36 protein-coding genes, 1 pseudogene and 1 riboswitch (2 of these 38 cut by a window edge) are annotated in these 57,671 nt (G+C 42.7%); of the genes and pseudogenes, 22 read left to right on the top strand and 15 right to left on the bottom strand.

All coding sequences use genetic code 11. The features are described 5' to 3' along the window. A protein-coding gene (locus H8744_RS09850) for a WD40 repeat domain-containing protein (protein WP_262434667.1) crosses the window boundary here: on the bottom strand, positions 1 to 697 show its 5' end (the start). It extends 1,409 nt beyond the left edge of the window; only the first 697 of its 2,106 coding nucleotides appear in the window; it begins with the start codon at positions 695 to 697; the stop codon falls past the left edge of the window. A 278-nt stretch (positions 698 to 975) separates the two neighbouring features. After that, a complete protein-coding gene (locus H8744_RS09845; protein ID WP_262434666.1) occupies positions 976 to 2,409 on the bottom strand; it encodes a CCA tRNA nucleotidyltransferase in 1,434 nt (477 codons plus the stop codon). A gap of 204 nt (positions 2,410 to 2,613) precedes the next feature. Between H8744_RS09845 and H8744_RS09840 the strand changes: the two genes are divergently transcribed. Together H8744_RS09840 and H8744_RS09835 are read left to right on the top strand one after the other, a co-directional pair. Then, positions 2,614 to 3,450, top strand: coding sequence for a hypothetical protein (locus H8744_RS09840; RefSeq protein ID WP_262434665.1), 837 nt, complete (start codon positions 2,614 to 2,616; stop codon positions 3,448 to 3,450). Positions 3,451 to 3,520: 70 nt separating this feature from the next. Next, positions 3,521 to 4,042, top strand: a complete 522-nt coding sequence (locus tag H8744_RS09835; protein WP_262434664.1) for a TlpA family protein disulfide reductase — start codon at positions 3,521 to 3,523, stop codon at positions 4,040 to 4,042. Here the strand turns inward: H8744_RS09835 and rpiA are convergent, their stop codons facing one another. Continuing rightward, positions 4,043 to 4,744, bottom strand: coding sequence for a ribose 5-phosphate isomerase A (gene rpiA, locus H8744_RS09830; protein WP_262434663.1), 702 nt, complete (start codon positions 4,742 to 4,744; stop codon positions 4,043 to 4,045). A gap of 119 nt (positions 4,745 to 4,863) precedes the next feature. Here rpiA and H8744_RS09825 point away from each other — a divergent pair. After that, positions 4,864 to 4,962, top strand: a pseudogene (locus tag H8744_RS09825) (class I SAM-dependent methyltransferase); the annotation flags it as partial. Positions 4,963 to 5,197: 235 nt separating this feature from the next. Here the strand turns inward: H8744_RS09825 and H8744_RS09820 are convergent. Genes H8744_RS09820 through ruvA form a run of 3 tightly spaced genes read right to left on the bottom strand, consistent with a single transcriptional unit; the run spans position 5,198 to position 14,212 of the window. Continuing rightward, entirely contained in the window at positions 5,198 to 6,160 is a 963-nt protein-coding gene (locus tag H8744_RS09820) for a DUF3843 family protein (protein WP_262434662.1), read from the bottom strand. Between the two features lie 34 nt (positions 6,161 to 6,194). After that, the gene (sov, locus tag H8744_RS09815) at positions 6,195 to 13,592 is read right to left on the bottom strand and encodes a T9SS outer membrane translocon Sov/SprA (protein ID WP_439649378.1); all 7,398 of its coding nucleotides are present in this window, start codon (positions 13,590 to 13,592) and stop codon (positions 6,195 to 6,197) included. Between the two features lie 29 nt (positions 13,593 to 13,621). Continuing rightward, positions 13,622 to 14,212: a Holliday junction branch migration protein RuvA gene (gene ruvA / locus H8744_RS09810; RefSeq protein ID WP_262434660.1), complete on the bottom strand. Its 591-nt coding sequence runs from the start codon at positions 14,210 to 14,212 to the stop codon at positions 13,622 to 13,624. 233 nt (positions 14,213 to 14,445) lie between these two features. Here ruvA and H8744_RS09805 point away from each other — a divergent pair, with 233 nt between their 5' ends. From H8744_RS09805 to trhA, 5 genes are all read left to right on the top strand, one after another. After that, positions 14,446 to 15,345, top strand: coding sequence for a diaminopimelate dehydrogenase (locus H8744_RS09805; protein ID WP_262434659.1), 900 nt, complete (start codon positions 14,446 to 14,448; stop codon positions 15,343 to 15,345). A 154-nt stretch (positions 15,346 to 15,499) separates the two neighbouring features. After that, the gene (locus H8744_RS09800) at positions 15,500 to 15,847 is read left to right on the top strand and encodes a hypothetical protein (protein ID WP_262434658.1); all 348 of its coding nucleotides are present in this window, start codon (positions 15,500 to 15,502) and stop codon (positions 15,845 to 15,847) included. A gap of 10 nt (positions 15,848 to 15,857) precedes the next feature. Continuing rightward, positions 15,858 to 17,849 carry a DUF3858 domain-containing protein gene (locus H8744_RS09795; RefSeq protein WP_262434657.1) on the top strand — a complete coding sequence of 664 codons (1,992 nt, stop codon included), beginning with the start codon at positions 15,858 to 15,860 and terminating at the stop codon, positions 17,847 to 17,849. 17 nt (positions 17,850 to 17,866) lie between these two features. Then, the gene (locus H8744_RS09790; protein WP_262434656.1) at positions 17,867 to 19,741 is read left to right on the top strand and encodes a DUF3858 domain-containing protein; all 1,875 of its coding nucleotides are present in this window, start codon (positions 17,867 to 17,869) and stop codon (positions 19,739 to 19,741) included. A gap of 91 nt (positions 19,742 to 19,832) precedes the next feature. Next, complete coding sequence (trhA, locus tag H8744_RS09785; protein WP_262434655.1) at positions 19,833 to 20,486, top strand: PAQR family membrane homeostasis protein TrhA; 654 nt, start codon at positions 19,833 to 19,835, stop codon at positions 20,484 to 20,486. A gap of 70 nt (positions 20,487 to 20,556) precedes the next feature. Here trhA and H8744_RS09780 read toward each other — a convergent pair whose 3' ends face one another. Beyond that, the gene (locus H8744_RS09780) at positions 20,557 to 21,045 is read right to left on the bottom strand and encodes a hypothetical protein (RefSeq protein WP_262434654.1); all 489 of its coding nucleotides are present in this window, start codon (positions 21,043 to 21,045) and stop codon (positions 20,557 to 20,559) included. 403 nt (positions 21,046 to 21,448) lie between these two features. Next, a riboswitch (cobalamin riboswitch) is annotated at positions 21,449 to 21,633 on the top strand. Positions 21,634 to 21,664: 31 nt separating this feature from the next. Between H8744_RS09780 and H8744_RS09775 the strand changes: the two genes are divergently transcribed. The 13 genes from H8744_RS09775 to H8744_RS09715 all read left to right on the top strand — a co-directional run bounded on the left by H8744_RS09775 (position 21,665) and on the right by H8744_RS09715 (position 47,428). Further along, positions 21,665 to 24,058 carry an anaerobic ribonucleoside triphosphate reductase gene (locus tag H8744_RS09775; RefSeq protein ID WP_262434653.1) on the top strand — a complete coding sequence of 798 codons (2,394 nt, stop codon included), beginning with the start codon at positions 21,665 to 21,667 and terminating at the stop codon, positions 24,056 to 24,058. Beyond that, the gene (nrdG, locus tag H8744_RS09770) at positions 24,055 to 24,531 is read left to right on the top strand and encodes an anaerobic ribonucleoside-triphosphate reductase activating protein (protein WP_262434652.1); all 477 of its coding nucleotides are present in this window, start codon (positions 24,055 to 24,057) and stop codon (positions 24,529 to 24,531) included. The genes H8744_RS09775 and nrdG overlap by 4 nt, the downstream gene beginning before the upstream one ends. 739 nt (positions 24,532 to 25,270) lie before the next feature. Continuing rightward, on the top strand, positions 25,271 to 26,080 hold the full coding sequence (locus H8744_RS09765; RefSeq protein WP_305067361.1) for a class I SAM-dependent methyltransferase: 810 nt from the start codon (positions 25,271 to 25,273) through the stop codon (positions 26,078 to 26,080). A 257-nt stretch (positions 26,081 to 26,337) separates the two neighbouring features. Beyond that, entirely contained in the window at positions 26,338 to 27,738 is a 1,401-nt protein-coding gene (locus tag H8744_RS09760) for an MFS transporter (protein WP_262434650.1), read from the top strand. Between the two features lie 556 nt (positions 27,739 to 28,294). After that, entirely contained in the window at positions 28,295 to 30,169 is a 1,875-nt protein-coding gene (locus H8744_RS09755; protein ID WP_262434649.1) for a glycoside hydrolase family 2 protein, read from the top strand. A gap of 78 nt (positions 30,170 to 30,247) precedes the next feature. Continuing rightward, positions 30,248 to 32,083, top strand: coding sequence for an ELWxxDGT repeat protein (locus H8744_RS09750; protein WP_262434648.1), 1,836 nt, complete (start codon positions 30,248 to 30,250; stop codon positions 32,081 to 32,083). A 108-nt stretch (positions 32,084 to 32,191) separates the two neighbouring features. Next, the gene (locus H8744_RS09745; RefSeq protein ID WP_262434647.1) at positions 32,192 to 35,335 is read left to right on the top strand and encodes a SusC/RagA family TonB-linked outer membrane protein; all 3,144 of its coding nucleotides are present in this window, start codon (positions 32,192 to 32,194) and stop codon (positions 35,333 to 35,335) included. An 18-nt stretch (positions 35,336 to 35,353) separates the two neighbouring features. Then, the gene (locus H8744_RS09740; RefSeq protein ID WP_262434646.1) at positions 35,354 to 37,033 is read left to right on the top strand and encodes a RagB/SusD family nutrient uptake outer membrane protein; all 1,680 of its coding nucleotides are present in this window, start codon (positions 35,354 to 35,356) and stop codon (positions 37,031 to 37,033) included. A gap of 23 nt (positions 37,034 to 37,056) precedes the next feature. Further along, positions 37,057 to 38,034, top strand: coding sequence for a DUF5017 domain-containing protein (locus tag H8744_RS09735; protein WP_262434645.1), 978 nt, complete (start codon positions 37,057 to 37,059; stop codon positions 38,032 to 38,034). Positions 38,035 to 38,055: 21 nt separating this feature from the next. Further along, on the top strand, positions 38,056 to 40,017 hold the full coding sequence (locus H8744_RS09730) for a sugar-binding protein (RefSeq protein WP_262434644.1): 1,962 nt from the start codon (positions 38,056 to 38,058) through the stop codon (positions 40,015 to 40,017). A 56-nt stretch (positions 40,018 to 40,073) separates the two neighbouring features. Then, positions 40,074 to 40,238: a hypothetical protein gene (locus H8744_RS09725; RefSeq protein WP_262434643.1), complete on the top strand. Its 165-nt coding sequence runs from the start codon at positions 40,074 to 40,076 to the stop codon at positions 40,236 to 40,238. Positions 40,239 to 40,368: 130 nt separating this feature from the next. Continuing rightward, complete coding sequence (locus tag H8744_RS09720; protein WP_262434642.1) at positions 40,369 to 44,397, top strand: two-component regulator propeller domain-containing protein; 4,029 nt, start codon at positions 40,369 to 40,371, stop codon at positions 44,395 to 44,397. Positions 44,398 to 44,497: 100 nt separating this feature from the next. Beyond that, positions 44,498 to 47,428 carry an alpha-L-rhamnosidase gene (locus tag H8744_RS09715; protein WP_262434641.1) on the top strand — a complete coding sequence of 977 codons (2,931 nt, stop codon included), beginning with the start codon at positions 44,498 to 44,500 and terminating at the stop codon, positions 47,426 to 47,428. Positions 47,429 to 47,589: 161 nt separating this feature from the next. Here H8744_RS09715 and rseP read toward each other — a convergent pair whose 3' ends face one another. The 7 genes from rseP to tsaB all read right to left on the bottom strand — a co-directional run bounded on the left by rseP (position 47,590) and on the right by tsaB (position 54,426). Next, complete coding sequence (gene rseP / locus H8744_RS09710; protein WP_262434640.1) at positions 47,590 to 48,933, bottom strand: RIP metalloprotease RseP; 1,344 nt, start codon at positions 48,931 to 48,933, stop codon at positions 47,590 to 47,592. 26 nt (positions 48,934 to 48,959) lie between these two features. After that, positions 48,960 to 50,135, bottom strand: a complete 1,176-nt coding sequence (locus H8744_RS09705) for a 1-deoxy-D-xylulose-5-phosphate reductoisomerase (protein WP_262434639.1) — start codon at positions 50,133 to 50,135, stop codon at positions 48,960 to 48,962. Positions 50,136 to 50,137: 2 nt separating this feature from the next. Next, complete coding sequence (locus H8744_RS09700) at positions 50,138 to 50,998, bottom strand: M23 family metallopeptidase (protein WP_262434638.1); 861 nt, start codon at positions 50,996 to 50,998, stop codon at positions 50,138 to 50,140. 203 nt (positions 50,999 to 51,201) lie between these two features. Then, on the bottom strand, positions 51,202 to 51,747 hold the full coding sequence (rimM, locus tag H8744_RS09695) for a ribosome maturation factor RimM (protein WP_262434637.1): 546 nt from the start codon (positions 51,745 to 51,747) through the stop codon (positions 51,202 to 51,204). After that, the gene (murA, locus tag H8744_RS09690; protein ID WP_262434636.1) at positions 51,744 to 53,048 is read right to left on the bottom strand and encodes a UDP-N-acetylglucosamine 1-carboxyvinyltransferase; all 1,305 of its coding nucleotides are present in this window, start codon (positions 53,046 to 53,048) and stop codon (positions 51,744 to 51,746) included. The genes rimM and murA overlap by 4 nt, the downstream gene beginning before the upstream one ends. Before the next feature lie 25 nt (positions 53,049 to 53,073). Then, positions 53,074 to 53,688, bottom strand: a complete 615-nt coding sequence (locus H8744_RS09685; protein ID WP_262434635.1) for a DUF4290 domain-containing protein — start codon at positions 53,686 to 53,688, stop codon at positions 53,074 to 53,076. A 48-nt stretch (positions 53,689 to 53,736) separates the two neighbouring features. Further along, complete coding sequence (gene tsaB, locus H8744_RS09680; RefSeq protein WP_262434634.1) at positions 53,737 to 54,426, bottom strand: tRNA (adenosine(37)-N6)-threonylcarbamoyltransferase complex dimerization subunit type 1 TsaB; 690 nt, start codon at positions 54,424 to 54,426, stop codon at positions 53,737 to 53,739. Positions 54,427 to 54,601: 175 nt separating this feature from the next. Between tsaB and H8744_RS09675 the strand changes: the two genes are divergently transcribed. Next, entirely contained in the window at positions 54,602 to 56,725 is a 2,124-nt protein-coding gene (locus H8744_RS09675; RefSeq protein ID WP_262434633.1) for a sensor histidine kinase, read from the top strand. Positions 56,726 to 56,899: 174 nt separating this feature from the next. Here H8744_RS09675 and H8744_RS09670 read toward each other — a convergent pair whose 3' ends face one another. Next, positions 56,900 to 57,671: the 3' portion of a S8 family serine peptidase gene (locus tag H8744_RS09670; protein WP_262434632.1), read on the bottom strand. The gene runs 6,980 nt beyond the window's last position; the window shows 772 of its 7,752 coding nt (coding positions 6,981-7,752); its start codon lies beyond the right edge, outside the window; its stop codon occupies positions 56,900 to 56,902.

The raw sequence follows: 57,671 nt of genomic DNA, 5'->3' as shown, positions 1-57,671 counted from the left end.
TTTTCGTTTCAATGATTGTGAGTCGTTTGTCATCCGTAGTCACTGCCATCAATGAGGCATCCGGTGAAAAAACAACTTCTTTAACCAAAGCAGGCATCGGAATAGATTTGCGTTGCTCCTTTGTCTGAAAATTCCAGATTACAACGTTTTTACCAACGGCCGAAGCTATAAAATAATTATTCGAACTTATTGCCAATGCTGTTGCCGGAGCGGTACCCTGAATGTAAAATTGAGGTAGATATTCCTTGGTATCGTAAATCACAATTTCCCCTAACGTATTGGATACAATAAAATTACGCGCATCACTTCCATAACACATCGCTACCGGGAATGGCTTTTCTTTCAAATCTTTCCGCTTCTCTTTCAGTTCGAACAACTTTTTATTTCTGTCACGAAATGAATAAATAGCCACTGGCTTTTTCTCACGTAATACAGCAAGGGAACTTCCAGTCGGATTAAATGTTATACGACCAACCTTCCGTAAATCTGCAACAGCAATATCACGCATCGTATACATCATTCCATCGGACAAATAAGCCGTACAGAACGTCGTATTATCAAATGCATCAATTGTCTTTTGTGCCATAAAGGTTCTTTTTTCAACTACTTGCCCCATAGCATGTCCGCAAAAAAGAGCGGCAACAAAGAAGAAACACACCCCTTTATAAGAGCAAAATCCTCGTCTTATCTTATCCATACCTTTAAAATGATTTAGTTTATGTTTAATTATGTTTTGCAAAGTAAGCATTAATTATCGAATGAAGAATTAAATAAAAGACTTTTTTTTCTTCCTTAGAGAAGATTCGTTTCAAATGGAACAGAAAAGAAAAAAGAATAACAAAAACAAGTAGTATAAAAGTATATTTCATCACGGTTTTCCGTTACAACACAGCTTTTTAAATTAAGAATAAAGAGATAGAAAATGCCGGATGTATTTCACTTAAATACAACCGACATTTCTTCCGAACGATGATTTCATTTCACGGGAACAAGTCCCATTTTCTTTGCCCTCGCAAGCATGAAGTCACGGGCAGCTTCATATTCATTGGGGATAACACCGTCTAAAATGGCATCCTTAATAGCACTTTTTAACGAGCCGACCTCTTTACAGGGGGTAAGTCCGAATATTTCCATAATTTCTTCTCCAGTCACAGGAGGCTGAAAATTTCGTATCCGATCCTTTTCTTCCAAATCCCTCAACTTCTGACGAACAAGTGTGAAATTATTGAGAAAGCGCTGTTTACGTTCCATATTCTTTGAAGTAATATCCGCTTCACACAGCGTCATCAGATCATCAATATCATCTCCTGCCTCAAATAGCATGCGCCTTACAGCCGAATCGGTAACAACATCATCCGCTATCACAATAGGACGCATATGAAGACTTACCATTTTTTGAACATATTTCATCTTATCGTTCATAGGAAGTTTCATTTTACGAAATATGGTTGGGATCATTTTTTCACCGATAAAATTATGGTTATGGAAAGTCCATCCTGCTTTCGGTTCCCAACGTTTAGTAGCCGGTTTGGCTATATCATGCAGCAAAGCCGACCAACGAAGCCAAAGGTTATCTGTCTTTTTACTGATGTTATCAAGAACTTCAAGAGTATGGTAAAAATTATCTTTATGTGCCCTGCCATTTCTAGACTCAACCCCTTGTAAAGCGACTAACTCAGGAAAAACAAGCGGCAATAGACCACTCCGATCAAGATCAATAAATCCTCTGGAAGGCACGGGCGACAGAATAATTTTATTCAGTTCATCGGCTATACGTTCCCGTGAAATAATCTTGATTCTGTCACGGTTACGGCAAAGAGACTCAAAAGTATCATCATCAATATAAAATCTGAGTTGCGTAGCAAAACGTATACAACGCATCATACGCAACGGATCGTCACTAAAAGTAATATCAGGATCCAAAGGGGTGCGGATCGTCTTCTCCTTCATATCCTGCATTCCACCGAAAGGATCAACCAGTTCACCAAAACGCTCCTTGTTCAAACAGACAGCTAGTGCATTGATCGTAAAATCACGGCGGTTCTGATCATCTTCCAAAGTACCATCTTCCACAATCGGTTTACGAGAATCCCGTTGATAAGATTCTTTACGGGCACCGACAAACTCCACTTCCGTCCCATGATATTTCAACTGGGCTGTTCCGAAATTCTTAAAGACAGCCACATGCGCTCCTTTACCTAAATGCTTTCCCATCGCTTGCGCCATCTCAATGCCACTGCCTACAACGACCACATCTATATCTTTGGAAGGTCGTTCCAAAAACAAATCACGTACGTATCCTCCTACCACATAGCATTCAAATCCTAATGCATCGGCTGTTTCTGAAATCTGCCCGAATATCTTATCACTAAAGCGTTGTTTCAATTCTTCCTGAGTCAACTCTATCATAATCTCTTAATGTAGTTAAAACTTAATAGTCATGGCCAGAAGTCCAGAAAATTGCCCAGCAACGAAAAAGCCACACTTTCCATTGAATACTTCCGACTGATTTTATAAGTTGAAAAGGTACAAAGGTACAACTTTTCATTCTTCACTTTTCACTCTTCACTCAAATTTTGTATTTTTGTTGCCAATATACTAAATAAGAACAAAATGAATAAACTGATTGCAGGAATATGTACCACTCTGTTAATGGTCTCTTGTGGGAATGATATGGAAAAGAAAGCTGCGGAAAGATTGGAACTTGCCCGGACAGCTTTCGGTCAAGGAGATTATAATGAAGCAAAATTACAGATAGACAGTGTAAAAATCCTCTATCCGAAAGCTTTCGATATACGTAGAGAAGGGCAAAAGCTAATGCAACAGGTAGAACTCGAGGAACAGCAGCAAAGCCTGATTTACCTGGACAGCATGATGCAGGTAAAACAAAAAGAATTGAATGCTATCATCGATAAATACGTATTAGAAAAAGATTCCGAATATCAGCAAATAGGTAACTATTTCTGGCCGACACAAACAGTCGAAAAAAATCTGCACCGTTCCTTCCTGCGCTTTCAGGTCAATGAACAAGGCGTAATGAGTATGACTTCCATCTATTGTGGAAATAATAACATACACCATTTTGCTGTAAAAGTAATAGCACCGGATGGAAGTTTTGCAGAAACACCAGCTTCAAAAGACAGTTATGAAACATCCGATTTAGGAGAGAAAATTGAGAAAGCCGATTATAAGATGGGAGCTGATGGCAATGTAATGGGATTTCTCTATTTGAACCGTGATAAAAACATCAAAGTAGAATATATCGGTGAACGAAAATATTCTACCACAATGACAGCGGCCGATAAACAGGCATTGGCAGGTATTTACGAACTATCACAAATATTATCAGGTATGGAACAAATAAAGAAAGAGCAAGAGGAAGCTAACATGAAAATTCAGTTCGTAACCAAGAAAATAGAACAAAAGAGGCAGGAGGAAGCTACAAAATAACAATTCCTTGAAACAAATTGAGCCAATAATAGGTTCTTACTTTATTGGCTTAAAATAAATATAACATTTCATGGATAAGCTAAAATTTTTTGTCACACTGGCAATCATCCCATTCTTCTTCAGCATGTGTATACAAGATGATGATCCAGATATATTCTCACTGAAAATAGGCGATCCCCTTCCTGAATTTTCTGTGAAAGACAATCACGGAATAACAGTTTCAACAAGTACATTAAAAGATAAAGTCAGCCTGATAGCCTTTGTCAATACCGGTTGTCCCGATTGCAGGGCAGAACTGCCAGAATTGGAAAAAGCTTATCAACAACTTAATAATAACCGGAATATCCAATTTATTGTCATCAGTAGAGCGCAAGGTTATGAAAGCATGACACAATACTGGACAGACAATCATTTCACCCTCCCATATTCTGCACAGGATGATGCTACAATTTTCAATAAATTTGCCTCAAGGAACATACCAAGAATTTATATTGCATCATCCGATGGTATTATTCGCTTTACTTCAGATGACTCCAATTTAATAACAACAGCAATATTAATAGAACAAATAAAAAGAATAGAATTATTATAATCATTCAGCGACTAAAACCTCGACATTATAACCGATAAATAATCCACTTTCAATGACTCCGGTAATCCCCTTGATTTCCTTCTCCAAGGATAAATCGATAGTATCGAACCAAGCATCAAGGATAAAATTACCATTCTCAGTCAAGATAGGACCATCCTTACCTTTTGCCATCCTTAAAATTGTTTTAGAAGCACCTAACGTCATCAACCGATCGTCCACATATTCCAATCCTAGAGGGAATACTTCAACAGGAATAGGAAAATTATTTCCCAGACGGGAAACGTATTTGCTTTTATCAATAACAATAAAAGTGCGCTTACTACAGCTTATCAGTAATTTTTCTTTAAACAAAGCTCCCCCTCTCCCTTTAATTAAATTATGTAGGGGATCTACCTCATCTGCACCATCAAATGTCCAGTCCGGTCTTTTATTCCATAAAGTAGTTTGCGGAATCCCCAATTGGGTGCAAGTCATAGAAATCTCCATAGAAGCTGGAATTATTTCAATTCGCATATGTTCAGATTTGATTCTTTCCGCTATCGCAAAAAGAGTAAGATACACCGTGGAACCTGAACCCGCCCCTATTACTTCATTCTCTTTAACACGTAACGCAAGTTCTTTCGCCACACGCTCTTTACCTTCTTTATTAATAATAATATCGGACCATTGCAAACCTTCAATCAAACTGTTATTCCAATCCATGACATCTTCTTGTTTATAATCATATCTACAAAAATAACGAATAATTTCTAAAAAGGTTAGGCGTTGAAAACAGAATATGCACGAAGCTATCAATATTTGTTCCAATAACAAAAAACGATATGAAAGAAAACAAATACGGTGATGAGAAATTCTTCGACCGATACTGCAAGATGTCACGCTCCATCTATGGTCTGAGAGGTGCAGGAGAATGGATTGAACCGGAACCAGATCGCACTCTTTTCGATGTTATTCCGGGGATGAAAAACGAACTCCACCGTCCCTATGATGCTACTTATGTCGGGAGTGAAATAGATTATTTCACTCTTCTATTCAACTGATTATTTGCCTTCGAAGGCTTTGATTTGCCGATACGTTTACCTGTAGGCTTTGCCTTTCCCGAACTTTTAGGACGGTAATTTCCGCTTTGTACTTTAGTTTTTCCTCCAACCATCATTAATCTCCTTCATAAAATTCTCCTAAAAAATAACGAGCAATAAAATCCCAATTATTCCACAATATATCCTTCCCGTTTTTAAATGGCAAGCGAATATCCGGAAACAATTTATGCTCAACGGCATATTTCACTAAATCAAACGGACAATAACCTTGTTCAGTAAATACTTTATATCCTTCATTCACTGCGTATGTCGAATCGTAAGTCTCATTACGTTTGTCACAGAAAAAACAAGCAACACTGGGTGCCACTAACAAACCTTTAGGATTAGCATAAACTACGATATTTCCTTCTTCTGCACCCAGCTTATCGGGAAGATCAGCAGCTTTCCAATGCAGGTGATTTATAAAGAAGCTTTCCATATCCTCATAACAAGGAAAATACATCAATTGCTGCCCATCAGAAGCTTTCAGGAAAAGTTCAACACTATTCGGTAACTTAATACCAGACTCTATCTCCGGTACCATCGTTTTGTCTTTAATTAATTGCTCAGATAGCATCACCCAATCATTGGATGGTATATCGCAAATAGGGGCTTGCTCAAAATATTCATCAAGAAAAGTATACACTTGTGCTGCCAACTCCAAAGTATTTTCATCGAACGGATCGGCTATTACCAAATGAGAAGTTTTTCTGCAATTGATCGTCCAAAGTATAAACGCAATATCAACCTTATTGATTTCATCCGGAATATAATCTTCAGGGGTTACAAAAAAAGGTAAACGATCACCGTAGCGTTTAGAATACAACTTGCAAAAGTGATGCCATCCCCCGTCTTCGGCTACACAATCTTCCAAATATAAAGTCAATAGCTTGGCAGCAAACTGTTTTTCAGCCCATGTTTTGTCCGTATACAAACCAGAAGAATCAATCATAGAAATAAGCTTGTTAGCAAAATCCAAATACCATGCATCGGTCGATGTTACTTTTGTGCGATGATGGCTTTCAAGCCATGATTGCATATATATCTTTTTATTATTTCCCATATCAAATACACTATCTTGTTAGTGAAAATTTCAAGCTCATACCAAAATCAGCACTCGTGACCGGATAAGAAGCGGCAGATACCAACGGAGTATTTTTCTGACGGTCATAATAAAGACGGACGCTCAAAAGTTTACTCAATTGATAATCGGCAGAGAATGAAATTTTCAAAGCTTTGTTTCCACTTGTAGCTTGCGTAGTTTCCTCTTGAATATATCGGCAAAGAGCTGACTGGTTACGGAACGAAACATCCATACGTAAGGCCAAGTCATTGCTCACTTTGCTTTTTGAATTTTTGGTGTTTCTCCCCGGAAACAACTCAAGTCCGACAATCTTATACCCCATACCCAATACAAAATCCTTCGTTGCACTTTCCACAATCTGATTAGCCGCCAGACTGAGATTAAGAATACGGGTCATCTTGTATTCGACTTTAGTGGTGATTCCATTGTTGAAAGTCATATCCACACCCAGCAAAGGTGAGAATTGCTCATTGATGGAAACAGCCGAAACATCATACATAGAAGAAGGAATCGGACTACCTGTCTGTACATCATCTACAAATCCAAGATCACCCATATAATTATGATAAGTCTGGAACGTACTATAGCTACCTATACTATAGGTACTGCGATAAGCATGATTGATCGTAAAGCTTTTAAAATATTTCTTGAAAAAGTCAAGCTTACTTAAACCGCTATAGGTGATCGTCCAGTTAGGCATCATTGAAAGCATTCCAGGGAACAAATCAAGGGCACTTTTACCGGCATCACGTCCAGTGTAAGCCGCCAAGAAAGCCGGAATCATGACATCCGGAGTATAGGCATTAACAGGAGTTTTTGCCGGATCGAAAGGTTGACCGGCTGCCGATGTCCCTTCAGGATAGACTGCACCCGCATATCGCGATTCCACTCTTTGCCGAATGACTTCCAGATTTCCAAGGAAACGTGTAAAAGCGGATGAAGAATAACCATTAGAAGGTTTGTGCTTTTCAAATGCACTACCAATAGTTATAATAGTCATATTAAAATTACCGCTTTGAACTTCAGGCATGTCATTAAACATAAACTGTATCTCGCGAGAACTGTTCCGAGTACGTCCGGCCCTGAGATCAATTTTCAAATCACGAACAGGTTCCAGTGTCATACGAATCTGAAGATCTTCCTGAGCATTTGTGGTAGCAGCACCTATCGAACTGACAGCAATACTATCTTGCTCATTCCCGGAATCTGTCTTAACCAGCCAGTTATTACGTTTGGCCTTGTCTATATAATCATTTCCAGTAAGGCCAAAGGCAAAGTCCAATCCCGGAGCAAACCCATAATCACCTCTGCGTTGACCTAACATATCTCCTACCTCTGGCTGGAATCCGGGTAAAGTCATTGCATAAGTATTCTTATATGTAACACTCACGTTTCGAACCATCATAGCCACACGAGCAGCAGATTGTGCAATTTTATACCAACGCTCATCTTCCGGTTTAGGACCTTGAATGGCAGTCAGTTTCAATCTTACACTATCACGTGTTTCGATACGTATTGTATTAGCATCTATCACCTTATAACGAATCGGATATCGTTTTCCATCCACTGTAAGAGCGGATACTTTAGGTTTCTTTGAGGCCAAGCCGTGACGAACGGTGACCGTAGTATCTTGTTTCAATTGTATTTCCTTTTCATAGCGTTTAGGCTTCTCCTTTTTACGGACATCCGGACGACGTTGGGAAGAGGAGGAAGCAAAACGACGATTGGTAGCTTTAAGGAAAGGCACCTTATTATATAAGGTTTCCAAATTGAAACGGGCATTGACATCAATGGAACGCTGGTTCGCAATTGTATTTCCCATTTCGATGCCATCCGACAGAGATACGCCTCTATCCCAATTATAAGATGAATTGAAACGGGTATCAGCCGTTATCCAATCCGTAATAGGAAATTTATCAAAAGGCAATTTATAAGATGCGTTAAAAGTCTGCTGATAGTCAATAGGACGACCAAAATGAAGCAGGCTACGGCGTATCGTATCTTTACGCGCTTCATATTCATCCTTACTATAAATATCACGATTCAAGGCTCCATACGGTTCCTCTATCTCGGCATGTGTAGCTGACGTAAAATTCATACGAAGATTTTTTGTCAAATCCCAACGCAAAGAGAAATCGCGATTCCATAAGAATTCTTTTGCTACACTGATCGGAATACCAACAGGATCGTTCAAATTTTCCATATCACGCAATTGCAGTTCGTAATAATGACGGTCCATGTCCGTATTGAATGAAATATTCTGTGGCAAGTAACTGAAGTTTAAATCTTTCACAAACTTCATCCACTTAGATTTACTTTTCATTTTCTTAAAAGGTTCCCATGCCTTATAGACAGGTGAATAATTATAAGAGAGTGCCCCACGCCAATCCGTTTCATTTTCATACTCGGTCGTACTACCCTGATTATGTTTTTTCATACGACTGTAGCTTATAGTGAAGTTACCCGGATCATACGGCATAGGGTTCTTGCTGACCACACCCACTCGCATATTACTCAAACTGAAGTTTTTGAGGACAGTTATTTCATTGGCTATATTGCGCAATGAATCACGATCTCTATCGGAGGCCAAAGCATCGAGAGCATCTTTCAACAGCATATCCTTATCCAAAGGATTATATTTAGGAGATGTTTTTTCCCGGGAATAAGAGAAATAAACAGGTGCGCTCAGTTTCACTGCTTTCGGGAAGAAACGCCCCAGTTCAAGAGTCGTAGTAAATTGATATTGATAATAGTCGTCCAAACGCCGTTCACTTACACTTTGCTCCAAACCGCCAAACCCGGCAGTCTCTACGTGAGCTGCAACATTCACACTACCGACATCAGACAGTTGTACATTCATATTACCCTGTGCAGCCCATCCTCCATCTTCATCAAAATCAGCCAATCGCAATTCATTTACCCAAACTTCAATAGACTTTTTAGCACGTGAATTATTTCGCACACCAATCATCATAGTTTTCACTTCAGCCAAGGAAGGATTACCAATAATACTTACTTTATTGGCCGGTTGATCCGGATCATATTCAGAATATAGCTTACCATAACTGACACCTGACAAAGGATTATTCTTTGCCTGATTACGTTTCTTCTTTAAATCAGTCAAAACAGATAAAGCTATATCCAGATTATTATCTTTTGGCCAAACCAAAAGCTGATCAGCTTCGGAGTCATTATTATACCGTCCCGGAGGAGTTAATTTCAACGGGATTTCATATTCATAATAATTGGAACGATAGTCGGTACCTAAACGGATGAATACGGACAATTCTCCATCTTTAGGATCAGTTATATCACCTGTCAACGCAGCCGCATGAGCAAACATCTTTAACCTGCGGTATTGTCGCATATCCATACCGGAATTCTTATAAACAGCACGTGCATCTCCGGGAGATAAATTCTCCAGTTTAAGACTCATAGCCTGTTCATTTTGTTGACGAAGTTGCGGTTGTCCCGGGTCGATTACACGGGTAATACCCGGAGGCATTACATAATTCACCGGTGTTTTGTCGCCATTTTCCTCTATATTAACAGCAGATACATCAAGAGTACCGCTGACAGTAGGAGCCGGATTTTGTGAATTATTCAATGCATCGGTATAAACCCTCCATTCTCCACGCACCAGTTCCAATGTGGCAAAACGAAGAATAGTCGGTTTTTTAAACCCTGTAAGGAACATACGCATAAACCGAATAGACTTGAAATCCTTAATATTCCCAATAGGGGTACCACTACGTATAGGCACTTTAAACTGATACCAGGTTACATCTTCATTTTTACCATTACGCAATCTGACACTTGCCACACGTTTGTCCGTAATGTAATTTTGCCCTACTTCCATTTTGGAAGGAAACAGATTGATACGATATTGGAAATACCTTTCCGTTTCAGAAAGGGTATTGTCTTGATTGATATCTTCAATATCCGGAGATTCTTTGGCAGCAGTAGGATAACCCTCAGGTGAATCTTTTTCTGCAACAGAGTTCCCTTCCGTATTATTGATATATTTATAACGCTCAAGAATGCTCTTTTCCTCAGCATCATAATCCGATCCACGAAAATAGTGATACCGATCTGCGGCAGGTGATTCATTAAATTTCTCATACACTTCCGGATCAAGTATAGGCTGTATCTTTGCCAAATAATCGGAATAAGTTGAAAAACTGCGTTCCTCTTCATAGGAAAGCCCATTCAATCCGAGGTCTTGTTTTTTTCGTGCATCAGCAGAATTATCAAATGCGTAAACCAAACTCCGATCTTTAGGAACACGTCCCCATTTTGTATACTCTACTTTAGAAGCATCACCATCAATCGGCAAACCATTTTCAAAAAATTTCTTCCCGTCTTTCAGAATATCTTCGGAAATGTCTCCCAAATTCAAATAAAGATATCCCCCTTCATCAGCATCTCTTGCACTCCGGCTAATTCTACTCTCTCCAGGTTGATCCCCATCAGCATAAATAAATGGGTCCATCATCCAAAATTCCAGATATTCCACGTTAGCCGTTTCAAAGTCCGTAGTCTCAATCTTGCGCATCATACCTCCCCAACGTTTTTCCGGATTCTTTAAGTTTCCATTTCTATCCAAATCCGTATCAACATTATAAGGACCACGCTCTTGAGGATAGTACGCAACATTCAGCACCGATAGTGTGGCAGCTTCCTGATAATTCAACTCTTTATTCGGGAAAAGTTCCTGTTCATAAACCTCACGGACATAATGATTTGATAGTTGATCTAAGTCATTCTTAATATGAGTGGGTGTAAGGGATGAATTTCTACGAGTAAATAAACCATCAATATGGTACCAAGCTAATAAAGAACGGTTCTTCCCATAATCCGTATTGTCTGTCAACGCGGCTTCAGGGAATAAGATTCCTTCCGAATTAGGATCATTCGGATTAGGGCCTTTAGCACCGAAAGGAGCAGAAGACAACTGCCAATAAGAGGGTTGCCTTAAATCAATGCCGGATTGCGTACTTTCAAAATCATCGATGTAGGAGGCATTATCTTGCAATCCTTTACTATGCCCTGGAAGGAGTTGCGCAAATTCCAACCCTAAATTAATATTGGACGGAGCGGTAGCCTCCACAAACGGAAGTTTGTCTATAACATTTGTCAACCACTGACTTTCACGTTTCCACGAAGCATTAAATCCCCAAAGAGTGTTTGATATCGGCTCATCCCCCATAGCCACTTTGGTAGTCATTGGTTTCTCATTCAAATGCATAATCGTACCTCCAAACTGGAAATCCGGTGAAAAGTCATAAGTAAAATTCAAACCCAACATGGTCTTCCGTTGCATGTTGAAGGATGTATTACTTTCAAGATTAACGCTGATTGCAGTACCTGCGTCAATAAGGCTTTGATTAAGAATCGTAACCACGCCCATCGTATAATCCACAGAATAATCCGATCCTTCAGTCAGGGTACGCCCACCAGCAGTAACACGAACAGAACCACGGGGGACATTCATTGCTCCTAAACGAATTTCGTTGGCAGAAGAAGCGCGATATTCACCTACCAACCGATATTTGTCTTTCTCTGCCAACTGCCGGGCAACTGTACGGGTAGAGTCATAAAGTTCCTGAAAAACATATTTATCTATAAGCTCTTTATCATCTCCGATCATTTTTTTCAAATGTGAACCAAAAGGTTCCACAACAGGGAAAAAGATACGTCCATTTTGTGCATTAATTGTATATCCTTCCACAAAATCGAAGAATCCATCGCCCCCTAATTTATTCTGGCTATTCAAACGGTCAAGATTCATCACCTTCAGCAAAGGAACTTTATTGATGTTTTTATTTCCTTCCGGAATATAGCGCAAATAAACACCGGTGGTATCACTCAGATAGGTAATATTAAGTGTAAATTTCTCTTTTTGTATTTGATAAGCATTCAAAGAATAAACGTTCTTCATCATTAAGTCCCAACTACCTGCATCGGGAGAATTGGATGTATTCTTCAGAAGCTTGAGATACAAGCATTCGCTTGTCGTTGTTATATTGGACGAGAACTCACCAACCTGATACGTTTTTCCACCGATCGTATAGTCAAATGCTACGGCAAGAACTTCGTCCGCTTGCAATGTCTGTTTTAAGGAGATATAGCCCAAAGTAGTATTTATGGTATATTCTGAAGAAGTAAGTAACCGGGCATCCCCTATCTTCTCATAATCCATTCCGTTTTCCATATCAATTGCGGACATCGTAGAGTTTACCTGGCTTATATCACGCGCACTTTTATAGTTATTCACCATTTCGGAATACAAAGTGTTAGCTGCATTTCTCGGAACCAAATTGCCTCCTCCCTCAGGACTCCAACGAGGGTTACTGATATGTTTAGCCTCTCCTAAATCCGTAAATGCCACTATGTTACGTGGGTTATCAATATTACTTCGTTTATTGGTCACCCATACTTCAACACGATTGATTTTAACTCCGGAAATAATATTCGGCAACTGCGACATGCTCTGATCATAAGTATCACGAAAATAATGTGCCAAGAAGAAGTGCCGGTTTTCATCATAAGCATCAGCTGAAAAGTCAAAGCTCGTTGTCTGCGCCCCACCCTTACTATTCACGGTTTTCGACTCACTCTCCTGCTGGCTGATAACTGTTTGCAATTTCAATTTTCCGAATTGTAAATCTGCCCGTACGCCAAACAAAGAAGTCGCCCCACGAATCAACGAATTGCCGGTTGACATACTCACATTACCCGCCTCAAGGAGTTTGATTATTTCATCTTCCTTACCTTCATATTTCAATTTCAACTTCTTGCTGTCAAAATCAAAAGTCGCATCAGTATTATAATTCATGTCAAGGTTAACCTTATCACCTACTTTACCATTAACATTGACATTTATCTTTTCATCAAAATCAAATCCCCAAGTCTTACGCATACTCTCAGGAAGGGTCGGATTCTGTACATTTTTGTATGTCCCCCCAAAGCTCAATTCTGCACTTCCCTGGGTTTTAATCTGAACACCACCCGGACCAAAAATCTTTTCTGCAGGCCCCAGATTGAATTTCATATTCGTAAAGTCGAATTGCTCCTTCCCTTTACTAAAAACAGAATCATTCCGCTGTCTGTAATACTGTTGCATGGAACGCTTCATGCTCCAATCAAGATATTCGGCAGGCGTCATGATCACAGGTACCTCCATCTCCTGCCCTCCAATATAAGTGCGGATAAGATATCGATTGGTCAAAGCATCGTATTCTACCTTTTTTTCTACAATAGGCATCGGTTGAAGCGCCTGAGCAAAAGCAGGAATACAACCTAGAAACAAAAATAACATACTAATGTGCCAATATGCCAATGAGTCAATGGGTTTGCGGAATAATTGCAAAATCCATTGACACATCGATTCACTATAAAGTCGGCACTTTATTTTCATAATCTCTTCAAAGCCAGCTTGATTACTTTTTCAACAGCAGCATTTGGTTCTTCTTTCAAAATGGTAAGTACAACTTTCTGCGAAGGAGCCGCTGCAAACCCAAGCATTGTAAGTGCTGCCACAGCCTCTTCCTGAACTTCAGAAGTCATAGTGGAGAATACACCTTCACTACTTGTAGCAGGTGCAGAAGTTTTTATTTTATCTTTTAAATCCACTATCACACGTTGAGCCGTTTTCAGCCCAATACCTTTCACTGTTTTCAGAAGATTGGCATTTTCGGTACTAATAACATTGGCCAATTCGCTCGGAGACAGTGCCGAAAGTATCATTCGTGCCGTGTTTCCCCCAATACCGGATACAGATATTAATAATAAGAATAATTCCCGTTCCTGCCTATCTGCAAAGCCATACAAGACATATGCATCTTCACGGATAGCTTCATATATATATAGTTTACAACTACTTTTACCTTGAATCGCCGAGTATGTGTTCAGTGAGATATTTACGGCATACCCCAAGCCATTACAATCGATTATCGCAGTTGCCGGGCTTAGCTCGGCAATCTCGCCTTTAACGTATTCTATCATAATATATTTATAACGCACACACACATGAAATATTGTACTTTTATTTGATTATCACACTATAATCAAACAACCTTTTACAGCCTCATTGTAACATACGCACACATGAAATATTAAGCCTCTAACATCTTGAGTATAAAAACTAACTTTAACACCATTATTACCTTCATAAACAGAAAAAATGATTATTTTTGCACCACAAAAGAAGAAATATGTTAAACGAAACCAATAAAAAGATGAAAAAAGTAAGAGCTGCCATAGTTGGCTATGGCAATATTGGTCATTATGTACTGGAAGCCCTCCAGTCTGCTCCCGATTTTGAAATAGCAGGTGTAGTTCGTCGTGCAGGAGCAGAAAACAAACCTGCCGAATTGAATGATTACCCCATTGTAAAAGATATCAAAGAACTGCAAGATGTAGATGTAGCTATCTTGTGTACCCCTACCCGTAGCGTAGAAAGCTATGCAAAAGAGATCCTAGCTTTAGGCATCAACACAGTCGATAGCTATGATATTCATACAGGTATTACAGCTTTACGTCACGAATTAGGAACATACGCCAAAGAGCATGGAGCCGTTTCTATTATTTCTGCAGGATGGGACCCGGGAAGTGATTCAGTTGTCCGCACCCTATTAGAAGCTATCGCCCCTAAAGGAATCACATACACAAACTTCGGCCCCGGCATGAGTATGGGACATACGGTGGCAGTAAAAGCCATCGATGGTGTAAAAGCTGCACTTTCCATGACAATCCCCACTGGTACCGGCATTCATCGTCGGATGGTATACATCGAACTAAAAGAGGGATATAAATTCGACGAAGTAGCTGCAGCTATTAAATCCGATGCATATTTCGTTAACGATGAAACTCACGTTAAACAGGTTCCCAGCGTAGATGCCTTGCTTGATATGGGACACGGAGTTAATTTAACCCGCAAAGGAGTCTCCGGGAAAACCCAAAACCAATTATTCGAATTCAATATGCATATCAACAACCCGGCTTTGACAGCCCAAGTATTAGTATGTGTAGCTCGTGCTTCTATGCGTCAACAACCGGGATGCTATACGATGATTGAAATTCCCATCATTGATCTCCTCCCGGGAGATCGTGAAGAATGGATCGGACATTTGGTATAAAACGACAACTCGAGTTTACATTTAGATAGAGGAATTTCCCTGAAATAGGGAAATTCCTCTTTTTTCATTCTATTTCATCAAAAAACAACCTCCCCCTATATGCCTTTCACATTTTTTTGTATATATTCGCTGTGTTAACAATCGACAAAAAGCTATGAATCACAGATTCACAATCATTCTATTTCTATTCTTTTGTATCAGCTTTCAGATTTCCGGTCAGCAGATAGTAAAACCGAGTTTAAAATTCGGCAAACCTTCCAATGAAGAATTAGAAATAACCACTTACCCAGCCGACACTACAGCTAGTGCCATAGTATTATATGATATCGGCCCAACTTCTTACCGATATGACGCCAATGAATTTTCACTCACGACACAACATCGCGTAAAAATCAAAATATTAAAACCAAATAGAAATAGTAAAAAATATGCTGATTTACAAGCTATCTGGACAACAGCTGTCAAAAAGAACAATGAACTAATCGTATTAAGAAAATTATAAAGAGATGAACATGAGACACATTTTCCTTACATTATTTTCCTGTTTCGTTATAAACGGGATTTTCGGGCAAGAGGTAAACGTAGTGGAACCCAGCTTGAAATATGGAAAGCCCTCGGCTGAGGAACTTTCAATGACAACGTATGCACCCGATACTACGGCTACCGCAGTGGTGCTTTGTAAGAAAACAGATGTATCGTATGATTTCGTAACAGAAGATTTCCGCTTAGAATATGCTTATGAAGTAAAAATCAAAATACTCAAAGCTGACGGAACTTCCTACGCAAACGTCACCATCCCTTATTACAACAGTAAAGACAATTATAAATCCAAAGAAATCGTATCCCAGATCGAGGCTTCTTCCTATAATCTTGAAGGTGGAAAGACAGAACGCACAAAAATGAAAAAGGACTTTATCTTCATGGAACGAATCAATGATACATACATGCAGGTAAAATTCTCTATCCCCAACGTAAAAGTGGGTACCGTAATAGAATATAAGTATAAGATATTATCCGACTTCTATTATACATTAAATGACTGGTATGCACAACAAGACATCCCTACCTTATATACAGAATATAATATTACAATTCCAGAATACTTCAAATTCAACATTGACATGCGGGGTACGGAACCCCTCGAAACAAAAGATGAAGGTAAGCTTTTCAATTTTCACATCAATGGACACCCCCTGCAATGTTCAGGAAGACACCTTTGTTTTAAAGGAAGGCAACTTCCGGCAGTACGCAATGATAATTACATCTGGTGTGTCGACGATTACAGTACTCAAGTTAACTTCGAATTAGGAGGATTAGATTTTCCGGGGGCACTTTATAAATCCTTCACACAGACTTGGGAAAATATAGACAAACTATTATTAGACAATCAGGATTTCGGAGGCCGTTTAAAAATGCGCAATCCTTATCATGAAGAGATGGCATCCTTGAAATTAGATCAGATGGCAAGTACGGAGGATAAGATTGCTTCGATCTTCACCTTCCTCAAACAAAGGGTCAAATGGGATGAAACTTATTCGCTTGAAGGCAGCCGAGCTAAAAAAATAGTAAAAGACGGTACAGCAAGCAATGCAGAGATCAATTTCATTTTCATGAGCATGCTCCGTGATGCAGGGATCGAATCTTTTCCGGTAGTAATGAGCCGACGCAACAGAGGACTGATTCCTTATGCACATCCATCCCTCCAGAAGCTAAATACATTCATTGTAGCCATAGCAAATACGGACAGTACATTTGTCTATCTGGACGGTTCGGTCAGAGATGGTTATATCAATGTACTACCACCTGCCTTAATGGTAAACCGGGCACGTCTGATTATGCCGGGAATAGGAGCCAAATGGGTAGATCTTAGCCAAATAGGAAAAAACCAATTACGTTCCATGGTTAGTGCCATTATCCAACCGGACGGGAAAATATGCGGTACGCGTACTACCAATTATCGAGGCCAGTATGCTTCACGCTTCCGCCACAGTTTCCGAAGTGCAAAGGATAGTACCGAATTTGTGAATCAGCTTGCCAGCAATGAAGAGATTGAAGTCACCGGATTGCAAACGGATGGAATAAACGAATTTTCACCAAACGCAAAGGAGATCGTAAAATTCGAAAAGCAAGCCACCGTCAATGATGATTTTATTTATCTGAATCCAATGGTTTTCCTACATGTAGAAAAGAATCCTTTCACGCAATCTGAACGGAAATTACCGGTGGAATTTCCATATCCCGACCAGGTGATCCTATCAGTCAATCTGACCATACCCGACGGTTACACCGTAGAGGAAATGCCAACCCCATTACAAATAAAAACTGAAGACGGTCAAGGAACATGTCGCTACAATTTGGCTATGCAAGCTAACAAACTGACCATTAACTATATGTTCAACTTTAACAAGCTCCTTTATCTGTCTACAGAATATCCCGGATTGCAGAGCTTTTGGGAGATGGTAGCAAACAAGAACAACGAGACTATCGTGCTTAAAAAATTATAATAATAAATAGTCATAAAATGATTACAAGAAGATTATATAGCAGCATACTGCTCACTTTCCTTACCACGCTCTTGTTACAGGCACAATTCACAATAGTGAGTGATGCCTATTCCATTGTACAAGATGCCACTACCGAAATCATCTGTGAATCGGCAACCAGCGGAATATGCAAGGAGAGTCACACCATTACCATTCTGAATGACAAGGGACGTGATGCCGCGAATTTCATTTGCATGTGCGACAAATTCACCTCTCTACGTAAATTTTCAGGGGAAATACTTGACTTTACCGGCAAAGTGATAAAAAAGATCAAGAAATCAGACTTGCAAATGACTGAATATTCTTCTGGTCTTACCAGTGATGACTACACCTATTATTATGAATGCAACCTTCCGCGTTATCCCATCATAATAAAATATGAGTGGGAAGTGAAATACAAGGATGGTATTATCGGATTTCCTACATTCGTACCTCAGACACGGTACAATCAGGGAGTGATTAAAGCGACCTACAGGATACAAACACCCGCGGAACTGCCATGCCGGTATCATAAAATAAATACCCAGGCAGAAGTGGCAGAAAAGAAAACCCCAGAAGGAAACGTACTCATGGAAGTGAGCCTCGGCCCGATTTCCGCTATTGAATACGAACCATTCGGTGCTTCACTTTCCGATCTCATTCCCCGCATATACTTCGCCCCGGGAAATTTCATTTTTGACGGTAGCCGTGGTAATATGAGTACATGGAAAGATTATGGCGATTGGCAATACGGACTACTTGCCGGTCGTGATCAATTGGACGAGGCGACCAAAGCCAAATTGCACGAAATGACAGCGCATTGCACCACTCCCCGTGAGAAGGTGAAAGCTGTTTACGACCATTTGGCAGCCACCACACGTTATGTCAGCATCCAACTGGGTATCGGAGGACTTCAGCCTATCGCAGCCACCGATGTTTGTCGTGCCGGCTTCGGTGATTGCAAAGGGTTGTCCAATTATACACGTGCCATGCTCCAAGAACTGGGCATTCCTTCCGTTTACACGGTGATCAGTACCGACAACGAACGGTTAATAGCCGATTATGCCAGTGCCAATCAAATGAATCATGTCATCCTGCAAGTTCCTTTAGCCAAAGACACACTTTGGTTGGAATGCACCAATCCCGAACTGCCTTTCGGTTATGTACACAGTAGCATCGCTGACCACGATGCTCTGCTGATCACTCCCGAAGGCGGTAAGCTTTGCCGATTGCCTTCGTACCCCGATTCACTGAATACACAAAGCATTACGGCACAAGTGGTACTTTCTCCCACTGGAAGTGTCAACATTGCAGCCAAAGAATCCTCCCGCTTGTTTCAATATGAAAGTACGGCTCCCATCACCCACCTCGAGCCTTCACGCCAAAAAGACCGTCTACATTCAGGAATCACTTTAGGACAAGCGAATATCGGTAATATAAAGATAGTCGAGAAGAAAGAGGCAATGCCCCAGATAGACATTTCATATTCTATCAGCAGCGAACAATATGGCAATAAAACCGGAAACCGTTTGTTTATTCCCATCAACGTGTTCCGCAAAGGATTCAGCACACCGGAAATGAAAGAACGGAAACAGGATATCCATATAGAATACGGTTATCTCGACACAGACAGTATCACCTTGCAACTTCCGGACGGATATGTTATTGAATCAATGCCTAAAACGTGTACGTTAAAAAACCGCTTCGGCAAATTCACCTCCTCTTTAAAAGTGGAAGACAAGGAAATAAAAGTCATACATCAATTACTGATGTATAAAGGAGTATACCCCAAAGCAATGTACAAGGATTTTCTCGATTTCCGCAAACTGGTAGCTGCCCAGTATAATGGAAAGATTATTTTAAAGAAAGAGTAAAACCTGTTTAAATAGAAATTTAAACAGACTTCGAGCCGAGTGTTTCAAAAATATAGAGTACTTTTACAGCCCGAAGCTAAAAGTCACGACATTGAAAAATCATCGATACACTAACGGGGAGGAACTCGCCAACGCAATCAGTCATGGAACGGGTATCCTGCTGGGCCTAACAGCAGGATACTTTCTATTAATAAAAGCAGCAGCAAGCAACGACCCTCACTGGGCTGTTGCCTGCATTGCGATCTACCTCACAGGTATGCTGTCATCGTATGTCAGTTCGACCTGGTATCATTCCGCGCCTCCCGGATCACTCAAAGAACTATTACGCAAGTTCGACCATGGAGCCATTTACCTGCACATTGCGGGCACCTATACTCCTTTTACACTTTTAGTCATGCGAAATGCAGGCGGCTGGGGTTGGGGAATATTTGCCTTCGTTTGGTTATCAGCCATCATAGGATTTATACTTAGCTTCACCAGCCTGAAAGAACATAGCAATCTCGAAACCATATGCTATGTAGGAATGGGAGCGGCAATCTTGGTAGCACTCAAACCACTGATGCACTGCCTCTCAGACATGGGAGCCACACCTGCTTTCTGGTGGTTACTCGGTGGAGGTGCCTCTTACATTTTAGGTGCGGTGTTCTATTCATTGCGTAAGCCCTATATGCACTCCGTATTCCATCTTTTTTGCCTGGGAGGAAGCATCGGACATATCATAGCGATCTGGATGATATTGAAATAATACGTTATAAACACAAGCAAACCATTCGTCGTGCTGCAAAAAAAGGAATCAAACAGATTACCTCAAACGATCAGTCGGCACTCCTGATATTCAGACTCTCTTTCAACAATTTAAAATAATCTTCATCATTCATAGCCCAATTTGTTTGTGCTATCACTTTATTATCCTTATCAAGAACACAAAAATCAGAAGCACCCATTTTATCCGTGTCCACACCTAATTGCTTTTTGAGAAACTTACAAGTAGCCTTTATCGGATTGTAGAAACTCACCATTTTTCTCTTCCTGTTTTGATTAATCACGTACATAGTAGAAGCGACCTTACAAGTATCCACATATTCCGCAATTTCAGAACTATCCTGCGCACAGATAAAGAAGCTGTCCATGTCTTTATTATCATGTATAAGCTTGACCACCTCCGGATAGCGTACCTGAGAAGCCTGACAATAGTTACAAAACACATAAATAAATTTGTAACGCTTATCTGAATTTTGAACTTTGGATACAAGATCCTCATCTCCGATGCAAGTTATTTGTGCATACAAACGCTCCGTCATCATACATGACAGAATTAAAAGTAAATATACGATCCTCATTCTTCTATAAACTTTTTATTCAATTACATTCTGCAATTCGTACTCATAGTACACCTTCGGTTATTCAATTTCTCCTCCCTCTATCAATTCTCCCGATCTTATCCGAATGGTTTTTCAAATATATTAATTTATATGCATAAATACTAATCCGTTACTCTATCTTAACATTTTAACGATAGATAGTCAGATGCGGACATGATACAATGCGATAAGCATTCCACCCCATGTTTTTTACATTATCAAAGAAACCTTTCACTCGCATATCAATAAAAAAGTTTCCCGAAATGGAAAACTTTCTGTATCAGTCACAAAGAAAAGTTTCCCGAATTTTATTGTTAAAAGTCAACCAACCTATTTATAGAAGCATTATCTTTGTCACTGTTTCGGAGCTAAAAAGAGGTTTAGTCATGAGGGAACGCTGTGCAAATCGGCGACAGTACCCGCTGCTGTAATTCTCTATGAATCCGCACACTATGTCACTGCGCGCACAGCGTGGGAAGGCGATGCGAGGGAGAGATAAGTCAGAAGACCTACCGGAATTAATCATTTTATCAACTTTTAAAAGCTTTCGGGAGTTAAAGTTATGAACTACGCTGAAATTTGTATCATCAAACGCGATGGTAAAAGAGAAGATTTCTCTATTAGTAAAATTAAAAACGCAATTAGCAAAGCGTTCAGTGCCACAGGCATCACAGACGAGCAACAACTCGTAGCTGACATTACCATGAATGTCATCAGCCGGTTTAGCAATCCGACAATCACAGTGGAAGAGATTCAGGACTTGGTAGAAAAGGAATTAATGAAGGTGCGTCCGGAGGTTGCCAAGAAATACATCATCTACCGTGAATGGCGCAATACGGAGCGGGACAAGAAGACCCAAATGAAACAGGTAATGGACGGCATCGTGGCTATCGATAAAAACGATATAAATCTGAGCAATGCCAATATGAGTAGCCATACACCGGCCGGACAAATGATGACTTTCGCCTCCGAAGTCACAAAAGACTACACCTACAAATACCTGCTGCCAAAGCGATTCGCGGAGGCACATCAATTGGGCGATATCCACATCCATGACTTGGATTATTATCCGACAAAGACAACCACTTGCATCCAATATGACATGGATGACCTTTTTGAGCGCGGTTTCCGCACCAAGAACGGCAGTATCCGTACGCCTCAAAGCATTCAAAGTTATGCCACACTCGCTACCATCATTTTCCAGACCAACCAGAATGAGCAGCACGGTGGTCAAGCAATTCCTGCCTTTGACTTCTTCATGGCCAAAGGTGTCAGCAAATCTTTCCGTAAACACTTGGCCTCATTCATCAGTTTTTATGTGGTAATGGATACCAACACCAGCGTGGAAGAAAAAGCTATCCGTGCTTTGATTGAAGAACACCTGCCATCCATCAAAACCAACGAGCTGGAACGCGAAACCTTTCGCATGGCACTGACAGCCTTACAAATCAATATTGACAAGGAGCATCTAGCCCGGGTGATTGAAAAAGCATACCTGCAAACCCGCAAGGACACCCATCAAGCTATGGAAGGCTTCATCCACAACCTGAATACGATGCATTCGCGTGGAGGCAATCAGGTAGTATTCAGTTCTATCAACTATGGTACAGACACTTCCGCTGAAGGTCGCATGGTCATCGAAGAACTGCTGAAAGCGACTATAGAGGGGTTAGGCACTCGTGGAGAGGTGCCGGTATTCCCTATCCAGATATTCAAAATAAAAGAGGGAGTATCTTACTCCGAAGAAGATTATCAAAAAGCAATGACCGATTTCGAAGCGGCAGAAGAAGGACGAATGACTTTTACCACCCCCAATTTCGACCTCTTCCTGAAAGCTTGCCACACTACGGCCAAGGCATTGTTCCCCAACTTCATGTTTCTGGACACTCCATTCAATCAAAATGACAAATGGGATGCAAATGACCCGAAACGCTATCAATATGAACTGGCGACAATGGGCTGCCGCACACGTGTGTACGAGAACGTGGCCGGTGAAAAATCATCTTTGGGCCGTGGGAACCTTTCGTTTACCACTCTCAACATGCCTCGTCTGGCGATAGAAGCGCGTATCAAAGCAGAAAGCATGGTTGAGGACGGACGCAACAAGGACGCTGTCGAGATGAAAGCTAAAGAAATCTTTCTGGAATCAATACATGAAATGGCTACTCTGGTAGCCGACCAGCTCTATGCCCGTTACCAATATCAACGCACGGCTCTGGCACGCCAATTCCCATTCATGATGGGCAATGACGTGTGGAAAGGAGGAGGCAATCTGAACCCGAACGAAGAGGTAGGTGATGTATTACGTAGCGGCACACTCGGCATCGGCTTCATTGGCGGGCACAATGCAATGATGGCACTGTATGGCAAAGGGCACGGACATAGTGACAAAGCCTGGGACACTCTTTATGAAGCGGTCATGGAGATCAACAAAGTTGTGGATGAATACAAAGCCAAATACAACTTGAATTATTCCGTGCTTGCTACTCCCGCCGAAGGATTGAGCGGACGTTTCACCCGTATGGATCGTCGTAAATATGGGAAGATAGAAGGAGTGACGGACAATGAATATTATGTAAATTCCTTCCATATAGATGTGAAGGAGAAGATCAGCATTGCCGAAAAGATCAAACGGGAAGCTCCCTTCCACGCCATTACGCGTGGCGGACATATCACATATGTAGAACTGGACGGTGAAGCACAGAAGAATGTCCGGGCCATTGCTAAAATCGTGAAGGTGATGTACGATGAAGGTATCGGATACGGTTCAATCAACCATCCGGTGGACACCTGCCATAATTGTGGTTACAAAGGAGTGATTTACGATAAATGTCCGGTATGCCAAAGCGAGAATATCTTGCGTATGAGGCGTATAACAGGCTATCTGACAGGAGACCTGAGTTCTTGGAACTCTGCCAAAAGAGCTGAAGAGAAAGACAGAGTGAAACACTTATGAATCTCTTATACACCTATTCGGAAACGATAGTTGACGGTGAAGGCATCCGGTATTCCATCTATCTGGCCGGATGCAACCACCACTGTCCGGGATGCCACAATCCCGAAAGCTGGAATCCACTTGCCGGTGACGAACTGACCGAAGAACGTATCACGGGAATTATCCGTGAGATAAACGCTAATCCGTTACTGGACGGTGTAACTTTCTCCGGTGGCGATCCGTTTTTTAATCCGGAAGCATTTTTACTTCTGATAAAACGAATTAAAGAGGAAACCCGGCAGAACATCTGGTGTTATACCGGCTACACGTATGAACAAATTCAGGCACAGCCAAGGTTCAGTGCTATCCTTCCTTATATAGACGTATTGGTAGACGGCCGTTTCATACAGGAACTTTATTCCCCGTATTTGGAATTCAGAGGAAGCAGCAACCAACGCATCATTAAGCTTTCACATAAAGAGTCGACAACTTGAGCTGAAGATAGAACAACAAATCAAAAGTCATTCGTCAGAATGAGTTTTAGGCTACAGTTTCTCTCCTATAAGACACACGAATTAACCCGATCGACCATCGGTTCAAAGTATCATATGGCCAATGATGTTTATGCTCACCCTTCGCCTTAAGGTGTGTCAACAAATTTCAACTCCTGACATCTGTGCCGCAACGCCTAAATCACACATATAAACAATTGATTATCAATACCTAGGCTATCCACTTTTCACCTCGGTGATCAACGACCCCTTCCTCGGTGATGAAGGTGCCCTTCATCGGTGACTAAGAAGGTGTTCATCACCGAGGTCGAAGGCCTTCAGTCGGAAGGTAGATTGATGTAATAAGTTTTCCTCAATTTTCGGGGTTCCCTAATCCCATTTTTCTCTTATCTTTCACTTTGCTTTTAATCACATAAACTGCACTATGCTTCCAAAAGCAGAGCCCCAAGCAAACGAAGATGAAGAATAAATAAGCACCAAGCAAAAACCAAAGCCGTTTCTTAGTAGAATTTAAACTAATCGGTATTTTATTTTCCACCAAAGGAAATAATACATATCTTTGCAGCATGACAAAGACATTTAAATCGGATTTGGTATTGTAAACAATCTGCGTTTCCAACACAGATTGTCCTTTCGTTTACTCTCGGATCACTCCTTTCGAGAGCATTTTTCTATTATTATAATTCAAGTTTAATCTGCATACTATGATGAAAGTAATGTTATGCTTTCTTTGTATGCAAAATACATTAAGATAATGAGTAACGAAAATAAAACAATTCATGATTTCGAACTTAATCTAATTTGCGACTTCTTTTCCAACATGGAACGGCAAGGTCCCGGAAGTCCCGAAGTGACATTGAAAGCGTTAAGCTTCATAGATCACCTTACCGACAAATCTCTCATAGCCGACATAGGTTGCGGAACAGGAGGGCAAACAATGGTACTGGCAAAACATGTGCCGGGACAGATTACGGGAATTGACTTTCTCCGCGGCTTTATTGATATCTTCAATCGTAATGCAGAGCAGGCTGGCCTGCAAGACAGGGTAAAAGGCATTGTCGGTTCAATGGACAACCTCCCTTTTCAAGAGGAAGAGTTAGACCTGATCTGGTCGGAAGGAGCCATTTACAATATCGGTTTTGAACGGGGGCTGAATGAATGGCGTAAATATTTGAAAACAGGAGGCTATATTGCCGTTTCCGAATGTTCATGGTTTACAGACGAACGGCCAGCGGAAATCAACGATTTCTGGATGGATGCCTATCCTGAAATAGACACGATTCCTAATCAGGTTGCCAAAGTATGCAAAGCCGGATATCTTCCGGTTGCGACATTCATCCTTCCCGAAAACTGCTGGACAGAACATTATTTTGCCCCGAAGACCAGTGCCCAGAAGATTTTCCTGAGTAAATATGCAGGAAATAAAGTCGCTGAAGAATTCAGCGCACTTCAAGCAAGTGAAGAAGAATTATACCGGAAGTATAAAGAATTCTATGGTTATACATTCTTCATTGCAAAAAAGATAGGATAATGATTTATTTAAAATCCTTTTCCAAACTTATAGAAGATGTAAAAAGACATAAGGCAGATTTCTGATTCTAATCGAAACAGTGCAGTTGTTCTACTAGAAGAATACTGCACTGTTTCCACATAGGATGTCCATCTGAAATCGAAAGATTATTCTTCTCATATAAATCTGCCTCACAGCTAAAAAAGCTTATAATTTATTCCCGCACAGGAACAGTGAAACCTATGTTTTGTTTATTTTGCAGAATAAACGTACTATTTATGGATAACAAACTTGCCCTCAAAACTCCCGAAATAGAAAATACAGACGGATTACCCCTACCCCAAAGAATATGGGCGATAGTTGCCATTTCATTCGCCCTCTGCATGTCGGTACTCGATATAAACATTGTCAATATCGTACTCCCCACCCTTTCACATGATTTCGATGTATCACCTTCGATCATCACATGGATCATGAACGGTTACCAGCTTGCAATCGTCGTCTCCTTGCTTTCATTCTCCTCCCTCGGGGAGATATACGGCTACAGGCGTATTTATCTATCCGGCATAGCCATGTTCTGCATCACCTCGTTGATATGTTCCCTATCCGATTCATTCTGGACATTGACCATCGCACGTATTTTTCAAGGGTTCAGTGCTTCCGCTATCACTAGCGTAAATACCGCGCAACTCCGTACGATCTATCCTCACAGCAAGTTAGGTCAGGGAATGGGAATCAATGCTATGGTAGTGGCTATTTCGGCAGCAGCCGGCCCGTCCATTGCCAGCGGTATACTTGCCATCAGCTCTTGGCACTGGCTGTTTGCAATCAATATCCCCTTGGGATTGACCGCTTTGATACTGGGCTACAAATTCCTTCCCCGGAATGAAAAGCGGGACGACCGGAAATTTGATAAAAAGAGTGCCATTGCCAATGCCATAACTTTCGGTCTACTTATCTATACACTGGATGGATTTGCCCATCATGAACATCATGACTATATTGTCATCCAACTCATCATTCTGGCAATAGTAGGAACGTATTATGTACGACGGCAATTAGGACAAACCACACCGTTACTGCCATTGGATCTACTGAAGATACCCATTTTCACACTTTCCATCAGCACATCCATTTGCTCCTTCATAGCACAAATGCTGGCAATGATTTCATTGCCGTTCTTTCTCCAAAACACATTGGGACATAGCGAAGTGATGACCGGTCTGCTCCTTACCCCCTGGCCTATTGCAACCTTAATAACGGCACCTACAGCGGGATATTTGGTAGAACGTATCCACCCGGGTATACTTGGAAGTATCGGCATGGTAATTTTCGCAGCGGGACTTTTCTCCTTATCGATGCTTACACCGGAATCTTCGGACATCAGCATTATCTGGCGACTGGTTGTATGCGGCATGGGATTCGGGTTGTTCCAAACACCGAACAACAGTACGATCATATCTTCCGCACCTACCAATCGTTCGGGAGGTGCAAGTGGCATGTTAGGCATGGCGCGGCTCTTGGGACAAACGTTCGGAACCACACTCGTAGCTTTGTTATTCAGCTTCGTAGTTCAAAGCAAAAGCACGTCCGTCTGCTTGTTGGTAGGCGGAGGATTTGCACTTGTAGCAGCAGTTATCAGCGGATTGAGGATTTCACAACCATCCACCATAAAATAATAGAATAACAAACATCGATTGGTCCGATAGTTAACATATAAACGACTCCAGAGCAAATGCCAAATGAGTGCCAATCTTTTGGCATTGACTTCATTCTTATGGGAGCATTTACTCTTTGTCAGAAGGTACTTATTCACAGGAGTTATTATTAGAAAACATATTACACCTTCTAAATCGTTCTACAATTATCCGGTTTACTTTCCAAAGGATATTAAAGATATTTTAAAGACTACTTTTCAACTAAACATCCAAATTTAGAAGAAAAGCCCCATAGGTACCCATTGAAAGAGTGAGTATTCAAGATTCCAATCAACAGAAAAGCGAGAACGCACAATAACACACTATCCAATAACGCATTACATATAAAATAAGATAATATCACCCCCCATTTTCCATATATCCAAATACCGTATTACTCTCATTTACCCTTAAAAATAAGACAAAAGTATCCATATCCAACACATTTTCACCCGTTGTTGAGATGCCGAACCGCTATCTTTGTGCTGTGAATTAATAGCTATAAATTCTAATATTTATAATGTAAAAACACTAACAGATGAATAAAAAGTTCGCTTTATCATTAGGATTATTTTTAACAGCAATCACGACTTGCTTCGGAATAGAAATCCCCCGACCCGAATATCCCCGTCCCCAATTTGAGAGAGTAGACTGGATGAATTTAAATGGTACATGGAGTTACGAATTTGATTTTTCCAAAAGCGGTATTGAACGCTCCTTATTTACAAATGAAGGATTCGGGAAAACGATCCTCGTACCATTTTGTCCGGAAAGCCCCCTTTCGGGAGTCAATCATAAAGATTTTATCGATGCAATGTGGTACCAACGCAAGCTCTCCATCCCCGAAGCATGGGCTGGAAAGCGGATATTACTCAATTTCGGAGGAGTTGATTATAAATCCACCATCTATATAAACGGACAGCAAGCGTTCGTCCATTATGGAGGTTCTTCTTCATTTTCGGTAGACATTACTTCTTATGTGACACCCGGATCGACCGATAATTTGGTCGTATATGTAGAAGATGACCTGCGCTCAGGATTGCAAACGAGTGGAAAACAGTCACATCGCCTCCACTCTTACAGCTGCCTTTATACACGGGTGACGGGGATATGGCAAACGGTATGGCTGGAAGCCGTTTCAAAAGGTGGGTTGAAATCATGCAGCATTACACCCGACTTAGATAATAAACAGTTTGTGTTTGAACCGGTTTTCTATGATTTGGATCAGGAAAGCTCGCTAAAAATACGCATCCTTGACAATGGAAAGGAAGTATTTTCCCAAACGACCCCTGCCGGCAACAGTAGCTTCATCATCGGGAAACTGAAAAACATAAAAACATGGTCGCCCGAGTCTCCCTTCCTTTACGATATCGAATTCTCCGTGTTAAACTCCAAAGGACAGACCATCGACAAAGTAAATTCATATGCCGGGATGCGTAAAGCGGAACTCCGGGGAAAAACATTCTACCTCAACAACAAGCCTTATTATCAACGCCTTGTACTCGACCAAGGATACTATCCGGACGGCCAATGGACTGCCCCCGATGACACCCAGTTACGCAGAGATATAGAATTAGGCAAGGAAGCCGGTTTCAACGGTGCCCGCTTACATCAGAAAGTGTTCGAACCAAGATACTTCTACTGGGCCGACAAGTTGGGCTATCTGACATGGGGCGAATCTGCAAGCTGGGGAGTGAACTGGACAGATCCGGTTGCCGCGCGCAACATGATCAGCGAATGGGAAGAGTGCATTCACAGGGATTACAATGCCCCGTCTCTCATTGCATGGTCACCCCTGAATGAAACCTGGATGGAGGACATGGACGGACAACGGGCACGATTGACCAACGACCTCTATTTCATGACAAAACGTATCGACCGCACCCGTCCGGTAATAACCGTCAGCGGAGGATATCATGCGGGCTTCACAGATATTTATGCAGAACATACTTATGTACAAGACCCTGTGTTACTATACAAACAACTGGCACCGAACAAAGAGGGATATCCTTACGTTTTCCGACCCGACCAAAGTGCCCCTTATAAAGGAGAAGCCTATATGGTCGACGAATTTGGCGGCATCCAGTGGATCAAGGAGATGAAATTGCCGGAAGTCAATGACCAAAAAGAGTTTTGGGGATATGGCGAACCTCCCAAGACATTGGAAGAATTCTACAAAAGACTAGAGGAGCAGGTGAACGTCATTCTCAGCCTGGATCATATCACCGGGTTCTGCTATACACAAATCGTAGATGTAGAGTTGGAAAAGAACGGCATCTATACGTACGATAGAAATAAGAAATTCGACAGGTCACGCATATATAAGATTTTCACAAAATCCCGCGAACAAGCAAAGAAGGAAGTGAAGAAAATGTTGTCGGAAAGAGATATACCAAAAGAAAAAAGTAAATGACCTTACCAATATTCAACGATAGAGTAAGATCATCTAATCAAAATAAACAAATTGTTAACTTTTAAATTATTCAATGACATGAACAAGAAATCGTTTTTGTTTTTAATCTCCTTACTATCTGTAGGAGGAGCTTTTTCACAATCATTGCCGGAAGGTATGGTCAGTCTTTTGCCAAAGGGAGTAAAAGCCAATATTGACGATACCCGTAAGGCCGCACAGTACAAAAACCTGGTAGTTGCCGGTGAAAAGTCCAAAGGGTATAAAGCCTTTTTTGCCGCCTCGGACGAAACTTCCGGTGAAGAGTTGTGGGTGACTGATGGTACGGTAGCCGGAACCAAAATGGTGAAGGACATCAATCCGGGCAGCGGAAGTTCGGACATAAACTGGTTGACACGCTTTAATGATAAAGTCGTCTTTGCTGCCAACAATGGCGAAAACGGTATGGAGTTATGGATTTCCGACGGAACCGAAAACGGGACATACATGGTGAAAGATATCCACGACTTCGATTCATCCGATCCGCGCGGTTTCGTACAGGTGAATGAAACCCAGTTTGTTTTCGGAGCCAAAGACTTTGACAGCGAAAACTATAGCGAGAGAGGGCCTCAATGGTGGTTATGGGTGAGTGACGGAACCGAAGAAGGTACTCACATGATCTACGATTGCGACACCAAATTCCCAGGACAGGACAACGCCAGCTTGTTGACTCCTTACTGCCGGGTAGGCCGCAAAGTATTCTTTAAAGCCGATAACAAGGAAGGCACCGTGGGTGAAGAACTGTGGGTGACAGACGGTACTGCGGAAGGCACCAAGTTCATTAAAGACATCAATACGGAGACCATAGCTACCGGTACTGCTAATTCTGCCATTGACAACATGGTTAACTTCTATAATGAGAAACTGTTCTTCAAGGCCTTCTCCATCGAGAGCAGCAATGAGCCATGGGCCAGTGACGGAACAGAAGAGGGCACTTACCAAATTTATGATTCCAACCCGACTTTTGACGAATCAGGTTTCCCGCGCGGAGGAGGTGCTTCTGATGTAGGTGCGCTGCCCTATGACGGTAAAATCTATTTCCGCGGATTCTCACTGGAAGCAGGTTGTGAACTTGCCTGTACCAATCTCGACAAAGAAGATTTTACCATTTTCGATATCAACAAGAATGAGCCGACCAGCGAAAACCATAGCTACGCGGATGCCGGAATAGAATTCGACGGTGTATACATGTTTTGTGCTGCAACAGGTTTCGATGCTACCAAACCGGATAACCATGGCGGAGAGCTTCATTATACGGATGGCAAAACAGTAACCATGCAATCGGATATGGCTCCCGGTTCACAAAGTAACTGGGTGAAGGAACTGACCGTAGCTTCCGGTAGTTTATATTGGTGGAATGAAAGCAGTGAAATACCCGAATACAAACAGAAACTATTCAGAATCGACAACAAATCGCAATTCCCCGTACGTGTAACCAATTTAGACCCGGACGGTGATAAGATACACTCATTGCGCAACCTAGGTGGTGACCTTATTTTTGCAACCAAAGATGAAAACGGAAGCCTATATGCCTATCATTACCGCAAAGAAGGATTTGATCCTGTAAAAGATGCAGATAACCTGGACATTGAATTCAGGACCCGTAAGGAAATTCAGGATGACGAAGTAGGAATCACTTCTGCACAGATGCCTGGCAAAGTGGCTATCTATCCGAACCCCACTACCGACCTGTTCTACTTCAATGTACCGGGAGATGCGCTCAGTGTGAAAATCTACGACCTATCGGGAAGAGTGGTAAAAGAAGAAAGAAAATTAATGAATAACTCAGTAAATGTATCTTCTATCCTGAAGGGACTTTATAAAGTCATGATCACTACTACGGAAGGTAACTATGTTACTAGCTTAATCATTAAATAAATCCCCTTGCCTGCCAAGGATGTTTTATAGATGATCATGATCTATAAAACATCCTTGCTATTTACACCACATTTAGAGTAAAACTAATACTATAATTAAAATTTGCAGATGATTAAATATAAAGTTTCCCATAGGGTGATTTTTCTTATTACCCTGTTTTATTCAATGATTTCCTATGGACAAAGCACCCTCTCTCTATCAGGAAATGTACTGGATAACAAAACCAGAGAGCCGCTCATCGGTGTCTCCGTAGTGGTAAAAGGAACTTCAAACGGTACTATAACCAATCTTGACGGAAAGTTCTTCATTCAAACGACTCCCAATGCCACTCTGGTTTTCAGCTATATGGGCTACGCCAGTAAGGAAATAAACATTGGCAACCATAAAGAGCTGACCGTCATGCTGGAGGAAAAGAGCGAATCACTGGATGAAGTAGTGGTCATCGGTTATGGTGTCCAAAAGAAGAGTGACATCACAGGAGCCATTTCGTCCGTCTCCGGCAAAGACATCAACAATGTACCGGTGGCTTCACCCTTGCAGGCATTGCAGGGAAAAGCCGCAGGTGTCAATATCGTCCAGAACACGGGAGCCCCCGGTGGCAATGCCACGATCAAGATTCGTGGAACAGGGACAATCAACGATGCCGATCCGCTATATGTAGTGGACGGTTTTATTGTAGATGAAATCAATCACCTGAACCCGAATGATATTGCTAGCCTCGAAATACTGAAAGATGCCGCTTCAAGTGCAGTATACGGTGCGCGTGCGGCAAACGGTGTCGTAGTCATCACCACCAAAAGCGGTGAAAAGGGAGATACGAAAATCACCTTCGACACCTTTGTGGGGGTTTCCAACCCATGGAAGAAGATAGACGTGATGAATATAGAACAATTCGCGCTGATGCAGGACTATATCAACGGCTTGACGAATTACTCCACAGAAGGTAAATTATACTATTCCAAGAATCCGGATACACAGGAACTCTATTACGATCAAAGCAAATTCCACAGAATAGACACCATCCGGAATAACTCTCCTGAAAACTGGTGGGATGCCATTACCCAGACTGGATTTAAGCAACAATACAATTTATCAGTATCCGGGGGAAGCGAGAAAAACAAATACATGGTCAGTGCCAGCTATTATGACGAAAAAGGGATAGTGAAAACTTCCGGATACGACCGGTTCAATGTACGCATGAACCTGAACAGCCAACTGGTGTCATGGCTCAATATGAACACAAACATAACCTATACCAACGAAAACAGGAACATCGTGCCCGAAGGACAAAATAGCGTCCTGAAAAGTGCATTGTTCCAAAGTCCTATGGTATATACCTATAATTCAAAAGGGTATTATTCGGAGAATCACCCCATAGCCGTGCTGAACCGCAATCACAACAAGATGAAACGGCACCGCATCGACCTGAACATGAACCTGACGGCCCAAATCTCGAAATGGCTCGTTTACCAGTTTAAAGTGTCGGATTACATCATCCCCGAAACATGGTCCGATTTCACGGAAGTAAACAAGCTGGATGAAGACTTCCAGATGCCCAACGACTTGACTTCCGTTTACAAACGGCAGAATCTGACTAACAAATGGGAAATAAACAATCTGCTCACCTTCTCGTGGAATAACAAAATACACGACCTGACTGTGTTGGCAGGACAAATTGCGGAAGGTTATAAGTTCAGTTATCAGGAATCTACCCGAAAAGGAACGGCAGGCAACTCTTCCGATCTCTGGTATTTGTCAAGTGCTTATACGGGAGACAAAACCAGCGGACTCGACCGCCAATGGACAGCCGTAGGGTTCATCGGACGGGTAAACTACAATTTACTCGACCGCTACCTGTTACAGGCTAACATCCGTGTGGATGCCTCGTCCATCTTTGCCAAATCAGAAAGATGGGGCTATTTCCCTTCCGTTTCCCTCGGTTGGAAGTTCTCCTCCGAACCTTTTATGCAAAACATCGAATGGCTCAGTTTAGGAAAACTCCGCATAGGCTGGGGACAGTTAGGTAACAACCGAATCGACGAAATGTCACGTTATACCCTCCTGAACACACAATATAATTATCCTTACGGCATCGGAAATCATATCCTCTATCCGGGAATCACAGCTACTACCATCGGCAACCCCGACATCCACTGGGAAAAGACCGAGACATTAAACCTCGGGCTTGACCTTAGCTTCTTCAAGAACCGCTTGAATATAGGATTCGAATTATTCAACAAACTGACTACCGACATGTTGTTGCGTGTTCCCGTGATGCTGTCTGCCGGTTTGGATGATGCCCCGATGACCAATGCAGGTTCCGTTCGTAACCGGGGTTTGGAACTAAGTGTCAATCATAAGAACAACATTGGTAAATTCAAATATGAAGTCGGGTTTAATGTATCTTACATCAAGAACAAAGTCATCAGCCTGGGCACGGGCAACGAACCTATTTACGGTGCATGGCTGGAAGAATCGAGCATCCTCGACTTTGCAACCAAAACAGCAGTGGGAAAACCGATCGGCAGTTTCTTCGGATATGTGACGGACGGAATCTTCAACACATACGAAGAGGTGAAAGCAAGCGCGCAATACGATTATGGCAAGAATGATTTTGAACAAACGACACGCCCGGGCGACTTCCGCTTCAAAGACCTGAATGGCGACGGACGCATTACAGCCGAAGACCGCACCTACTTGGGTTCTCCGTTGCCTGATTTCGTTTTCGGTATTCCGCTCTCATTCAGCTATGCCAACTTTGACCTGAATCTCTTCTTCCAGGGACAAACGGGAAATAAGATCTTCAACGTGATGGATTACTACCTGAATAATGCGGCTGCGGGCAATCTTTATGCCGACATACGCACCGAACATTGGTCGGGCCAGTTGCGTGCGGACAGAGAATTCTTCCCTCTGAACACGAATGCCTCCGTCCCCGATCTCGACCCGTCCGATGCAGCCCGTAATTTCAGAGCTTCCGACTTCTTTGTGAAAGACGGTTCTTATATCCGCCTTCAGGAACTCCGCCTTACTTATAATTTTGACGAAAAGATAATTTCCAAACTGAATTTATCAAACTTGTCGATATTCCTGGGAGCTTACAACCTGTTCACCCTTACCCGGTACAACGGTTTCGACCCTGAAGTAGGAAAGGTGACAGGAACGGAAAGCAACAACCTCAATATGGGAATAGACCACGGGAATTATCCTCAGGCACGTACATTTACCATAGGATTAAAATTAGCATTGTAATTATTAAAACATTCAACTATGAATAGATTATTATTCAAAATACCGGCTTTCAGTTTCATACTGCTGTTTCTCGCAGGCTGCAACGACTTCCTAGACAAAGACGTTCTCGGGAATTCAACGGATGAAAACTTTTATGATACGCAATACAAGTTACAGGCGGCATTGAACGCAACCTATGATGTATTGCAGATGGATCTTTTCAACGAATGCGAATGGCGTTTCGGTGATGCGTGTGCGGACGATGTATGGGGTAGCGATGAAGGACTGGCCAGTCAGATGGGACAATTGGTACAGTTCAGGTTCAACACTTCAAACGAATGGATACAAAACCGGTACACCATCAACTATAAAGGCATTCACCGGGCTAACCAAGTGATTGCGAACGCTCACAAAGTCAAATTGTCCGTGTACGACTATGCATCCTACAAAGCAGTACGCGAAATACTGGGACAGGCTAAATTCCTAAGAGCCCTCTTTTACTTCAATCTGGTCAAGACTTATGGCGGAGTACCGATCCGGCCCGAGACGGAAACCGTACAAGGGCTCGTTGTTCCGCGCAATACTGCCGCTGAAGTATATGCATATATTGAAAAGGATTTGAGAGAAGCCTCCATCATGCTACCGGCACGTTACATGGGTACGGAAGCCGGTAAGGCAAGCGAAGGAGCTGCCGTTGCATTGCTGATGAAGGTGCTGATGTATCAGGCAACACCGGGAGAGAATTCGGAAAAATGGCAGGAGATGGTGCGATTGGGAGACTTCTTCGTAGAAGGCACTAAAATGACGCTGGGCGAAATACTTAACTATGACAGTTCGGAAGAAGACTGGGAGAGCCTTCGCGAAAGACTTTGGTTCAAACCGAAAGAGCTGAACACCTCCACGGACCCGTATGAAACTACCGAGACCGAACTGCCGGCTCTGCACAATGCCTACTCACTGGATTATAAGGATTATTACGGTAAGGACTTCGGTTATATCGACCAATTCTTCCAGACGGGTGAATTCTCCAAAGGCTCTATATTCGAAGTTGTATTCAAAGAATCAGCGGACGGTTCGAACGGGGACACGAACGAAGGGACTCCTATCTATGATAACATTTATTCCTCTTCTCCGCAGATATGGACTACCAATGACATAATCAATGAATTGTTTTCGAGCGACCCGCGCCGGTCATTCACCATCGGACACCAACAGTATGCACCGGATGGAGATTTATGCCAGTGCGGCCCGGGGCGTTACCTTTCATTAAAATGGTACACTCCTCTCAAAGACCGTCCGCAATACGGGGGTGACAACGGTAAGAACAGACGCTTGATACGCTATGCGGAAGTGTTGCTTATGTATGCCGAAGCATTGAACGAAACCAATCAGGGTGTACGGGCTTTGGCGCAACTGAATAAAAACAAGACACAAGTCAATACGATCAACGGCAGTTCGACACTGTACATCGGTGGAGGTTACGGACAAATGCGTGACCAGATATGGAAAGAACGCCGGATAGAACTCTGCTTCGAGTGGGATCGCTTTTTTGACCTGGTACGCCAGAAAAGAGCCGCACAGGTCATCAAGACTTACGGTTCCAAACGTGCCAACAAGCGCGGTTATTACTTCCGTGAAGGGGTAAACGAACTGTTCCCGATTCCTCAAAGCGAAATAGACATATCGAATGGTGTAATAGAGCAAAATCCGGGATACTAATATTAACTTGAAACAGAATAAAAATGAAAGTAGCTATTAAACTATTGTTGGGGGTATGCATCTCTTTGATCCTAAGCTCCTGCGAAGAAGATACCGCCCCGGTTCCACAGGCGGCAATGACTGTCAATAAAGGGCAGTTGGAGATCAATGAATCAATGATTATTCATTTCACGGGAAGTGCCGACCAGGTGGTGGTCTATACGGGAGACGACATGCATGATTATGAACTCCGCGAACAAAGCAACACGGGATTTGTGGTGAACAAGAATCTGTTCACTTACTCTTATGCGACACCGGGCACCTACAAAGTGGTATGCGTTGCTTCCACTTATACGGACGGTGCCACCGATCTGAAGAGGGATACTTGTTCGTATACGGTCACAGTCATCGATGACCAAACCGAGATTGAAAACATTTCTTGTCCGCAGATAGTATATGATGAAGTCTTTGCAGAGAAGTTGTTGAACGACGAGTGGCTGATGAGATTACCGCGCAAAATCAAATACAACAACCAGACGGCTTCCATCTCACTCTCTCAAAGACTCCGTTTTTATATCCAGTCGGAACTGACGAAGGTCTACATCAATGACAAAGAGTTTTCAAGCACGGCAAAATATGACTTGTCGGCTCCCGTGGAGGTATCTGTAACGTCCGACTACGGAACCACACGCCTGCACAAATTGTACACAGTCAATTATCCTGAGTTCAAGAGCTTCACATTAGCCGGTGCTACGGGTACGCTGATACGTAACGAATTTGATTACAGTACTTTCGTACTCGAAGTGGTTTTGCCACAAGGAACCGATGTGAGCAACCTGATCCCCGAGTTCACGACTTACTCTCCGGACGAAAAAGTCTATATCGGAAACGTAGAGCAACTATCGGGAACCTCCGCGGTCGATTTTACACAGGAGGTTCATTACCGGTTAGTCTCCACCGCGTCCGGACATCCGGATATGCAAGCCGTATCTGACGTAACCGTAATAATCACCTATCAGTAATTCATCTAACTCTGTAATTGTATGAAAAATATTCAGATCATAGTAGCCTTATTTTTTTCAATTTCAATCTCCTCATTCGGACAACGGGTGACTCCCTACCAAGGTTCACGGCTCTTTTGGGATATGAACAGCCAGAAAACCGTATTTACATCCGGGAACTACGGCCGTATGATCGAACTTCAGGATGGCAGGTTACTGGCTGTGGCAGAAGCTCTCGGAGGAATTGCCGTCACCTACAGTTCGAACAAGGGAGAAACATGGAGTTCTCCCCGGCTCATAGCATCCCCACCGGAAAAGGTGTTTTACGCAGTCCCCGATGTGATACAGCTATCTGACGGAACCATTCTGGTAGGCATCAATCCGCGTCCCGTAGCCCCCTACTCTACAGAACGTCGTTTTGGCATCCGTGTAGTTCAAAGTACCGATAACGGGGAATCATGGAGCGAACCAATGTTCGTCTTCGATGCCCAACACACTTTCAATGACGGATGTTGGGAACCTGCATTCCTTGAATTGCCTTCGGGAGAGGTTCAATGTTATTTCGCAAACGAAAATGAATATACCGGTAACGATGACCAGAACATTTCGATGTGCCGTTCCTTTGATAAAGGAAAGACATGGAGCGACCCGGTCACGATCTGTTACCGTCCCGGTTCGCGGGACGGAATGCCTGTGCCTCTATTGCTCAAGGACGAAAGTGAAATAGCTGTCATCATCGAAGACAACGGATGGCCCGGAAGGGGTAACTTCGCTGCCACAACCGTACGCAACACGCTTCAGGATAATTGGACAAAAGGATACATCGGTGCGGTCAGCCCTTTCCGGAAAATGATCTTCGAAACCATTCCTCCGGTGGGCATCGTGTCGGCAGCACCCTATATCCGGAAGTTGCCGTGGGGCGAAACAGTCGCCTCGTACCAAAGTAACGAGAACAGAAATTCTCTCGACCTGCAACATTTTGACATGCAGGTATTGGTAGGTGACGAACGGGCACAGAACTTCAAAGCAAAAAGCGCCCCGTTTTCACTGGGAAGCGACAAGCATTCCATCTGGAACTCCGTATCCGTCATAGATACCGGAATAGTGGTTGCTCTGGGATCTATCGGAGTTCCGAACGGAAGGAACGATGTGGTGATGATCAAAGGAACTCCCATTCGCCAGGCACGTGCCGGATATGGTTCGATCACGGTGGACGGTGTAAAAAAGGCAGACGAGGCATGGACTACACCAAATGTGGCGCAGCTCAACATGGGACACATCTCTAAAAATAAAACGACTGTGGATTTTCTCTATGATGACAAATACCTCTATCTGACTTCACGGGTGATCGACAGGAATATTATCAATACGGGAATCGACAATGACGGCATTCGTTTCATGATAGACGTGGACGACATATCCGGTACTACCCCACAAAAAGGAATGTACAGCCTCTTCTTCGACACAAACGGAAATGTCAAACTCCAACGCGCGGACAATGGCAGTTGGAAAACCGATGCGAATACTTCGGAGATTCAATATGCCATCGATGTGAAGTCGATTTATTATAACATAGAAGCTGCCATTCCCTGGAGCCTGTTAGGCAAAACGGCTCCCCCGGTAAAGAGCAGAATGGCAATCGCAATCGAGATTGTCAACAAAGAGCAATACCGGTTGACAACAGAGGGGATAGCCGACGTTGACAATAATGCCTCCTGGACTTGGTTGGAATTCCGGCTTATTCCAAAAGGAGGTACCGGCATCGGACATCTTCATAAGGATGACAATGATATAAAAAGTTATACAGACAGCAACCATCTGTACATCAGCAGTCCGTCCGCAGTGAAAGAACTCTCTTTGTTCTCTTTCGACGGCAAACTGGTCGGCAAAAAGACGAATGCCGGTACAGACTTTCAGATTCCTCTTCCCCCGTTGGGAGGAGGAATCCTGAAACTTATACTCGCCAACGGAAAAGTGATAAACAGGAAGGTAGTATTTCAATAGGTGAACACAGTCATGCAAGGATACTGCAAAAGTAGTGCAGCGTTACTGCAAAGGCAATGCAGCAACACTGCAAAGGCAATACAGCAACGCTGCAAAGGCAATACAGCAACGCTGCAAAGGCAATACAGCAACGCTGCAAAGGCAATACAGCAACGCTGCAAAGGCAATACAGCAACGCTGCAAAGGCAATGCAACGGCACTGCAAAGGCAATGCAGTATAACCGCAATAGGTATATCACATCTAATCCACACAAACCCTGTCAATCCCCTGTCCAATTATGACCACTCATCTCTACTATCCTTCAAGAATATTTCCTAATTTTGCAACCTCCATTAACCGTCTCGACAATTATGTATAAATGCCTGTTACTCATCTTCATGCTTTTCTGGGGATTGAACCCGTTACGTTCGATGCCCGACACCAATTATAGATTCATGCACATCACAAGCAAAGAAGGATTACCCCACCAACAAGTGGAAGCTTTAATGCAAGATGACAAAGGGATGCTTTGGATTGGAACACGTAACGGGCTTTCCCGTTACGATGGCTATAATATCGTCAACTACTTCAACCAGACGGACAACCCGAACTCGCTCAATCAGAATTTCGTCAGAAGCATCTACCAAGACCGCAAAAAGCGTATTTGGGTGGGAACTTACGATGGGATTTGCCAATACAGACCTGCCACCAACGATTTCCGATGCTACAACATGCCCAATGCCACCATTGCCTCCATTGTGGAGACAAGCAACGGAAAAATCATATGCGGAGGTACGCAACTATATATGTACGATGAAGAAGCCGACGATTTCATCATGCACCCCCGCCAGGATTCCGAATTTATCATATCCATGGCAATAGACAAAGAGGACAGGTTATTCATTTCGACCAATCAGTCTGTATTCTACTACAACTCTTCCTTTTCAAAAACAACACAAATCAATCCTTCTTACTTCTCCGACTTCATCACCGGATCGGACGGTATAATACCTTTGTATTTCGACTCGAAAGGGACGCTTTGGCTGGGACGAAACGGCAAAGGGGTCATGAACATCGACTTGAAAAACGGGCAATCCTCCATTTTCCAACCGGAACAATTATCGGACGGTACGGTACGTGCCATCACGGAAGACGACAAAGGAAGAATATGGCTTGGGACGGAAAAGGGAATAACCATTCTGAATGCCGACGGAAGCAAAGAAATCCTGCAACAGGACTTCGTAGACAAGAACAAATTGGACGACAACGCGATATACACGGTTTTATGCGATAGGGACGGCAATATCTGGATCGGAACTTATTTTGGAGGAATCAACGTACTGCTAAAAAACAACGAACAATTCCATTGGATTGAAGCCGGATACAACTCAAGAAATATCAAAGGTAAGGTCATCCGTAAGATAATAGAACCTCAAAAGGATATTCTCTGGATGGCAACGGAAGACGGCGGTCTGAACATCTACAACACGACGACCGGGAATATCAGTGTTTTAGACCGCATCGAAAGTTTGGGTTACAATATACATGAGTTATTCTACGACAAAGACAGCGAAAACATATGGATCGGGACTTTCCGGAACGGCCTGTTTTGCTACCACCTTCCTACCGGAAAGTGGCGGCAATACATGCCCGGCACGGAAAACGGCTTGCCCTCAGATGCCATATTCTCCATCGTAAAACAGCAAAACGGTGTCATGTGGATAGCTACCACCCAAGGCTTACGATACTATGATCCGGAAAAGAACACCTTTCTCCGTATCAACCATCCGGTTTTAGATGTCGATTTTATTTATTGCCTGCTGGTAGACAGGGAGGACAATATGTGGATCGGGACACGCAACAACGGGCTCTTCCGTATCGACTCGAAGACCCACGAAGTAAGCGGATGGACGGCAAAGGTCAATAACTCCAAGCTGAAAGACAATTATATCACCTGCCTGTATCAGGATTCGGACAGCAGAATCTGGGTAGGAACCAACAACGGGGGATTGCAATACATGGATCCGGCAGAGATGGAAATCAAAGTTCCGGACAATGAACTCTCCCTGTCGAGAAGTACCATTTGCAGCATTATTGAAGATGAGTTGGGACGCTTGTGGATAAGTACCAGTCAAGGATTATTCCAATTTAATAAGGAACGGAGTGCTTTCGTATGCTATACCATCGAAGACGGATTACCGATCAACCAGTTCAATTTCTCCTCCTCTATACAGGCACAGAACGGATTGCTGTACTTCGGCAGCATCAACGGGCTTATCTCATTTACTCCCAAAGCCATAAAAGAAAACAGACCTCTGTTTTACGTCCATCTAGGCTATCTGAATATCAACGATCAGGTCATCACTTCAAAGACTCCCGACTCCCCGCTAACACTGGCTTTGGATGAAACCTCAAAGATCACATTTTCGTACAACCAGTCCCGCTCATTCAGTATCGGATATGCCGCCATCTCTTTAGGCAACACCAGCACGATCAACTATCAGGTCAAACTGTCGGGCGTCGACAAGAATTGGAGAAACGTAGGGCAGGAACGAAAATTCGTGGGATCAAACCTTCCACCGGGAACCTATCTCCTACAGATCAGAGCCAACAACTCCAATGAAGGTTGGGAGCAACAACCGATAAAGGAGGTTAAGATCGTCATCCGGCCTCCGTTCTATTTGTCGTTTGCCGCTTTCCTGCTTTATTTCGTGATACTGGTATTGGCAGTTTATTTCAGCTACCGGATCTTCTCTATCCGGATAAGGGAGAAGAATGCGGTGAGAATAGCCAATATGGAAAAAGAAAAGCTGGAAGAGATCAATAAAGTCAAGATGGATTTCTTCACATCGGTGTCACATGAGCTGAAAACACCCCTCTCACTGATTATGGCACCCCTCAAATATGTATACCAGCAACAGGAGTTGCCGCAGGAATCATCCGACAGGTTGTACCTAGCCATAAAAAACACCAATAAGATGGTAGGGCTGATTGATGAGCTGGTCACTTTCAACAAAGTGGAGTCGGGCAATTTCCAGTTTTACATCCAGAAGGGTAACCCGCTGGATTTTATTGAAAACGCGGCCCAACTGTTTAAGGAAAGTGCCTCCGAGAAAAACGTCTCTTTCTATATACATTGCGAAAACAATGGAGAGGATGTGTGGTTCTCCCCTTCTTATGTGGAAAAGATAACGAATAATCTTCTGTCCAATGCGATAAAGTATACTTCCGCCAACGGCAAAGTCTTTATCAACGCTGCCATTACCGACCATCCGGACGGGCATACTTATTTGCAGATCGAAGTAAAAGACACGGGAATAGGTGTCGCCAAAGAAGAGCTAGACAATATCTTCCTGAAATATTACCAGACCAAACGGGGCTATAACGTGAATAATAAGGGATGGGGACTGGGGTTGGCACTCGTCAAACGGTTGGTTGAAATCCATAAAGGGAACATCACGCTGGAAAGTAGCATCGGGAAAGGCAGTTGCTTCATCGTCCGTTTAAACGTTTCCGAATCGGCATTTGATGCACAGGATAAAATCAATTCGGATAAGACGCTCGTCTCACTCAACCAATACGAGTTCACCACTCCCCTTTTAGAAACATCCTCCCAAGTCTCACTGCCGGTAGAAAAAGAGAAGACCGAATCACAAGCTTCCATCCTGTTGGTAGAAGACAATGTGGAATTACTTAAATTCCTATCGGACTTCTTCGCTCCGAAGTATAATATCTACGTTGCCGAAAATGGAGTGGAAGCCTTGGAAATAGCGAACAAGTATCCTGTCGATCTGGTCATCTCGGATGTCATGATGCCCGAAATGGATGGAAACACGCTTTGCAGGAACTTGAAAAATAACATTTCCACCTCCCATATACCTATCATACTCCTGACCGCCAAAAACGATACGGATGATATAATGAAAGGATACGAAAGCGGTGCGGAAGCCTATGTGCAAAAGCCGTTCGATCCCCAGATACTGGAGCTTCAGGTAAAAAACATCATCCATATGAAGCAGGTACAACGCGAAAAAGTCGTGAAGACATTGGGATCTGATGTCGAATCCGTATCTTTGAGCAAATTTGACAAGGACTTTATCAACAAGATAAACGAACTCATTGAAAAGAATATAGATAACGATGAATTTTCCATTGCGGACATCACGCAAAGTCTATACATCAGCCGTAGCCTCCTTCATGTGAAAATGAAGAGCTTGCTAAATATTTCAATGGGGGACTATATCCGTAAAAAGCGGCTCAATAAGGCTTGTGAATTGCTCCGGGATGGGTATAATGTCACTGAAACAGCTTATAAAACCGGGTTTGCCAATCCAAATTACTTCTCTAAGGCTTTTAAGAAAGAGTTTGGAGTCAAGCCGACCGAATATCAGAAGAAATAGATCATGCAGAATACAAACTTTTAAATCTTAGAAAGGAAACAGGATGAAACAAGGATCGGACAGAATGAAACGAAACAGGATGAAACAAAGAACAGAATCAATGAAGAAAGTATTATTAGTATTAGCATCGCTTTTATGTTTCTCAACCTTTACGACCCGGGGAGAAACAAATGCAACGAAAAGTTTTACGATAAGCGACTTACGGGTAGAGTATTTAAAAAATCCGATAGGAATCGATGTGGCAGCTCCACGTTTTAGTTGGAAAATGGAGTCAGATAGACGCGGAATATCCCAGACCGGGTATCAAATCATCGTTTCGACCGATAAACAGGGGAAGAACATCGTATGGGATTCTGAGAAAACAGCATCCGACTTGTCCGTTCACATTATATATAAAGGTATTGCACTCCAACCCTCTACCCGCTATTACTGGAAAGTCAACGTATGGGATAATGACGGCAATAAAAAGACCAGTCGTGAAACGGCTTTCTTTGAAACCGGTCTGATGAATTCGGGCTGGAACGGTGCAAAATGGATTAAATGCAATGATACGGATGCTCCCGAAAATGAATCTCAAACAGATGGAATTCCCATGTTCCGTACGGAATGTATGCTCGATAAAGAGATAAAATCCGCCCGTATTTATTCCTCCGCATTAGGTGTCTATGATCTATTTATAAACGGAAACCGGGTAGGAAACACCAATGCGGACGGCAAACTATGTTTTGACGAACTAAAACCGGGGTGGACAAACTACTCAAAGACTGTTTTCTATAACACTTATGACATTACTTCTTTCCTGTCGAAAGGCAATAATGCAATCGCAGCACTGGTATCCTCCGGCTGGTGGGCAGGGCATGTGGCGCATGGAGAATACGGCTCTCCGGCATTGGGATTTATCGCTAAACTATATATCGTATATAAGGATGGAACCACCGAAACCATTGTCACCCATCCTGAATCATGGAAGACATCCCGGGAAGGTGCTATAAGAATGGCGGATATCTATACGGGAGAAGATTATGACGCGCGAAGAGAAAGTGAGTGGAAGAAGGTGGGATTTGATGATTCCAATTGGCACAAACCAACCGAAAACAAAGATTTCAAGGGCACTATAAAGGCTTTCATCGGTCCCAACGTACAGGTAAGAAAAGAGCTGGAACAAACTCCCGTCAGTATTACAAAATACAACGGGCATACCCCGGATGAAAAAGGCTATGGAATGGTGAATGTCATTGAAGAAAGAAAGGGGACAGACCGCCTGACGTTGGATAAAGGGGATACAGCAGTATACGACCTTGGACAGAATATGGTGGGCTGGGTTAAATTCAAAGTAAAAGGAAATGCCGGGACACGGCTTACCATCCGGTTTGCCGAATCATTGAATGACGATGGAAGCTTCGCCCGCGTAAACGATGGGCCGGGTGGCAGTCTTTACCGCATCATCCTCCGGTCGGCCGCTGCCACACTCAGCTATACTTTAAAAGGAGACAAGGATGGGGAGGAATTCAGACCTACCATGACCTTTTTCGGTTTTCGTTATTGTGATGTCGTAACAACGGAACAGGTAGAAATCGAGTCGATGAAAGGAGAAGTGGTCGGTACAGTTGCCGAAGAAGGATCCTCTTTTACCACCAGTCATGCAAGGGTAAACCAGCTTTATAAGAATATCATGTGGGGGCAGCGCGGGAATTTCTTAAGCGTACCGACCGATTGCCCCCAACGGGATGAACGTCTGGGATGGACGGGTGACATCCTGGCATTCGGGCGGGCTGCCACCTATAATGCCGATCTTGCCGGATTCTTTCATAAATGGATGGGCGATGTCAGGGACGGGCAGCGCGAGGATGGTGCGTATTATGATTTAGCTCCCCGTGTCTGGGGAAACGAAGTCGGCAATGCAGCCTGGGCGGAGGCCGGTATAGTGATCCCTTGGACAACTTACCTGATGTATGGGGACAGAGGCATTCTGGAAGAGAACTATGCTTCCATGGAAAGATTTATGGAGCAACGGTCGACGCAAGTATTCGACGGATATAAATACAACGGAGGAGGGATTACCCACGGTGACTGGCTTTCTCCCGAAGGCAACGAACCGGATAAGAAGCGGTATATAGCCGTCTGTTTCTACGCTTACTCTGCCCGGTTAATGGAAAAGATGTCACAAGCTTTAAGCCGGAAGGCAGGAGATGCATATGACTCGAAAGCAAAATCGTACAAAGAGTTATATGAAAATATCAAAGCCGAATTCCAAGCACGCTATGTCAATCCGGACGGTTCATTAAAACAAAAGGGGCAGACAGCCTATCTATTGGCTCTTAAACTTCACTTATTCCCTGATGAGAAGGCCCAAAGTGACGGTATCCGTTATCTGAACCATTTAATCAAGACAAATGGCGACCGATTGGGAACCGGTTTTGTAGGAACCGCCATTATAAACCAGACATTGACAGATGCCGGGTCAATCCATACGGCCTACAATCTATTACTGCAACGCAACAACCCTTCCTGGCTGTACAGTGTGGATCAAGGGGCAACCACCATATGGGAACGTTGGGACGGATACACAAAAGAAAAAGGATTTCATCCGGCAACGACCATGAACTCTTTCAACCACTATGCTTATGGAGCGGTATCCGAATGGATGTACCGTTATATGGCAGGCATCAATCCGGATGAAAACAATCCCGGTTTCAAGCACATCATTCTCACTCCGTATCCTGACAACAGGATCTCTTTCCCTGCCGGGCAGGAAAGAATAACGTCTGTTGATGCTACTTACCATTCGTACTACGGCAAAATAAGGAGTGCGTGGAAATCGGATGCTAACGGGAATATGGAATACAGAATCGTCATACCGGCAAATACAACCGCCTCAGTCACCTTGCCCAAAGAGAGGAACCAGAACGAAATAGCAGAAAACAACGTTCCTCTCGACAAAGCTAAAGGAGTAGTATCTTATTCCATTGAAGAGCAACACATTCATATAGAGTTGCAATCGGGAAGTTATGTGTTTACAGTAAAAGAATAGCCCGATAAGGATGTAAAAACAGAGTTTACTCTCAATTAAAAAGGATTCGCACAAAAGCTGCCATCTACATCTTTTAGACACAAATTACGCGGATTACATAGTTCTTAGTTTATTAAAACTATGTAATCCGCGTAACTTGTGTCTAATATATTATCTTCCGATTAGAAGAAGAATCTCACAACATCATTGAAATTGGCCCATATCAGCAGAGCAAACAATATGAACATGCCAGCCATTTGTGCCCGTTCCATGAATTTATCGCTCGGCTTACGACGGGCAACAATCTCATAAATCAGGAACAATACATGTCCACCGTCTAAAGCAGGAATTGGCAGGATATTCATAAAAGCAAGAATAATGGAAAGGAAAGCTGTCATCGACCAGAAACGATGCCAATCCCAAACAGAAGGGAAAATACTTCCAATGGTACCAAAACCACCGATACTCTTTGCCCCCTCTTTCGAGAATACATATTTCATATCATTGACATATCCTTTCAAGGTGTTGACTCCCAGTTTCACTCCCGCAGGGAACGAAGTGAAAAAGCCATATGTCAGGACTGTCTCTTTATAATCGCTTAGATTCTGAGAATAAGCTCCCACGCGGAACAATGAATCCGTACGTACGGACACCGTATCGCGGTTCCCTGCACGTGAGTAGACCAATTGGAACGAAGCATCCTTTTCGTTTTTCGCTTCTGCCGCTACTCTCAACTTACCCAGATTCTCAGTAAAAGCATTCCAGGAATTCAAAGGCGTACCGTTGAAGGCAACCAAACTATCCCCTTTCTGCAATCCTGCCAATGCAAAAGAATTGCCTGACAAAACAGAGTCTACCACATTCGGGATCAGAGCATTCACAAACATAGGATCTTCTTTCAACACGTCCAGCAAGTTAACCTCAGGCATATACACTTTGGTTTCGACGCCATCGCGTTTCACCGTCACAATACGTGCATCGGTTATATCACGCAAAAGATCCATATTGAACCGTTCCAGAGGTTTCTCGTCGGCACGGAGCAGAATGTCACCGTCACGGAAGCCAATTTGTTGCGCCCGTTCGTTAAACTTCATTCCATGAGTCATATCCTGAAGGGAAACATAAGAATCTCCCCACTTAAATAGAATCATAGAATAGATGAACAGTGCCAACAGGAAGTTGAACAACACACCGCCCACCATAATCAACAGCCGTTGCCAAGCAGGCTTGGATCGAAACTCCCACGGCTGTTCGGGTTGTTTCATTTGTTCCGTATCCATCGATTCGTCAATCATTCCCGCTATCTTTACATAACCGCCAAGCGGCAACCATCCGACAGCATATTCAGTTTCACTGTTTTTGGGCTTGAATTTAAAAAGGGTGAACCAAGGATCAAAGAATAAGCAAAATTTCTCGACCCTCACCTTAAAAAGACGGGCAAAGAGAAAATGTCCTCCTTCATGAATGATAACAAGGAGCGAAAGGCTCATTATTAACTGAAGGGCACGAATTAAAAATGTTTCCATGTTTATTACTTACGAATTACTATTTACTATTTTAAATTATGAGTTAACTCGACAGCTATGCGGCGTGCTTCGGCATCTGTCGCCACATAGTCATCATAGGTAGGAGCCTGTACAAACGAAGCTCGCTCCATTGTCTTTTCAATCACTTCGCTCATGCCCAAAAAGCTGATCCCGTCCTTCAGGAAAGCAGCTACAACCACTTCATTGGCTGCATTGACGATGCATGGCATGTTTCCTCCGCGGTACATCGCTTCATAAGCCAATGCCAGATTGCGGAAACGTTTGGTATCGGGCTGTTCGAAAGTCAGATGGGTACATTTCGCAAAGTCCAGACGTTCAAAAGAAGAATATATACGGTCGGGATAAGAAAATGCATACTGTATAGGAAGCCGCATATCCGGCATACCGAGTTGTGCCTTGACGGAGCCGTCCTCGAACTGAACCATCGAATGGATCACCGATTGCGGATGAACCACCACCTCGATCTGGCTGGGCTGCACACCGAACAACCATTTTGCTTCGATCACTTCAAAACCTTTGTTCATCATGGAAGCAGAATCAATGGTTATCTTTGCTCCCATCTCCCAATTGGGATGCTTCAAAGCCTGTACTTTTGTAACGGTCTTCAACTGTTCCAGTGTATACGTACGAAAAGGGCCTCCGGAAGCGGTGAGTATCACCTTCTCTATCGGATTACCAACTTCTCCAGCCAAACATTGGAATACGGCCGAATGTTCAGAATCGACAGGAAGGATCGGGGTACGATATTGTTGTGCCAACTGGTTAATCAGTTCTCCGGCAACGACAAGCGTTTCCTTGTTTGCCAGAGCAATTGCCTTACGGGCTCGAATCGCATTGATCGTTGGCTTCAGGCCGGCATACCCCACCATTGCAGTCAGAACGATATCGATCGGAGCAGATTCTACGATCTGCCCCAAAGCTTCCGAACCGGCATATACCTTGATAGGCAAATCGCTAAGGGCATCTTTTAATTCATCGTATTTATCTTCATTGGCTATAACTACCGCCTCGGGCTGAAACCTCCGGGCTTGTGCTATGAGCAAATCTACTTTATTATTGGCAGTCAAAGCATACACCTCATACAGTCCGGGATGTTCTTCAATCACCTGAAGTGCCTGCGTACCAATAGATCCTGTAGACCCCAGGATAGCTATTTGTTTCTTTTTATTCTCTTTATTCATGTTTAGAATACAATATACTTTTCGGGATTAACAGCACTTCCTTTGTGCCATAACTCAAAATGCAAATGAGGTCCGGTTGTCAGCGTTCCGCTGTTCCCCACCAGTGCGATGGCCTCTCCCGCCTGCACTTTATCACCTACACGCTTCAGTAGAGAACCACAATGTTTGTAGACTGATACGAAGTCTTGATTATGCTGCACTTCGATCAAGTATCCGGTTTCAGCGGTATAGGTACTCAATATGACAGTTCCGTCCAAAGTAGCAAGCACGCTCTCGTTGGGATTGGCGGCAATATCCGTTCCATAATGCTTCTTATCCGCATCAAAATGAGAGGAAATCATCCCACGGGTAGGCCGATAAAAAATCAGACCGTCCACATCGGGTTGTGAAGTTATTGAAGTAAGATTATACTTCTCGGTTTCTTCATACTGACGGCGAAATTCTTCTTCACGTTTGGTACGTTCCATCAGGGAGTCTTCACGCATAGCGGTCAGCGTGTCCATGCTCTGCACCGAATCGATACGAACCTTTCCGCTGAAAATATCCTGAATGTTCATGATATACAGATTCTGCCGATCGACCAGTTGCTGAAGAGAATCCACCCGCAATGCATTTTCCACCACCTGCGCACGAATCTCGCTATTCATATATCCGGGCAGATAGTTACGTAAAGGGGTAAATGCAATGATAACCGATGCTATCAGAAACAGAATCGTAAGAACCGAAAGCAGTACCGAAAACCCGTTCAGCTTGGATACGTGGATACCCACCACCTCTTCGAGTGTATTCTCATTTATGATGGTAAGTTTGTATTTAAACTTAATATTGTTCCAGAAAGCTTTACTTTTCTTTTTCTTTGGCATGGTAATTTTATATGAATTACAAAGGTAGGCATTTCATCGCTGCCAACAGAAGTTTCTTCATTCTATTTAACGTTTTGGAGGAGGCATTTTCTCATCGGTGAGGAAGACCCTGTTCATCGGTGACCAACACCCCGTTCATCGGTGATCAACGGGGCCTTCATCGGTGACCAACAATCCTTTCATCGGTGAGTAATAAATCAGGACTATTCATCCTCCGTTCCAACTTCATCCAAGTTCAATAGTCCTTCGGGTAAATCAACCGTAATATTCTTATTATCAGCATCAACTCCAATAATAAAATCTTCCTGAGCCGGTACCAAAAGCTCTTCACCATTCAGAAGTTCTACAACAAAAAGAGGATTAGCAGTAGAATCGTCCACCTCTATTATTTCTCCCAATACACCATGATTTACTTCTTCCATATGGAAACCGACAAAGAAATTCCATGACAATTCGCCCGCTTCTGCTTCCTCTACATGTTCCACAGGAAAATATACTTCCACATTCGTAAACATACGGGCTCGCTCTGCCGAATCCACCCCTTCGAGTTTCACTAATGCCGTGGAATCCGAACGAAACCGATATTCTTTGATGAAGAAGGGAACAAATATCCCATCCAGCAAACAAATTAGATAATCACAATCGGTACGGTCGAAGATATCATCAGTAAAAGTGAACGACAACTCTCCATGGATGCCATGCGGCTTATTAAAAATCCCTATCTTATATACTTCTTCTTTTTTTATCATATTCGGGTAATTCTGGCACCGATCGCATTCAACCGGCCTTCAATGTTCTGGTATCCGCGGTCTATTTGCTCGATGTTGTGGATACGGCTGCTGCCTTCGGCACTCATCGCTGCAATCAACAAGGCAATACCTGCACGGATGTCGGGAGAAATCATGTTACCACCCCGGAGTTTGAAACCGTGATTATGGCCGATTACAACCGCACGATGCGGGTCGCATAAGATGATTTGCGCTCCCATATCAATCAACTTGTCTACAAAAAACAAGCGGCTTTCGAACATCTTCTGATGAATCAGCACACTCCCTTTAGCTTGCGTAGCGACTACCAGCAACACACTGAGCAAATCAGGAGTCAAACCTGGCCATGGAGCATCCGCAATCGTCATGATGGAACCATCAATAAACGATTCGATCTGGTAACTATCCTGTGCAGGGACATAAATATCATCTCCACGTTGTTCGAGCTTAATACCCAAACGGCGGAAACTTTCGGGGATAATACCCAAATTCTCATAAGAGACACGTTTAATCGTGATCTCGCTTCCGGTCATAGCTGCCATTCCGATGAAACTGCCTACTTCAATCATGTCCGGCAAAACGGTATGTTGCGTCCCGTGCAGTTCGTCTACCCCTTCGATAGTGAGAAGGTTGGAAGCAATGCCACTGATTTTTGCCCCCATCCGGTTGAGCATTCTGCATAATTGCTGTAAATATGGTTCACAAGCTGCATTATAAATGGTAGTCGTTCCTTTCGCCAATACAGCCGCCATAACAATGTTGGCAGTTCCGGTAACGGAAGCCTCGTCCAAAAGCATGTATGTTCCGTGCAACTTATCGGCAGCAATTTCAAAAATCTCACGTTCATCGTTATATTTGAAATCAGCTCCCAGATTCTGGATACCGATAAAATGAGTATCCAAACGGCGGCGGCCTATCTTATCTCCACCCGGCTTGGATATCATTGCTTTACCAAAACGAGCTACCATTGGCCCGATCAGCATCACCGAACCGCGAAGACTGGAACACTTCTTCAGAAACTCGTCACTTTCCAGATAAGCAAGATCCACATTTTCCGCTTTGAAACTATATGAGTCAATACCCTGTTTTGCAACTGTCACCCCCATGTCTCTCATCAATTGGATGAGGTTGTTGACATCCAGAATGTCGGGAATATTATTTACTATTACTTCCTCGGCAGTAAGCAATGTAGCGCAGATGATCTGCAATACCTCGTTTTTAGCACCTTGTGGATGAATTTCACCACAAAGCTTGTGCCCTCCTTCGATTACAAATGAAGCCATAGATAGGATGGTTTATGGCGAGAGATTAGTATTTTCTTCGCTGATTATTATTCCGGTTATTATTATAATTCATCTTCGGACGATAATTCTGAGCAAGGCGATCGGCCATCAAACGAATGATGTCATCATCCATCCGCAACTTACCATTAGAAAGTTCCGCAAGGTCCTCTGCTATTTTACGTTCATCGACCGTATCCTTGTTCCAAGCCATATAATCTTTCTTCATATGGTTACAGATCAGGGCCACTAAATTTCTCTTTTCATCCCCTTCCGGATAATCACATGCTTTCTTGATCAATATCTCTAGTGTACGACCATAATGACGATAACGGATTTTAGTACTGGGATAAGGAATCATGTCCGGTTTCGTACCCAGATTTTCTTCACGGATCACCTCATAAGGATACTTAATGTCCAGTTTAAAATCGGCCATGATAGCCAGATGATCCCACAGTTTATGCTTAAAATCGGGCACATCCCTTAAATGAGGGAACATATTTCCCATGATATTAATAATGGTATTTGCACAACGCTGACGCTCTGCCGGGTCCTGAATTGTAAGTGCAAAATCAACCATGTTCTGTATACTTCGCCCATATTCTGGAAGCGGCATCCTTTTCTGCTGGGTGTTATATTGCATAAGCGAAAATTAAATATTTAATTAATAGAAATCAAAAGAAACGAGAAGCTATAACAGCTTTTTCGGCAGTGAAGCCACAAATTCTTTCAAATAGAAAGGTTCAAAGTAAGCTACATCCTTATATTCCTTGTTTGCCACAGCTTTTTCGGCCAAAGGAAACATCATCTTTGCCAAAGGATGAATGTCATCGATGAAATGTGCATTCGGATGTGTAATCTTCTCACGGCATTTGCCCGCTCCATTCCCAAAGAAATAAACCGGATGTTCATTCAAAATGTCAAGGTAAGAATTTTCATCTACAATATCGGCTGAAATTTCCCGTACGACATTCAGACTACGATCATAAATGGCCGCATATACTTCCATTCGGCGAGCATCGATCATGGGACAAAGGTAGGCATTTTCCGGCAATTCATGATAAAGCAAAACGGGTACGGATAATACTTCCAAAGTAGGAATACCTATCAACGGAACATTCCTTCCATAACAAATGCCCTTAGCCATCGAAACCCCGATACGGAGCCCTGTATATGAACCAGGTCCACAACTCACAGCTACCGCATCCAATGGAATGGCATGGTTATCGATAAACGACAAAGCCTCATCAACAAAGACTCCCAAGGACACGGCATGTGAAGGGCCTTTAAGATCTTCCTGCACAAAAATAGTCTGCCCATCTTCACTTACCGCTACCGAACATACGGTGGTAGAGGTCTCTATATGTAAGATACATGACATAATTATCAGATTATTAAATTGTCGCAAATTTAACGGATTATTTTCAGATTACCACACTGTAGGATAAATTATAGCATATTTTAGTTCAAAATCATTGACTTCAGAAATATTTTGTATATCTTAGCAGGCTGTTTTATACAAGTAAAACTAATGAATAAACAAGTTATAATATGGCATGAGTAATCTGCGGTATATCCTATATTTCGTTTTCTTCTGTCTTAGCACTATCACAACTCAGGCACAAGCATCTCAGGAAGATAATCCGGAAGGCAGATTAACTTCTCCCATGCCCATTCGTGAAGACAGTCTGAACATAGCGTTAGACAAAGCAAAAGACCCGCATAAGCGTATAGAGCTACTGCTCGACCTCAAAGATGTCACGGAAGGTATGAATAACGAAGCAGGCTATGTCAGGCAATTGTTCAATGAATCAAAAGAAGGTCGTGATGTATACGGACTTTTCGTATCAATTATGAACATCGTCATTCGCCATGCCACCCACGAAGAAAAAGAAGATTCACTTTATAATTATTACATCAAAACAATTGCCGATATCGAAAAAGGCACGCCCGCTGAAGGTGCAGCCACGTTCTTCAAAATGACCATAATCAACCGGAAGATAAATACAGAGAATGATGCAAACACTCAAAAAGAACTTTTCAAGCAAATACGTAATGAATTCCAGGCATTACAACCTCATGAAGATAAATATCAAAAAGTAAACCGTCTCTACAATGAAGGTCTAATGAGAGTTTGGGAAATGAATGGCCAAGGAAAGAAGGGCGTTTATAAAGAACAGATACCCCTATGGCAGGAGGCTTGGGACATTGCACAGGAATTCCCCCTTTATACTAAAAGATACTACCTAAGCAGCATATTTTCCCTTCTAAGTAGCGGATACAACCAAGAACAAGATTACAAAAGACTGCAACAAGTGACCACTGATGCGATCAATGCTCATAAAGACTTTTATACAGTTTCGGCAGTGATGTATCCACGTCCTTTTCTATATAAGGATAATACGTATGTAGATTTTTATACACAATTAATTCGTGGGGCGATGCATGTCAGCGATGATGAAGCTTACAAAATGTACAATCTGTTTCGCGACCATATGCTTTCTGCCAAAGATGAATTTCTTGACAAGAACAAAATCTATCTTTATGAAACGGCCTATCTCTTTCTTACAAACATGCACCATGAGAAAGAAGCAATATCCAACTGTGACTCGCTTATCAATATGATTGAAACGGGACGCGCCCCCGGTTTCAGTCGAATACTCAGAGTATATAAGGATAAAGCAAAACTGCTAACTAACGTCAAGCGCCCTGAAGATGCCTGCATAGCTTATGAACGAGCGATACAAGTATCGGATTCCTTGATAAAAAAAGAGTATGTAGAAAGGGTGGAAGCACTGCGGCTAAAAAATGACGTGAACCGTCTGGAACTGGAAAAGACCTCGATTACCGCCCAAAGCAGACTGATCGGGTTCATTTTTGCCATCTGCACACTCATTGTTGCAATCAGTGTCAGTGTCTACTACTATAAAAGTCTGAAGAAAACACGGAAACTACAAGAGGAAATTTACCGGCAAAGCATAAAAGCCCAGGAAAGCGAACAAATGAAATCGTCCTTTATCAACTCCATATGCCACGAAATCCGTACACCGCTTAATTCCATAAATGGATTCTCAGAGGTACTTATTGACGATGCTACCCTTCCGGAAGAACGAAAAGAATATCAGATGATCATACAGGAAAACACTCATCTGCTGACGTCACTGCTCGACAGCCTGATCGAAGTTGCCAATCTGGATAGCCTTACGGAAGCACTGACTCTAGAAGAGGTGGAGGTAACAGCTTTATGCCGCACAGAAATGGAACTATTGCACAAAAAAGAAGGGAAAGACAAGATTCAATATTTACTCGATCTTCCAAGAGAAGGCTGCTTTGCACATACCCATCCCCAATATTTATCCTTATTACTGAGATCGTTGTTAAACAATGCCAACAAGTTCACCCGTGAAGGAAGCATACTGTTATCCTGCCGCTGTAATAAAGAACAAAAGAAAGTTATTATCAGTGTAGCGGATACGGGATGCGGGATACCTGCGGACAAACAGGAATATATCTTCCAACGATTTACCAAACTGGATACTTTCACTCACGGAAACGGATTAGGATTGTACCTTTGCCGACTGATAGCCCGGCATATGAACGGAAACATACAAATAGATCCGCATACAACCCAAGGAGCTAAATTCATATTTACCATACCGATGGGCAAGGATGATAGATAATGAACAACGTGAAACGTTACAGACAACTGCAAAAGACTTACCTCAGCCATAGATCAGATGCTTAAAACTGCGTACAAGGCAAGCTCTTCCAATACGACCAATAAAAAGAATCCCGGAATTACAGGCTGTTCTCTGTAACTCCGGGATATACTTTGTTCTAATCAGCTCCCTTTACTATTTTTTCATCACAGGTACAGTTGTCTTAGTACCATCGATGTCCAATTCCAAATAGTAAACACCTGAAGCAAAACCGTCCATATCAATCACTTGCACTTCGCCACGTGCTTTAACTGCATGTGCATTATATAAAAGCGCTCCGTTGGCATTGTACAACTTATAAGAGATTTCCCCTTCCGCATCGATATCACAAGCTACATTAGCTTTGTCGACAACCGGATTAGGATATACTGCAACGGCATTCTTCATATCAACTTCACCAATTCCCACTTCCGTCACAACCTTTACCTTGAACTTGCAAACCGCGGAGGCACCGGCAACGTCCGTAGCAGTTACGGTTATATCTGCCGCGCCAAGCTTCAATCCGGAGAATATGACACTTCCAACCGTATTATAAATATCGACTATGTCATTTTTCGAAGCTGAAACTTTGTAGGTCAGTTCATCACCATCCGGATCTTCAAACAAAGAAGATAGATATAAAACCGGACTGGTCGATCCTATCTTCACTTCCATATCTTTCTGCTCTTTGGCAATCGGGGCACGATTTACATGATCTACCGTATAGTTTACGACAGACGTTCTCACATTATTCTTAACATCGGTAGCAGTAAGTTCAAAGCTATGCGAGCCGGCAGTACCATAGTCCGGTGTCAGTGCCAAAGCCAATTCCGCTGACACAGCGCCAGTAGTCGCTTCACTTCCTACAAGGACCTTAATCGTTGTATCATCTACTTTTTCCACTGTTGCGTTTCCAGAAGTAACCGTT

This window comes from Jilunia laotingensis (assembly GCF_014385165.1).
In the GTDB taxonomy this organism is placed as follows: domain Bacteria; phylum Bacteroidota; class Bacteroidia; order Bacteroidales; family Bacteroidaceae; genus Bacteroides; species Bacteroides laotingensis.
Note: the sequence above shows the minus strand (reverse complement) of the source record. Positions and strands in the feature narration are given on the sequence as shown.

Bases quoted from the DNA above. Each gene is read 5' to 3' on its own strand.
- H8744_RS09845 (WP_262434666.1), bottom strand. From the start codon at position 2,409: ATGATAGAGTTGACTCAGGAAGAATTGAAACAACGCTTTAGTGATAAG.
- H8744_RS09840 (WP_262434665.1), top strand. From the start codon at position 2,614: ATGAATAAACTGATTGCAGGAATATGTACCACTCTGTTAATGGTCTCT.
- H8744_RS09835 (WP_262434664.1), top strand. From the start codon at position 3,521: ATGGATAAGCTAAAATTTTTTGTCACACTGGCAATCATCCCATTCTTC.
- rpiA (WP_262434663.1), bottom strand. From the start codon at position 4,744: ATGGATTGGAATAACAGTTTGATTGAAGGTTTGCAATGGTCCGATATT.
- H8744_RS09820 (WP_262434662.1), bottom strand. From the start codon at position 6,160: ATGCAATCATGGCTTGAAAGCCATCATCGCACAAAAGTAACATCGACC.
- sov (WP_439649378.1), bottom strand. From the start codon at position 13,592: ATGTGTCAATGGATTTTGCAATTATTCCGCAAACCCATTGACTCATTG.
- ruvA (WP_262434660.1), bottom strand. From the start codon at position 14,212: ATGATAGAATACGTTAAAGGCGAGATTGCCGAGCTAAGCCCGGCAACT.
- H8744_RS09805 (WP_262434659.1), top strand. From the start codon at position 14,446: ATGAAAAAAGTAAGAGCTGCCATAGTTGGCTATGGCAATATTGGTCAT.
- H8744_RS09800 (WP_262434658.1), top strand. From the start codon at position 15,500: ATGAATCACAGATTCACAATCATTCTATTTCTATTCTTTTGTATCAGC.
- H8744_RS09795 (WP_262434657.1), top strand. From the start codon at position 15,858: ATGAGACACATTTTCCTTACATTATTTTCCTGTTTCGTTATAAACGGG.
- H8744_RS09790 (WP_262434656.1), top strand. From the start codon at position 17,867: ATGATTACAAGAAGATTATATAGCAGCATACTGCTCACTTTCCTTACC.
- H8744_RS09780 (WP_262434654.1), bottom strand. From the start codon at position 21,045: ATGATGACGGAGCGTTTGTATGCACAAATAACTTGCATCGGAGATGAG.
- H8744_RS09775 (WP_262434653.1), top strand. From the start codon at position 21,665: ATGAACTACGCTGAAATTTGTATCATCAAACGCGATGGTAAAAGAGAA.
- nrdG (WP_262434652.1), top strand. From the start codon at position 24,055: ATGAATCTCTTATACACCTATTCGGAAACGATAGTTGACGGTGAAGGC.
- H8744_RS09765 (WP_305067361.1), top strand. From the start codon at position 25,271: ATGCTTTCTTTGTATGCAAAATACATTAAGATAATGAGTAACGAAAAT.
- H8744_RS09760 (WP_262434650.1), top strand. From the start codon at position 26,338: ATGGATAACAAACTTGCCCTCAAAACTCCCGAAATAGAAAATACAGAC.
- H8744_RS09755 (WP_262434649.1), top strand. From the start codon at position 28,295: ATGAATAAAAAGTTCGCTTTATCATTAGGATTATTTTTAACAGCAATC.
- H8744_RS09750 (WP_262434648.1), top strand. From the start codon at position 30,248: ATGAACAAGAAATCGTTTTTGTTTTTAATCTCCTTACTATCTGTAGGA.
- H8744_RS09745 (WP_262434647.1), top strand. From the start codon at position 32,192: ATGATTAAATATAAAGTTTCCCATAGGGTGATTTTTCTTATTACCCTG.
- H8744_RS09740 (WP_262434646.1), top strand. From the start codon at position 35,354: ATGAATAGATTATTATTCAAAATACCGGCTTTCAGTTTCATACTGCTG.
- H8744_RS09735 (WP_262434645.1), top strand. From the start codon at position 37,057: ATGAAAGTAGCTATTAAACTATTGTTGGGGGTATGCATCTCTTTGATC.
- H8744_RS09730 (WP_262434644.1), top strand. From the start codon at position 38,056: ATGAAAAATATTCAGATCATAGTAGCCTTATTTTTTTCAATTTCAATC.
- H8744_RS09725 (WP_262434643.1), top strand. From the start codon at position 40,074: ATGCAGCAACACTGCAAAGGCAATACAGCAACGCTGCAAAGGCAATAC.
- H8744_RS09720 (WP_262434642.1), top strand. From the start codon at position 40,369: ATGTATAAATGCCTGTTACTCATCTTCATGCTTTTCTGGGGATTGAAC.
- H8744_RS09715 (WP_262434641.1), top strand. From the start codon at position 44,498: ATGAAGAAAGTATTATTAGTATTAGCATCGCTTTTATGTTTCTCAACC.
- rseP (WP_262434640.1), bottom strand. From the start codon at position 48,933: ATGGAAACATTTTTAATTCGTGCCCTTCAGTTAATAATGAGCCTTTCG.
- H8744_RS09705 (WP_262434639.1), bottom strand. From the start codon at position 50,135: ATGAATAAAGAGAATAAAAAGAAACAAATAGCTATCCTGGGGTCTACA.
- H8744_RS09700 (WP_262434638.1), bottom strand. From the start codon at position 50,998: ATGCCAAAGAAAAAGAAAAGTAAAGCTTTCTGGAACAATATTAAGTTT.
- rimM (WP_262434637.1), bottom strand. From the start codon at position 51,747: ATGATAAAAAAAGAAGAAGTATATAAGATAGGGATTTTTAATAAGCCG.
- murA (WP_262434636.1), bottom strand. From the start codon at position 53,048: ATGGCTTCATTTGTAATCGAAGGAGGGCACAAGCTTTGTGGTGAAATT.
- H8744_RS09685 (WP_262434635.1), bottom strand. From the start codon at position 53,688: ATGCAATATAACACCCAGCAGAAAAGGATGCCGCTTCCAGAATATGGG.
- tsaB (WP_262434634.1), bottom strand. From the start codon at position 54,426: ATGTCATGTATCTTACATATAGAGACCTCTACCACCGTATGTTCGGTA.
- H8744_RS09675 (WP_262434633.1), top strand. From the start codon at position 54,602: ATGAGTAATCTGCGGTATATCCTATATTTCGTTTTCTTCTGTCTTAGC.